Origin of the sequence: Borrelia venezuelensis, assembly GCF_023035835.1 — a bacterium.
In the GTDB taxonomy this organism is placed as follows: Bacteria; Spirochaetota; Spirochaetia; order Borreliales; family Borreliaceae; genus Borrelia; species Borrelia turicatae.
Genome location: NZ_CP073220.1, coordinates 288,358 through 346,028 on the forward strand (window position 1 = coordinate 288,358; position 57,671 = coordinate 346,028).

Below are 57,671 nucleotides of genomic sequence, written 5' to 3' on the forward strand. Positions count from 1 at the left end.
TAAACTTTTAAACAAATTAAAAAAAGCATCAAATGAACCAAAAGAATTTTTAATCCACTTTGAAAAATTTGGATTTACTCTATCCCATTTGGGAACTATAGGTTTAAAGGTTATCAAAAAGCCAACTTGCACAACGTTAATTAAAAAAACAACTATAAACGATATCAAAAGAAATACAATCACATATCCAAGCATCGATCTAATATATGCAAACCCCAATGAATAAATACTAATCGATATTATCTCTGGAAGCTTACCAGCTTGCCACCTAAAAACATCCATTAATTCGTAAGCAAAATAAGATAACATAAAGAAAAACACAGCAAATAATATGCAAAGAGTAACTGCCATATTAATTTCGGTTGATTTTAATACTTGCCCTTCTTCTCTTGCTTTTTGTTTTTTTTGTTCAGTAGGAAGTTCAGTTCTACCCTCATCCTCTGAGGCAAAAAAATTAAGAGGGATATACCAATTTTTACTTAAAAATTCATTTCTAGTATTCATTTTAAGGTCTCAGAAAATAAATTTAAAGCATTCCTCATAGATTCTAAAGCAAGTTCAATTACTCTCTTAACTGACATCACCAAACTTGGAAAACCAATATATAAAATAATTAATCCCAATCCCAACGAAACTGCAAAACTAATCATTAATAAATTAATCTGGGGAGAGGTCTTTGCAAGTATGCCTAAAATTAAATATAAAAGTAAAAGAACTCCCAATATTGGAAGAGAAATTATCAAAGCTTTTTCAAAAAGAATAGCAAAAGAATAAAACATCAACTCAATAAATTCATAATTTTTTATATTAACCATATTTTCAACTCTAACATTTAAAACAGAATCATGCACTCCAATCATAAAGAAACGTAATAAAACATTATTTGATAAAAATAAAAGCAAAAAAAGACAAGTAAATATTTGAGATATTACTAAATTATCCTCTTCTGCAAAAATATCGAAAATATTTGCATAAGCAAGACCCATCTGATTTGAGAAAAAAAATCCAAGCAAATGAAAAACACTGAAAATTATGCTTACAAAAAAAGCCTGAATAAGACCTAAAATAGCTTCTCCTGCCAATATCAACGTAAATGCAATCAAATTATCTAAAGGGTAAACAACATTTATCTTATCTACAACAATAATAGACAAAATTAAAGCAAAGAAAAAATTTAAATAACTCATTCTTATAGTTGCAAAAAAAGGTGAAAACCTTAGGAAAAGAAAAATCCTAACAAACACAGGCAAAATCACAAAAGATTTTAAAACTAAAAAATTCATATTCATACTTTAATCCATACATTATATATTTTGTATTTGACTAAAAACCATAAAAGCAAAAAGCATAAGCTTTTTCAAAATCCAAGGACCAAATATAACAAGAGTTAAAAGTATTATAATAATCTTAGGAATAAAACTAAGTGTTTGATCTTGAATAGATGTAACAGCTTGAAAAATTGAAATTAGAAGACCAACTATAAGAGCTGTAATCAACATTGGCGCTGAGAGAATAATAATATTCTCAATAGAAATTCTAATTAAATAAATAATTTGTCCTGTTGTCATTTAAATCCTTCACATAAAGCTTTTCACAAGCCCACTAGTAATCAAAGTCCAACCATCTACCATTACAAAAAGCATAAGTTTAAATGGTAAAGATATCATTACAGGCGGCAACATTATCATTCCCATCGCCATTAAAACGGCAGCTACAATAATGTCTATCACTATGAATGGTAAAAATATTAAAATGCCCATTTTAAAAGCAACTTTCAGCTCGTGCAAAACAAAAGATGCAATAAGAACATGAGTAGGAACTTCACTAAAATTCTTAGGCCTGGGATAATTACTAATACTCATAAACAATCTAATCTCTTCATGCTTACTATTAGACATTTGCTTATACATAAAATTTCTAAGAGGAGCAATTCCCCTATCATAAAATTCATTAAAACCTATTTTTGAGTCCTGAAGAGGCAAATATGCTTCTTTATATATTATGTTAAAAGTTGGCCACATAGTAAAAAGAGTTAAAAATAAAGCCAATCCCATTATTACCTGATTAGGTGGTGATTGTTGAAGTGATAATGCCCTTCTAATAAAATCTAATACTATTGCTATCCTTAAAAAAGAAGTCATCAAAACTAAAAAAGCTGGAGAAAGAGTTATTATAGTTAATATCAATAACAGTTGCAAAGGAAAAATTATTCCACCGCCAACAGAATTTACAAGATCAACAAACGGAAAATTTAAACCAGTAGTAGTTTGCAAAGATTTAGTTTGAGCAAATGCAAAATTTATAACTCCAAAAAATAAGAAAAAACTTAATTTTTTACTCAAATTCAACCTCTAAAACTTTTTCAGCCTATCTTGTTTACTTTTTAACGAAGTCTCAATATCATTCTCCAATGCCGCATACTCAGTCTTATCAAAAGATAATTCATCTTTTTTGTTCTTACGCAATATTTTATTAAAAATTGACTTAAATGAAGTTATATCACTAAGACTTTTAGCTTTATCAAGCTCAAATTTTAAATTATCTAGTTCTTCACCCTGTTTGATCTCTCTTAGCAAAATAGAAGAATTACTTGATACCAAAAATACATAAACATTACCTAGTATATTGATAACCCTTACAGAATTTTTATTATCTATTTCATAAAAAGCAAGCTCTCTTATAAAATTTGATTTATAACTATTTTTAACTTTCTTATGATTTAGAATCATTTTCTTGAACAAAAAGATACAAATAAGAAAAAAAAGAAAGAACAAAAATATAGTAACTAAATCTGAAATACTGAAAAGAGATATATTTTGTATATCTTTATTATTCAAATTAGCCTTATCACCCTCAAATATCGGTAAATTAACCTCATTCTCTAAACTAGAAGAAGAAATATCTAAATCAACTTCATTCTCCTGTGCAAACAAATTTTTAAAAAAAAATATAAAAATAATTAAAAACACAAACTTAAATAAAGTTAGTCTACTCATTTTTAATTTTAATTATTTCGGTAATTCTAACACCAAAATTCTCATCAATTACAACAACCTCTCCTTTAGCTATCACTTTACCATTTACCAAAATATCTACAGGCTCACCAGCAAGTTTATCAAGTGTAATAATCGTTCCCTCAGACATGCCAAGTATATCTTTTATTTTACGCTCAGTTCTACCAAGTTCAACAGTGACTTGCATAGAAACATCCATCAAAAGACCAAAATTACTAGGATCAACACCTTCAGGCAAAGTATCAATTAAATCAGGAAGTTTAACACCCTTTATCTCAGGTTTCTCTTCACCAATATCACTCTTATCATCTATAGCCATTAATTCACCTCTTCATTAAACTTATTAACACATTTAAACTTTCAACAACCTATTCAACCTCTTCCGTGAGTTCCTTTAACAAATCAAAATCCTCTACTTCACCAACTTTTTCTGTAACCTGAACTGAAATCTTATTTCCAACAAGACCCATTCTACACTTAAATTTCTGTTTAGTCCCTACCTTTAAGATCAAATCCTTATCTATTGGAGAATTTTCAAGATTAAGCACATCACCTTTTGCTAAGGATAATATTTCTCTTACCTTTAATTTAACCTCTCCGATTTCAGCCACTAAAAGCATATCTGTATTCTCAAGCTTTTCTCTAAGGATGTCAAGATTTTCACTAGTAGTGCCTACACCAATTAAAGAATGCCAATATCTTGTTGAAAGCTTAGATACAATAGGCTCTATTGTAATATAAGGCAAACAAAAATTCATAAGCCCTTCAACTTTACCTATCTTAACTTCAAGAGTTACTAAAATAACCATTTCTGTTGGAGGAACTATTTGGGCAAATTGAGGATTAACCTCTATATGCCCAAAACGAGGCCTAAGATCGACTACCTGCGACCAAGCTTCTCTCATGTTAGCAAGTATACGGATAATAACACTTTCCATGACAGACTGTTCTATTTCTGTTAAATCTCTACTCTTATCCTTAATAGTATCTCCATCTCCTCCAAAAAGTCTATCAACTATTGCAAACGCAATGGTTGGATCAACCTCAAATATAGCAGAACCCTTAAGAGGATCCATGTTAATTATTGCTAAAGTAGTAGGATTTGGAATAGATCTAATAAACTCTTCATAAGTCAACTGATCAACTGAAGCTACATGTACATGAACCATCTTTCTCAAAAGTGCTGAGAGTGAAGTTGTAGTATACCTTGCAAATGCTTCATGAAAACTTGATACTGTCCTTACTTGTTCTTTTGAGAATTTATCTGGTCTTTTAAAATCATAAACTTTAATTTTCTGTTTCTTGCCCATAGGACTGGATATGATATTAGAAAGTGAATCATCTGATGATAAATTATCAGATGAATTAATAGATTCTAAAAGACTATCTATATCATCTTGTGATAATGCTCCCGGATTACCTGCCATTCAAAATTCCTTTTAAAAATCACATATCAAAAATATCAATTTGTGTTAATGCTATCTCTTTTATTTCACCATTTCTAAGAATACTATTAATTCTAGCCTTAATTTCCGCCTTAATCTGACTTTCGTTCTTTATCTCTTGTCCTGTTCTTTGACTAAAATATTCTCTAATAATATCTTTTAACCGCACTTTCTGTCTTCCAAGCTCACTTAAAATATTTACATTATTCTCAGCATAACCTAACGCAAGTTTTATGACAAAAGTCTTTGGAGGAGTATCTTGAGTAGTTCCCCTAATTTCATCTATGCTTTCATACCATATAAGCATAGGGGGTTTTCCCAAATATTCATTAGAAAAAATTGGAAAATTATTAGGTGCCCCACTTTGACTTACTACCATCTTAGAAACAAAATAAGCAACTATTATCATAACAACAACAGTAAATAATCCTATTGCTAATATTTGCAAGATTTTTATTATAACATCAGGTAGAAGTCCCATTCTTTTACTATCCGCACCACCTACATCAATACTACCATCATCTCTCTCAGGCATATTACCTCCTATAAATTTCTTCTTTCATTACTAAAACATTATTAGTGATTAATACCTTTAGTAGAACTCAAAGAAGCATCACTAGTAATCAAAATATCTATTCTTCTATTATAAGCTCTACCTTCAGGAGTATCATCTGTAGCAACCGGTCTACTTCCCGCAAATCCAGATACCTCAAATTTACTCTCAATGCTTTGTATCTTAGACTGATCGGTGTAATTCAAAATCTGCTCTAACATATTTACTGCTCTTGCCGATGAAAGCTCCCAATTGCTTTTCCAAATTCCATTTATATTAACATCAACATTGTCTGTATGTCCTTCGATTTTAAAATTATACCCTTGATTATCCAAAAACCCAATAAAAGAAGCTATCTTTTGTATAGTTTCCCTATTATCATCAAGCTTAACCTCAGCACTAGCTGAATCAAAAAAAGCATCGGCCAAAAGAGATACAACAACACCGCGTTCATAATGTCTCACAATAACCCTATTAGACTGAATCTTTTCAATAAATTCAATAATAGACTTATTTTTAGACGCCTGAGAAGCTTGCTTATTCTTCTCAGTAGAGGGTAAAGACATAAAACTATTACTCAAATAAGAAAGCTTATTAATATCTAAGGTCTTTCCGCCCTTAAAAAATCCGGATCCTGTAAATGAAGCTGACATTATTTTTAATACATTTTCTTTGAGAATAATATCATTTAATGAAAACATAGTAACAAAAAAAATAAGTAACAAGGTAACCATGTCTCCATACGTTAACATATATTCAGGAGTACCTTCAGCACACTTTGAACGCTTCTTCCTATCTCTCAATGACATCACTCACCCCCAAGAATACCGCTTCCAAGCTGACTCCTATCTTTAGGAGTTAAAAACGTTACCAATTTTTGTTCTAAAATTCTAGGGTTATCCCCTGCCTGGATTGATAAAATACCCTCAACGATCATCGTCTTAACTGATGCTTCCTCAATATCTATAGACTCTAATTTAATTTGAATAGGAAGCAACATTAAATTTGCCATTATTGTACCATAAAGAGTTGTAATAAGAGCAACAGCCATAGAAGAACCAAGAGCTGATCTGTCTTCTAAATTCCCAAGAAGAGCTATAAGCCCAATAAGCGTACCTGTCATTCCAAAAGCAGGAGCAAGCTTTGCCCAAGTTCCAAAAAGATCAGCACCAATCTTATGTCTCTCTTGCATTTGATCAAGTTCAAGATAAAGCATAGTTCTAATTATCTCAGGATCAGCACCATCAACAACAAGTCTCATTCCAGACTTAAAAAAAGGATCATTGATTTGATCAAGTTCATCATCAAGAGATAAAAGCCCTTCTTTTCTGGCTTTTTCTGAGAGTTCAACTAAAGTCTTTATAATGAAAACTTTACCAAAAGAACTCTTTTTAAAGAACAATCCTAGATATGTAGGAATTCTCTTTACAGTGGGAATCTCTGAGGAAGCCACAAGTGCAGAAAAAGAACCAACAACCGTAATAAACACAGAACTCAAATCCCAAAAAACCCCTAATCCTGTAGGAGTAAATGCCATAGAAATTAAAATAGCACCAAATCCAACGCCCCATCCAACTATACTAGCTAAATTCATAGCTCAACTCCCTTATTCTCTTGTATAATTCTATCTAACAAAGCAATCTCTCTCCTACACATCTTGATTTTATCCACAACCTCTACTACATCTTCTTTTACAATCAATTTTTTACCATTCATAAGAAGAATCGTAGTATCAGGATTAGCCTCAATACTCTCAATATGACAAGGATTTAAATAATACCCATCGCCATTAAGTTTAGTTACATAAATCATAAACTAAAACAAAAAAATTAATTCTTAAGTCTTACAAGCTCTTGTAATAACTGATCCGAAGTGGTTATAGTTTTAGCATTAGCCTGAAAACCTCTTTGAGTAACTATCATATCTGTAAATTGTTCAGCAAGATCAACATTAGCCATTTCTAAAACTCCTGCTCTAATAGTACCAAGACCTGCCAAACCAGTTTCACCTATCCTAGCCTGACCTGAATTACTTGTCTCACTAAAATTAGTATCACCTACCTTTGCAAGTCCTCCAGGATTAACAAATGAAGCAAGCGCAATTTTGCCAATATCTCGTCTAATACCATTTGAATAAACTCCCATTATTATGCCATTTTGATCTATTTCATAGTTTTCCATATATCCCATACCATATCCATCTTGAATAATAGCCTTTGTAGTACTTGCATCAGCAAATTGAGTAATTGAATCAGTATAACTACCAACATTACCAAGTCTAAGATTAATAGTTTGCTGCTCACCAACTTCTCCGGCATTAGCATTCACAACACCAAAAGTTATAGGAAACTCAAGTAAATCACCAGGCTGACCTGCCTGACCATTTAAAGAAAGCAATGCTCCTTCATTATTAAAGCCTATTGTAAAATTGGAATTTGTCTCTCCATTTACTAAAACTGTAGCGTTCCATAAATTAGGAGTAGTTGTATCCTTTACAACTCTAAGTTCAACAACACTAGTATTTCCAAAACTATCATAAATAGTCTTATTAACAACCCAAGTACCACGAGCAACATCCACTTCACTTGCACCTTCCTCAATTATAGGTAATCTTTTATCAAGATTACAAGCAAAAGTAATGTGTTCAGTAGCCTTAGCACTTTCTTTATCCCCAATAGGAATAACTAAATCTTCAACATCAGCAGATGTATTAATAACCTGTTCTCCTCCAATAGACTTTGCCATCCAACCTTGAATTCTCATACCATTTGCAGGATTTACAAGACGCCTATTAGAATCAACATCAAATGCACCAGCTCTTGTATAAAAAGAATTATTACCATCTCTTAAAATAAAAAAACCATTACCACTAATTCCAAGATCAGAAGCTTTTTGGGTACTTTGAAAGGATCCTTGAGTATGAATAGTATCAATAGTAGCAACACTCATTCCAAGACCAACTTGTTTTGGATTAACACCTCCGCGCCCATCAGTAGGACGAGACGCTCCAGAAATACTCTGAGATATCATATCTTGAAAATTAACTCTTCCTTTCTTAAAACCAATAGTATTAACATTGGCAATGTTATTACCAACAACATCCATTCTTGTTTGATGATTCTGAAGACCAGAAACACCAGAATATAAAGACCTCATCATATAACTACTCCTCCAATCCTACTGACAAAATATTATTATAAACATAATACTTGCCATCAATCATAATTTGTGGAACTATTCCTGTTTTAATATTTGTAACTTTACCCTTAATAATCTCTCCATCAACATGTTCAAATTCAACTATTTTGCCCAATAAATCCAAATCCTTATTTATACCAAGAACAGATGAGAGGCTTTCAAAAGATTTACTCATATTTGTCATTTGTTCAAGAGCTGAGAATTGTGCCATTTGAGCAATAAACTCTTTATCTTTCATTGGATCTGTAGGATCTTGATATTTAAGTTGAGTAATAAGTAGTTTCAAAAAATCATCTCGACCAAGATTATTACCCTTCACACCTCTTTGTACCTTAGAATTAGATATTTCCTTAGCTCGGCCTATACCGACTAAATTGTCAATATAATCAACTCTACCCATCTATCCTCCATTTTAAACAATAAAATTAATACTTTTTTCTAAATCACCAGAAATCTCAACATTATCCTCAATTTTAAAGATATTATTCTTATTCAAAGAAAATGATTGGCTCTCAACATCATCCTCAAAATTACCAGAAAAAAATCCAGAACCACTACCTGCAAGAAAAAGATTTAAACTAGTATTAAAACCATTATCATTTAACATTTTACTGATTGAATACATATTTTGTTCAAAAAGAGTCCTAACATTATGATTGTCAACTATAATCTTACCTAATAAATTATTATTAGAATCAAGATTTAAATTAATTCTTATACTACCAAGTCTTTTGGGCTTTAAAATCAGCCTAATTTCTCCTGTATCATTCGATTTTAACACAATTTTGGCCTTGTTCACAATATTATGATTTATTTTTAAATTCCATTCTGACATTAAATTATCAGCAATGTGACCAATAAAAGATCCTTTAACAGGTTTTGCATTAAAACTAGAAAGATCACCTATAAATTCTGTCAATCCATCAAACGTTTCTTTAAGACCATATTTGCGAACACAATTTTCACTATCAATTAACCTAAACCTAGAACCTGAATTAAAAAATTCCTTAACACTATCATTTTTTTTAAAATTTTTAACATCAATACCAATAACATTTTTTTCCCTCTCTCTCTTTACAATATTCAAATCTCTATGATTAGAATTAAGATCAACACTTAAAACATCAAAATTAAAAAGAGAAGTTACATTATCAAACAAAATGTTAAGATCAGATAGAACTTTTTCAAAATTTTTTAATATTTCTATTTTGTCACTAAGTTCAGAATCAAAAGACAAACTCTCACTTAAAACTTTCAGACTATCAATATCAAATAAATTATTCACCTTTTTTATTAAAGATTTTAAATCAGACACGAAACCGTTATCACTAAATTTTTCAAAGGCAAAGGGCTTCTTTAAAGAGATATTCTTAAAATCCTTACTTATAAGGCCATTACTTTTTAAAAATTTTAAAAAGTCTAGTATTGAATCCCTAAACTTAGACAGATTTTGAACCTCTGAAGAAATAAGATCTGAAAAAACACCCTTTTTAGCTTGACTAAAAATACCACCTACATTCACAAAATTAAAATCCTTGTTTAGACTTGGCAAACTAACAATAATCTTACTTACATTATTCATACATTACTCCAACGAACTAACAGACATTTTTCTAATTAGTATAGCGGCCTTCTTAGAATCCATAAGAGACAACCAATAAGGCACAATAGACGCACGTCCCTCTTTTTTAGCAATATCTTCCACCTTACGCATATAAGATATTGCAATCTCATCATTAAGTTCTTCAAGCCTCTTAACAGCATCCTTTGGTGGCATATTAATTAAATATAAAGCAGCCTGAGCAAAATTTGCGTCTTCATCTTTATATTTATTGACAATATCATCGATTACTTTCTGTTTCAGATCTAAATCTTTTTGCTTTTGATTAAGTTCGGCTTCTAACTTATTCAAACTATCTTCTCTCTTTTTCAATTCTTCTCTCAATTTTTCAACCTGCTGACCTTTAATATAAATCGCCTCTTTTTCCTTTATCATTCTAATCTCTTCAAGACTAATATGTGTATATTCAGGTGGCTGAGCATCTCCCTTAAAAAGTAAAGCCCTGATATACACAGGCAAATAATCTCTAGTTTGATATATGCCAAATAAATCGACCAAAAAAAATGAAAACACTAAGAAAAAAATAACTAAAAATAACCACAAAAAAAATCTAAGTAAAAATGACAAGCAATCATTCATTGATTATTCCCTAATTTTTTACAAATTCTATAATTAACATATTCATCCAAAAACAAGCTTTCGCTTTTTACTTTTTCTTTAATTATAGTATCATTTAAAGTTTTTATTAATATGTCAACCTTTTTTTCTTCTCCATATTTCTTCAAATAAATATCATGATACTTATCATACTCATGCTTAAGTTTTTCAAGCTTTTTCAACCCTTTCCCTTTTCTATAAGTCAAATAATCTAAATAATTTCCTTTTGAAAAAACATCCATATTGTTTAATTTGTTTAAACCTGCAAAAATTCCTTCTAAAAATTCTTCTATTTTTGAAATCTTATTATTTACATTCACTAAAGCGTTTTCGCTAGACTTCCTATCATAAGTCCTAATACTCAATATTTTTTCAAAAATTTTTTTCTTAAAAATTAAATCATTCAAGCTAATATTTCTCTCAATTCACTATCCAAATTTTCAAAATCAAACTCTTCTTGTATTCCTTGAGACAAAAAATCAATAATCTTTGGATATTTTGCAACTGCCAAATCAACTTCTTTATTAGAACCTTTAATATAAATTCCCGTCTTAATTAAATCTTCATAACTTTTATAAATTGATAATAAATCCCTAATTTTAGATATCAATTTTTGTTTTTCAAAATTTACTATTCTATGAAGAGATCTTGAAGTAGAACTCAAAATATTTACAGAAGGATAAATCCCTCTATCAGATAAATCTCTATCCAAAATAATGTGTCCATCTAAAACAGCTTTCATATTATCAGCTATTGGTTCTGTAAAATCATCACCCTCAACAAGCACAGTATAAAACCCTGTAATACTACCCTTAGAATTAAGTCCTGAACGCTCAAGCAAAATAGGAATTTCTACAAAAACAGAAGGGGGATATCCTTTAGTAGCAGGTGGCTCTCCCATAGAAAGACTAATTTCCCTTTTAGCATTTGCAAATCTTGTAATTGAATCAAACAGCAACATAACATCCATCCCACAATCTCTAAAATATTCAGCTATTAATGTTGCGGTATAAGCCCCTTTATATCTTGCGATAGGAGATGCATCAGAGGTTGAAACAATCAAAACACTTCTCTTAAAGCATTCTTCTCCAAGATCATATTTAATAAACTCATTAAGCTCACGGCCTCTCTCACCAATAAAGGCAATAACATTAACATCTGCCTTAGAATTTTTAGCAATCATACCAAGCAAAGTAGACTTACCAACACCCGCACCTGAGAAAATGCCTACACGTTGTCCCTTTGCAACTGGTAAAAACCCATCAAGAACTTTAACACCAGTAACTATTTGCTCAGAAAAAACACCTCTACTTAAAGGATTAATATTACTAAAACTTAATTCTTTATAATAATTACAAAAAAACTGCCCCTTATTATCAATAGGTCTACCAAGAGAATCAATCACCCTACCAAGTAATTCATCGCTAAGATTAATCTGAAGCTTTTTACCTAAAGAGCAAACTTGATCGCCAATCTCAATTCCATCAAATCCTTCATAAGCCATAAGATTAACAAACGATCCATTTAAACCTAAAACTTCAGCATATATTTTCTTACCACTTCTCTGCTCTATTAAACATAAATCACCAATACCACATTTTGGACCCAAACTTTCTACTAAGAGCCCTTTAATCTTCCTTACTTTACCAATAAGAGATATAGGCTCAACATCATCCAATATTTTTGAATAACCTTCAAAAAAGATGTCCATCAATATTCCTTAATCCCTAAAATATAGAAGAAAAATTTTTAAATTTCTCCTCTATTCTATCCAGTTGGGATGAAATTCGTGCATCTATTTCCCCAAAATCAGTCTCAATAATACATCCACCCTTGCCTATATTAACGTCTTCAACAACTTCTAGATTTTTTATAAAATCAAATTTAGAAATAAACTCATGTTTTTGATGACTCACAACATCTATATCATCAAGATTAACACGAATAATAATATTTGTTTTGCTTTTTACTTTCTTTAAAGCCTCATTTATATTTTCTATGACAACACCTGTCTGAGAATCTATAATTTTTTTAACTACCTTAACTGCAATCTGCATAACAAGATTCATTATGTGTTCCCCTGAGGATTCAAGGATCTCCTTCCTCTTTGCAACCAAAGAAGATATTATGCTATTTAACTTTCCTAATATTTTATCACAATCTTCACGTCCCTTATTAAACCCTGCATCATACCCTTCATTTCTTCCTCTTGCAATTTCCGTTTCAAGTTCCCTTTTTAATCGCTCTTCATGTTCCCTAACTATTTTTTCAATTTCTAAATTAGACTCTTGCTCAATAGCCCCTTTTTTGTTCTCAGCTTCCTTTTGCAAAGCTTCAGCTCTCTCACTAGCCAAACTTACTATTTTGTTAGCCTGTTCTTTAGCTTCTTCAAGAATCTTAGAACATTCAGCATCTATTTCCTTTTTAGCAAACTCATGTTCACGTTCAATTTCCTCTTGAAGTTTTGCTCTTTGATTCATTAAGTCTTCAAGTTCATTGCGAAGCTTAATGCTACGACTATCTATGTCACAAAGTTCATTTTCTTTTCTCTTAATTTCTAACGATTTAAAAATAGGATTTGTAATCTCAACAAACTCTAACTTTACTGCATTTACAACTTCTTTTGATTTATATAAAACCTTAGGCAAATACAACTCCTTCCTCAGACAAGTACATCTTCTTCACCACCCCTTGAGATTACTATTTCACCCTGCTCTTCTAATTTTCTAATAAGAGAAACAATTTTTTGCTGAGCTTCCTCAACATCCTTACGTCTAGTAGGCCCCAAAAATTCCATATCTTCCTTAAGCATTCCAGCAGCCCTCTTAGACATATTTTTAAAAATCTTATCTTGAACAGGTGCATCAACTGATTTTAAAGCTTTTGCTAACTCCTGACCATCTATTTCTCTTAAAATTCTCTGTATTGATCTATCATCAAGAAGAACAATATCTTCAAATACAAACATTTTCTTTTTAATTTCCTCTGCAAGTTCAGGATCCTCTTCTTCAAGGGATTCAATAATAAATTTCTCTGTCTTTCGATCGGCCATGTTAATTATTTCAACAACATTATCAACGCCTCCAGCTGAAGTATAATCCTCTGAAGATAAAGAAGCTAACTTTTTCTCAAGCACTCTCTCAACTTCTCTTACCACTTCAGGAGAAGTTCTATCCATCAATGCAATTCTTCTTGCAACATTAGTCTGAATTTCAGTAGGAAGGCTAGAGAGAATAAATGAAGCCTTTTGAGGATCAAGATACGAAAGTATTAAAGCAATTGTCTGTGGATGTTCTTGTTGAATAAAGTTTAAAATATTAGCAGGATCTGCTCTCCTAACAAATTCAAAAGGCCTTGATTGCAAAGCAGAACCTAAATTATTAATAATATCTACCGCTTTTTGAGTACCAAGAGATTTCTCAAGAAGCTCCCTAGCATAATCTATTCCACCCTTTTGAATAAACTCTTGAGCCATCATCAACTCTTTAAATTCTAAGAGAACACTATCTTTAAGATCAGAAGTAACAACATCAAGTCTTGCTATTTCAAAAGTTAAAGATTCTATCTCCTCTTGAGATAAATACTTAAATATTTTAGATGAAATTTCAGAACCTATTGAAACTAACAAAATAGCAGCTTTCTGTTTTCCCGTTAAAGTAGAAACACCTAATATCTCTTTTTCTTTTTGCTCTTCCATATAAATTATTACCCTTTATACATTCTTCACAATCCATGTTCTAATAAGCTTAGCAACATCTTCTGGTTTCTCTCTAGCTAAAAGTTCAGCATTACTTTGAAGCTCATCCTCTTCTCTAATTCCACCAACAACATCATCAACACCAATATCATCGCTATCCATTAATGCTTGTTGGCGTCTTAAATGTGCTTGTCTTGAAAATTCTTCTTCTCTAAGGCGTCTTCTTCTCTCAAGTTCTCTAGACACAATGAAAAATACCATAAATATTAATATCAACAATGCAAATATTATACTTACTGTAAAAATAAGAAACTTAAATTTTTCAGTTGAAAAATAATCTTCATCTATCTTTCTAAATTCATTCACTCGATCAAAGGCAACATTCCTAATGGCAATTGAATCTCCCCTCTCAGGCTTATACTCAAAAGAACTCTGCAAAACATCTGTAATATTTTTTAAAGCTTCATCAGAAATAGGCTTATATTCCCTTTTACGCATGCCATTTTCTATAATAAAATTTCCAGACTCATCATAAACAAAATCCCAAACACCATCTATAAAAATACCAAGAGAAATCCCTGCAATCCTAGCAGGCTCCTTTTCGTTTAAAGATTTTTTCTCATTAAGAGCAACATTCTTTATTTCTTTAAACTCATTTGACTTACCGATAATATCACTTAAATCTCGGTATTCAGGAGGAGTATTACCTTCTTGACCAGGTGGCCCCCATGGACTATAACCTTGTCCCTCGTATTCTCTTTTATGCACTTGAGAAGAAAGCAATGTAGAATCACTAACTTTTCTTGTGTTATAAGAAACTTTTGGATCCTGAGGCTCAATCTCAATAGGAGCATACTCTTTAGATTCCGTAGTTTGACGAGAAGTATCAAGTGTCACATTAACTCTTGCAATCATAAACCTATCAACAGACAAAACCTTACTTAAAGCGGAATCAATTTCATCTCGAAGCATAGATTCATATTTTAATTTAAGCTTTCTTTCCTTTTCAGCCAAATCAATCCTATCAATGCCATCTAAATTAGAAAAATCATTTAAAACAGTCCCTTTATTATCAACAATAGCAATGTTATCTGATTCAAGACCCTCAATAGCATATTGAATCAGCTTAACAAGTCCTTCCACTTTTTTACGATTAGTCACGATATCAGAACCAGGCTTAGGAGTGATTCTAACAGACGCTTTAACTGCTTCCTGTGATTCTTTAAAAAGAGCCTTTTCTGGCATCACAAGATTAATACTAACAGCATCAACATCATCAAGAGCAACAATATGCTGTTCAACAGCTCTTGTAATTGACCTTCTAAGATTAACATTTCTCTCAAAATCCGTAATGGTCCATCTAGCAATATCAAAAAGAGACCAAGGATCCATATGCACAGGAACAAGCTCTTCTCTTACAAGAATTGCTCTCATTTTTTTTGACATATTTTCATCACTTAAGTAAATTTTTCCATCAGCAGTAATAATATATTCAACACTTTCTCTATCCAATCTTTGCACTATTCTATCTAACAAGTACTGATCCTTAATGCCAACACCAAAAAGAGCAACACCTTGTTTTTTAGTAGAAAATCCTATTAAAAAAATAAATGCTAAAATTATGAATAAAGCAATAACACCAAAAGCCACTTTTTGAACCATACTGGCCTTTTTGAAATTTTTATTTACTGATGCAAAAAACTTAGTAATAAAATTGTTCAAACTGCATAGCTCCTTAACGAATATTAATTACATCTTGATAAGCCTTTATACTTCTCTCAACAACAGCCTTTGTAATACTTAAATTCATATTAGCTTTAGCCATTGCTATTGTAATATCATGCACATCGACACTATTTGGTTGCAAAATAGCTTGTTGAGACATTCTAGATACATCTAATTGGCTATTATTCACATCAGATATTAAATTCAAGAACAAATCTTTGAAAGACTCTGCCTTTACCTCACGTTTAACGTCAAAAACAGAAAAACTTTTATCAAAATGCAAAGGATTTTTACGAACTAAATAAACATTATTATCTGTAAAAAAAGAATCTACTTCCATTGCTCACAAACCTCCTTAATTCTGCAATATCGATAATGCACTCCTAAACATTGCTTTGCTACTATTAATGACAGTAGAATTTGCTTCATAAGCACGCGAAGCAGATATCATATCCACCATCTCTTCAACTGCATTCACATTAGGAAATTCCACATAACCCTTTCGCTCACCAGATTTTATTGCATCAGGATGAGTTGGATCATACTTTAATTTCAAAGGAGACTTGTCTCTCTCAATACCAGCAACCCTTACACCCTGACCAATTCCATTATCAAGATAATCAGGAACAAAAGGACCCTTCCAATACGGACTTACAACCCTTGGAGAAAAAACTATTCTCTGTCTTCTATAAGAGCCCCCCTCAGAAGTTCTAGTAGTCTCCACATTAGCAATATTATTTGCAATAACATCTAGTCTCAATCTTTGAGCTGTCAAACCCGTTGCAGCAGTATTAATACTTGAAAATAATCCCATATATAATATTCCTTGAGGTTATAACTTATTTTATTACAATATTTACACTTTTAAAATGATGGGCTTGAATATTTGTAAACAAACTATACATCATTTGATTCTGAGCAAGATTTTTCATCTCAGAATCAATATCAACATTATTACCATTATTATTGAGAGTAGAGAGATAATCAAGCATTCTGCGAGGTTTAACATCTAAATATCCCAACTCTTTAAAACCATCCAAATGCTTACCATTACCCCTTCTTAAAGATAAACTGCTTGCTCCTTCTTCATTAAAAATTGCTCGTTCAAGCTCAGACTCAAAAGTGACCTTACTTCTCTTAAAATTTGGAGTATCTACATTTGCAACATTATCAGCTATAACACTTTGTCTCAAACTAAGAACATCCAAATATCTATGCGCTAAATCAATTGACCTATCAAAAATATTCAAGCTCACACCCTCTATATCACAAAATACTTTTTACTATATTATATAATAATTTAAGTCTTTTTGTTCGTTAATTTTTATTTTTTCATTAACATAGTCCAAGTTTATTTCAAATTTTTTTAACTTGCTACCGGGTGCTTCAAAAAAAAGATCGGCAAGAATCTTTTCCATAACTCCATGCAACCTTCTTGCTCCAAGATTCTCTCCTTCATAATTCATATCAAAAGCAAGTTCAGCAATTCTATCAATCGCTTCTTCACTAAATGTCAAAGTCAAATTATAAACTTTAAACATTGCAATATACTGTTTTATTAAAGAGTTTTTAGTGTGTTTTAAAATATTTTTGAAATCATTCACACTTAAACCTTTAAGCTCAACCTTAATTGGAAACCTACCTTGAAGTTCTGGTATTAAATCGGATGGCTTTGATAAATTAAAAGCACCTGCAGCAATGAACAAAATATGAGAAGTATCCACTATCCCATATTTTGTATTAACCTTAGATCCTTCAACAATTGGCAAAATATCTCTCTGAACGCCTTCTCTAGATATATCATTTCCGGTTCTATTCTTAGTAACTATCTTATCGATCTCATCAATAAAAACAATTCCCATATTCTCAACTCTTGATTTGGCAACTTCTACAATATTTTCATGATCCACTAACTTTTCAAGCTCCTCAGATATAATTATCTCCCTGGCTTTTTTTATTTTTAATTCCCGTCTCTTCTTCCTATCAAATATATTATTAATCAATCCTCCAATACTCATATCAATCTCTTCGAAATTACTACCGGAAAATATTTCGATAGTAGAAACGGGCATTTTTCCTGAAACATAAATATCAATAAGATTATCATCAATATCCCCACTTCTTAATTGTTTCCTAAACTTATTTCTTAATTTATCACGAATTTTTCTTTCTTCTTCACTTGTATTATCACTCTCAGAACCCTCAGAAGTTTTCAAAAGTTTGTCAATTATTCTCTCCTCAGCACGCTTACTTGCCTCTTCGCGAACAGAATCATACATCTCTTCCCTTACCATATTCACCGCAATATTCATCAAATCACGAATCATAGACTCAACATCACGACCCACATAACCTACCTCGGTATATTTTGTAGCCTCGACTTTAATAAAAGGAGCCTTAATAAACTTTGAAAGCCTTCTTGCAATCTCAGTTTTACCAATTCCAGTTGAGCCAACCATAATAATGTTTTTAGGCATAACATCATCTCTTATTTCCTTGGGAAGCTTAGATCTTATATATCTATTAACAAGAGCAATTGAAACCAATTTCTTAGCTTCAACTTGCCCTATTATATATTTATCTAGCTCTGCAACAATCTCTTTAGGCACTATATTTTGATTTTCAGTCTTATCCATCAACTAATCTCCTCAAGCACGATATTTGAATTTGTATATATACAAACTCTTGCTGCTACCTTTAAAGACTTAAAAGCAATATCAGCAGCACTTAATTTTTTATTTTCCATATAAGCAAGCGCTGCTGAATATGCATAATTCCCTCCACTACCAATCGAAATCACATCTTCTTCGGGCTCAACAACATCTCCGGTACCTGAAATTAATAAAATATTTTCAGAATCAGCTACGAGCATCATTGCTTCAAGTTTATGAAGTATTTTGTCAGACCTCCAATCTTTTGCAAGCTCTACAGCAGCTCTCTTAATATCAATAATTCCATCTTCTCTAGCTTTAACCTTTTCTTCAAACTTCTCAAAAAGAGTAATAGCATCAGAAGTTGAACCTGCAAATCCTGCTAAAATTTTTCCATTAAACAACTTTCTTATTTTAATAGCATTGGATTTCAAAACAGTATATCCAAAAGTCACTTGTCCATCTGCTGCTACTACAGTCTTCCCACCCCTTCTTATTGCAATAACTGTAGTTCCTTTAAAACTCATGATGTCCCCCCCTATTTAGATATTTCATTCAATAACTTATTAATAAGCATACTCGATGTATCTTTGCATATACAACAGACCTTTGAGTTATCACTAATTTCAGGCTCATTATACTGAACATTTAGTATCTTATAAAGATCTGATACAGATTTTATCTCTTGAGCTCCAGAATCATATAAAACTCTAGAACCATCACCAGAATAATCAATATTATAAACATAAACATCAAGACCCAAATCAAGTCCAAGCTCAGCAGTAATTAAGGCTCCTGATTTCCTTGGTGCACAAGTAATAAAAACAACATCTGAAAGACCAGCCACTATTCTATTTCTCTTTGCAAAAAAATAATTTTGTATCTTCTCATAAGGCAAAGTTTCAGTAAGAACACCTCCACCATTTTCTAAAAGGCAAGCAACATATTTTCTATTTTGCTTTGGATAAATATTATCAATATCTGTTGCAATAACTGCATATGTTCTTTTTTTCTCATTCATTGCACCAAGATGCGCTGCGATATCAGCTCCTATTGCAAATCCAGATATTATTTCTACATGATTCTTAGCAAGATGAGACGACAACTCTTTAACTTTATCTGCCAACACTCTACTGATTTGCCTTGAACCAACAACAGCCCAAGACAAAGAATTAGAATCTGGAAGATTACCTTTATAATAAATAGCAAATGGAGGATTATAGATCCTCTTAAGCTTTAAAGGATAATCTTTAGATCCAAAAACAGCAATTCTTGCACTTGTTTTATTAATAATTTTTTGTTGCATTTCTATCAATTTTAAATCTGGAAGCTTATAGTCTCTCCTAAAAGCCCTAGATAAATAATTAGAAATATCTCTTAAACTTAACTTACAAAGACAACTTAAATCAAAATCATTAAAAATTCTAAGTTTCTCTTCACCCTTTAAAAATCTTAAATTATCAACATAAAGCAATTTAAACATAAAAGTTACTTAAAATTATTCATTATTCTATCAACACCATCTATTTGCTCTTGAGTCAAAGCTTTATCCTTTGCCTTCTTGTAAAACAACAAAGAATTATCAAAATCACCAAGAGAATAATAGTTTGCACCCCTCAGCATAAAAAATTCAAAATAATCCTCTCCCATAGACTCAAGTCTGCTTAAATATCCTTTAGCTTCCAACTGTTTATCAAGGTCATAAACATACATAGTAGAGAGAGCAAAAATCGCCTCTTTAAAATCATCTTTAATAGAGATTGATTTTAAAAAAGAACCTTCAGCAAGAATAAAATATTCACGAACCTTTTCTTTGGTTTCAATCCCCTTGGCTAAATTATAAGAAGAAACTCCTATATAAAAATGAGATAAATGATTATCAGGGCCATATTCCAAATTTTTATTCAAATACTCAATAGCAGGTCCATATTGACCAAGCCTAATAAGCTCAAGTCCAATCAAACTAAAAAATCTAGCCTTTTTATCAATTGAATTTATTATTTTTAAAATATTTTGCTCTTCTTTATCAATAAATTCCTTATAAACTTCAATTTTTTCTAATGAACCACCACCTGCTATCTCTATTTCTCTTATTCTAAGTCCAAGATTTACTTTTTCCTTAGATTCATCTCCACAAGAAATAACTAAAAACAAAAATATTGGTATCCATCTTTTCATTCAATTATCGCTATTTTTTTTATTTAAATTTCTAAGAAATGTAGGGACATCAATATCATCTTCAAAATAATTAACATTTTTTGACTTCGCTATAAAATTATCATTCGCCTCATAAACACTTCCTGAAACATCTTGACTACCTGACATTAAACTATCAAATTCTTTTGAACTTAAAGTATTATTTTCAACAGCACCAGATAAATCTTTCTGTTTTTTAGAAGAAAAACCAGTAGCAACAACTGTAACATAAATCTCATCATCAAGATTTGAATTAATTGCATGCCCATATATTACGGTAGCCTCATCATCAACACTAGCTGTAATAATTCCCATAATCTCTTCAAGCTCAAGCAATGAAAAATCTTCACCCCCAGTTATATTAACAAGAAGCCCTTTAGATCCTTCTATTCTAACCTCTTCAAGCAAAGGATTGCTAATAGCAGAAGTAGCCGCATCAACAGCCCTATTCTCACCCTTACCATAACCAATACCCATCAAAGCATCACCTTGTCCTTGCATAATGCTCTTAACATCAGCAAAATCAATATTAACTTCGCCATGCTCAATAATAAGACCTGCAATCCCCTGCACACCCATCCTTAAAACATCATCAGCCCTTTTGAAAGCATCCTTAATAGTAGTTCGCTTATCAACAACAGTTAAAAGTTTTTGATTTGGAATAATGATTAAAGTATCAACGGATTTTCTTAAATTATTTATTCCCTGTTCAGCAAGCCGCATCTTTTTAGGGCCTTCAAATTTAAAAGGCTTAGTAACAACCCCAACAGTCAAAATTCCAAGTTCTTTAGCCACTTGAGCAATAACAGGTGCAGCGCCTGTTCCAGTTCCTCCGCCCATTCCAGCAGTAATAAATACCATATCAGCACCTGCTAGATGATTTTTAATAATATCAATATCTTCTTCTGCAGCAGCTTGTCCAATCTCAGGTTTCCCACCGGCCCCAAGACCTGAAGTAACTTTAGCACCAAGCGCAATCTTTATTGGAGCAATAGAAGTTTGAAGAGCTTGAAGATCAGTATTTGCTACAATAAACTCAACATCTCTTACTCCATATTCAATCATACGATTGACAGCGTTGCTACCGCCACCGCCTGCACCAATTACTTTAAGAACCGTAGGATTTGTAGCAGAATCAAACCTTTTTGAATGACTATCAATAATATTATAATCTTTCATTAAACTTCCTCCATGACTGGTCAAAACCACTCCTTCAAAAACCAACCTTTCAATTTTGAAGATATTTTACTTTGTCTCTTAGATTTATTATTTCCCTTCTTTAATTTATTGAATTTTTGCTGTTCATGCTTATAAAGAACAAGCCCAAGAGCTGAGGAAAATTTAGGACCAATATATTCCTCTCCAACCCCATTAATATTCATTGGAAATCCTATTCTTGATGGATATTTAAATATTTCTTCTGTTAAATTAGAAATACCGGGAAACAAAGAGCCTCCTCCAGTTAAAACAATTCCTCCATTAATCTTATTATAAAGCCCTCTCTTCATTATTTCAGCTTTTATCATCTCAAAAATCTCACTTAATCTTGAATTAATTATTATAGCCAATTCTTTTCGACTTTTCTCTTGAGGCGGCCTGGTTCCAAGATTAGGAATAATAACACTTTCCACTTGACTCTCAAGAGCAGAAATATGAGCAACACCAGCCGTTATTTTAATATTCTCAGCAATATCTTCAGGTACTTTCCACACTTGTGCAATATCAAGAGTAACTCTATTTGCACCTATAGGAATTACTCCGGTATAATAAGGAGAGCCATCAATATAAAGAATTATGTCTGTTGTACCTTTACCCATGTCAACAAACAAAACTCCCATTTCTCTCTCTTCCTTAGATAAAGTAGCATAAGATGAGGCCAAACTTCCAAGCACAACTTCATCAACAGAAAATCCAGCACGATTCACACACCTAACCAAATTCTGACTTGAAGAACTAGATCCAGTAATAATATGCACTTCACCCTCAAGGCGGATTCCCATCATATCTATTGGATTTTTTATATGAGGAATCCCATCCACAATAAATTCTTGAGGAATCACATGTAAAATTTCTCTATCCATCGGAATCACAATTGCCTTAGCAGCTTCAATAACACGTTCAACATCTTCATTATCAATCTCCCTGGTTTTTGAATTTATTGCAACAACCCCACGAGAATTAGTACCCTCGATACTACTACCTGACATAGACACAGAAAGAGCGGAAATATCACACCCAGAAATAAGTTCAGCAGCTTCAATAGAACTAGAAATTGAATCAAGTGCAGCTTCAATATTTATAAGAACACCTTTCCTCACACCTCTTGATACACTAGTGCCTATTCCAACTATTTCCAACTGATTATTCAAGTTTACCTCAGCTACGACAGTACAAATCTTTGAAGTTCCAACATCTAATCCTACTATCAAATCCCTAGACACTAATCTTCTCCTAACAAAATGATATTACCGCTTCTTAAATCAACAGTATCAGACCTTCCCTTAAGCAAATCAGATATCATGAATACCTTATGCATTACACTTATTAAATCCATATCCGTTGTTATTAATATCTTATTATATATATTTTTTATATACAAAAAAATCTTGTAATCATAAAAATTCAACTTCAAAAAATTAATTTCCGATATTAAATTATACAAAGTATTTTGATTTATTTTAACATAGTTAAGGTTCTTTATAATAGCAAGCATTCTATCTTCTAAAAAATCACCAACTTCATTGCCATTTAAATTTAATCCACTAACTATAGGTAAATCATAAATTAAATCTTTACACTTTTCCAAAATTAAACCGTCTGAAGCAATAAAATAGTAAATAAAACTGCCATCAACATTCTCATAAGCAGTAACGATAGGCACTCTTCTCTCAATATTAATGCTAATTGTATTAGGAAATTTAAGTTTTACCGTCACATTCTTTACCCTTCGATCTCTCATAATATTTTTCTCATAAGCACTAACATCAGCATCATAATAATAAGTATTAGGCTTAATTCCTGAAATACTCAATATCTCTTCCTTAGAAATATGAATACTATCATTAAAACTAATGTATCTGATTAGAAAATAAGGGGAAATAAAAATAATAAAAACAATCTCAAGTAGTATAAGAGAAATTATTACATAAATATATATAATTAAAAATTTTCTATAAATCAACATAAATTTAAGATTAAATTATCATTTTGATAAAACTTCAAACTATTCACCTTCAACATCTCTAGAAACATTTGCAATAAGTCCAGAAAGAGCCATTGTAACAACAATAGAAGAACCACCTGACGAAAAAAATGGTAAATTTATACCTGTGGGAGGCAAAAGACCAATTGCAATTAAAATATTCATGATGCTTTGAAGAAAAATTGTAAGACTTGCAATAAACGCAATAAAAAATCTAAATCTGGTCTTAGCAAAAAGGGCAACAAAATACCCAAAATAGAACAATAAAAAAAATAATACAATAGCAAGACAAATCCCAAAAAATCCTAATTCCTCTCCAAGCACAGAAAAAATAAAATCAGAATTAGCCTCTGGAAGTCTGCCAAGCTTTACCTCACCCATTCCAAGCCCCCTCCCCCCAAGACCACCACTCTTAAAAGCATTAAGTGATGCAATTATTTGATATCCTCTTCCCAAAGGATCATCATAAGGATTTAAAAATGCAAAAATTCTAGCAACTCTGTAAGGTTCAAATATTAAAAAAAGCATAGCAATTGGAACAAAAGTAAATAAAATAGCAAAAACATATCCCAATGACATTCCAGAAACAAACAAAACAATAAAGAAAAGCATAGCAAAATAAATAGCCGTTGAATAATCATTTTGCAAAATTATGAGCAACCAAAAAATACCAAAAATTAACATTGGCTTTAGCCAATAAGAAATATTATTATCTGACTTTAATCTAAATCTACTCAAATAACTCGCAAGATAAATCGTAAAAGATACCTTAAAAATCTCTGAAGGCTGAATACTAACGCCTTTTAAAAATATCCACCTTTGTGTTCCTGAAACACTAGGAGAGAAAAAAGTTGCCAAAACTAATGTAAAAGTTACAAGCAATATAATAGAAACAATTTTTTTTAAAAAATCTAAAGGAATCCTTTCAAAGACAAAAAATACAATAAAACTTAAAAAAAGATATTTAAGACGCATTAAGAATAAAAAATTAGGATCCCCTGTAAGTTCTAGACTTAAAAAAAATGAAGATGTATAAAATACAACAAGACCATAAGCAATAAGCGACCATAAAACAAGTAAATAACATTTTCTAAGAGAGGTTCTCTCTACAAACATAAATATCAATTTAAACTCATCTAATCTTAAGAGTGCTTAAAGCAATTATAGCAAATATCAAACCTATTATCCAAAATCTAATAACAACCTGCATTTCAGACCACCCAAGCTCCTCAAAATGATGATGCAGTGGTGCCATTTTAAAAACCCTTTTCTTAGTATGCTTATAAACTACAACTTGAATAATTACAGATAAAGTCTCAACCACAAAAACCCCTGCAAGAATTGCAAAAAGAATCTCACTCTTTAAGATTAAAGCTGTCATCCCAAGAACCGCCCCGATTGAAAGACTACCAGTATCACCCATCATTATTTTAGCAGGATACGCATTAAACCACAAAAATCCAAAACTACCGCCAAGTAAAGCTCCAAGAAATACTACAAGTTCTTCAGCACCTTTAATATTTGGAATATTTAAATAAAATGCAAAATCTACTCTACTTGCAAGATATGCAATTATTACTAGAGCTCCTGTTACAACAATACTAAGTCCAATAGCAAGTCCATCAAGTCCATCTGTCAAATTAAAAGAATTAGACGCGGATATTAAAATAAACATCCCAAATGGAATATACAACACCCCCAAATCTAATTTAAGAGACTTAAAAAAAGGGAAATAAATTATACTAACATGTTCATCGCCAAAATAATAAAGCATAGTAACTGAAATACAAGAAAACAATATTTGCCCATAAATCTTAAATCGAGGATTAAGCCCATCTGAATTTTTTCTCTTTATTTTTAGCAAATCATCCATAAATCCTAAACAAGCAAAACTAACCATGACAAAAAGTATAATTAAAAAGTAAATATTCCAAAAATCAATCCAGAAAAATAAAGAAACTAAAACACAAAAAAAAATAAGAATACCTCCCATAGTAGGAATTCCTATCTTCTCACTTAAATGGCGCTTTGGTCCATCTTTCCTTAATATTTGATCTAGTTTTAGTTTTTTAAGTCTTAAAATAATAAATGGACCAAAAATTAATGCAAGCAAAAATGCAAAAATAGTAGCATAAGCGGTTCTAAAAGTAATATATTTCAACAATCTAAGTCCTAAAAGACAAAACATATCCCTCCCATTAGTCCTTAAAGATAATCAAGAATCCTTTCAAGTCTATTTGACCTTGACCCTTTAATAGCAATAAAACACTCAGATTCCAAATTCTTCACAAAATAATCAATAAAATTTTCAAAATTACTAAAATAAAATAAATTATCTAATGTTAAGTTTTCAATTTTTTTTACTTCTTGAAATTCTTCACCAATTAAAAAACCTTTATCAAAATTCATCAAAACAACTTCCCTAATCGCTGTTTTATGTATCTCATACGCAAATTTTCCAAGTTCTTTAAAAGCACCAAGAATAATAAATTTTTTACCATTTATCTCAAGACCTAAAATCATCTCCTTTAACGCCATAAATGAACCTAAATTACCGTTATAAGAATCATTCAAAATCAAATAATCCTTTACTCTTAAAAGCTCTGCCCTACCTTTTTGAAAATCAGCGTGCAATAAACCATTACGAATCTCATTTTCACTCAGTCCAAGCAACAAAGCTAAATGAATGCAAGATATTGCATTGAAAATATTATGCTGACCGGGTAATAAAATAGAATAATCAAACCCTTTATAAGTAAAATCATAAAAAAATTTATCATTTACAAATGCAAATGATCTAATTTGAAGACTATGAAAATCAAAATAAAAAATATTAATCCCTGGATTAATAGACTTAGCCATTACTCTTAAATGTAAATGATAAGGACAACTCTCATTTAAAATTACCATCTGAGTACTCTTAGTCATGATTTTACCCTTCTCAGCAGTAACAATCTCTAGATCTTCAAAAGCTTGCATATGAGCATAACTTATATTTGTTACAATAACAATTTCGGGATTTAATATTTCAGCAAGAAGGTTCATCTCTCCAATATAGCTAATCCCCACTTCAAAAACAGCATACTCTTCATCTCCCTCAGTTCTCAAAATACTCAAAGGCAACCCAATATCCGAATTTAAATTTCCCCAAGTTTTGCAAGTTTTATATCTCTCTGACAATATGCTGTAAAGCATCTCTTTTGTTGTAGTCTTTCCATTACTACCAGTAATAGCTATCCTCTTAAAACTTGTTCTTGTAATAAAATGTGCTGCTAAGTTTTGAAGAAAAATAACCACATTACTAGTAAGCAAAAAAACCAAATTCTCATCTCTGTTTAAATACTCAAGACACAAACTCTCACAATCTTTAGAGCACACAAAACATTTAACACCAATATCAATTAAATATTCGACAAAAGAAAATCCATCCACCCTATCACCTTTATATGCAAAATAAAGACTAGCACTACTATTTTTAGCATTTATTTCACGACTATCAAGCGAATAAAACGATACAATCTTTTGCATACTACTTGCATAACCAACAAATTTAATATCCTTTAGAGAATCTAAAATGTCTTCAATCTTTATATGCACCAAAAACCCTCATAGATTCTATCGTTTAATAACATTTATATCCTTATTATCCTTTTTTTCTAAATTCAAATAATCTTTACTAAGCTCTTCTATCCTATCAATACTTTGAAGTTCATATATTATGGTTAACAACCTAAGATTTTCATCAATAATATTACTTTGTTCATTATTTAAACCTTCAAACTCACGCAACTTTACAACATATCTAAAATTAAGATAAATATTTAAGCATATTATAATTGTTAATATCAGAATCAATAAAAAGTATAATCTAACTTCAATTTTTCCCATTTTACTCATATAATTTTTTGATGACTCTAAGCTTAGCACTTCGTGATGCATTATTAAATCTCTTTTCTTCACACCTTGGCATTATAGGCTTTTTAGTAAGTATACAATATTGGTCTTTACTTAAACCTTTAAAAAACTCTTTTACAATTTTATCTTCCAATGAATGAAATGTAACAATAGCCAAGACGCCATTATTTGATAAGCTTTCTACCCATAATGGCAAGCTTCTCTTTAAACGAAAAAGCTCATCATTAACATAAATTCTTAACGCTTGAAAAGTTTTTGTTGCCGGATTTATTTTAAGCTTTATCCTAGGATAGGCTTTGCTAACTATGTCCTGCAACTCTCTTGGGGTTTCTATTTTCTTAATTTTTCTATATTCTAAGATAGATTTAACAATTCTTCTAGAATAACGTTCACCACTTAATTCATATATTAAATTTTCAAGTCTTTTTTTGTCAAAAGTATTGATAATATCATAAGCACTAAGACCTCCAGCACCAGGATTCAGCCTCATATCTAATCTTTCATCTTCAAAAAAAGAAAATCCCCTACCACTCATTTTGTAATGAAACATGGAAATACCAAGATCAGCTAAAATAAAATTGATTTTACTACTTAAAGGATATTCACTAAAGAAATCATCAAACCAAGCATTAAAATATGAAACTCTTCCCTTAAATTCTATAAGAGATTCTTTTGCCCTATTTAAAACAACGTCATCCCTATCAATCCCAATCACATTTATGTTTTGATACTTCTTAAGAACTGCACTTGAGTGCCCACCTTCCCCAAGAGTACAATCAACAAAAACAAACCCATCACTTATATTTGATGCCTCTAAAAGATTAATAATTTCCTCAAGAAGTACAGGTATATGAAAAATATTACCCATTAAGTGTAAACCTATAAGTTAAACTATTTTCGGTATTATAAACATCGCCATATTTAATCTTAATTTCGTTATGACCGCTAGTAAACTCAAGATTATTTATCTCAATGTTTCCATTATCTCTTTTTATGTTAAAAAGATCTAAATTATAATCCTTATTATCAAAAACAACATATGAATTACCGTTTAAAGACATGCTCTGAAAATCAGCACGAAAAATACTGTTATTATTTAAAAACACTTCAAAATAGTAAATACCATTAATAGCTTTTGCAACACCAATATCTTTTTTCAAAAAATTTAAAACAAGACCATAATCACCCAATTCTAAATCTAAATCAATATTTTCCTTTAACTCAAACATTGTATCATCCTTACCTTTTAAAAGGATATTACTTAATAAAAAGGAAGAATTGATATTTAAATTATTTCTATTCTTTATCACAAATAAAGGATTAATTATACGCCCACTATAATGATCAACAACCACTACATCAAAAACTTTATTATCATTCTTCAAAAAAATTTTCTCATTATTATATATAAAATCACCAAAAAATTCCAAATTAAAACCCAAATCTTTATCAAAAATGATCAAAATGCTTCCATCATATTCACTAACCTTATTCTTGGAATACAAAATCTTATAATTATTTGAAAAAATAGAAAAGTGTGTATCTAAAGCTCTTAATTTTATACCAATACTTAAAGTATCATTTCTCAATTCTCCAAAATCACTTACCAAATCAAACTTCTCATCCTTTCCAAACTCCAAAAACGCATACAAATTAAAAAAATTAAAGAAAAAAAGAACAGCAATTATCATCACAACTACAACCCTAAATAATTTAAATCACTATTATCATTAAAATATAAAATTCCTTCATCAAATTCAACATATGAATTCACCTTATCTTTAAAAAAGATATTATCAAATAAATTATAAGAATCTACAGAATAAGTCCTTATATTGATCATACTACCACTCAAATCATAAAAATATACCCTATACACTCTAGAAAAAGGATCATAAGAGGCTTTTAAAACAGAATTTTTATTATCAACTTTAAAAGTTTTACCACTATTAATATTAAGTATTAAAAATGAATTTGCAGTCTCGACAAACAAATTATAAAATTTATCAATCTTAAAAAAAGGATTAAAATCTTTAATCTTTAAATTTTTCAAATATAAAAACTGATTATATCCATCCTCTAAGTTAAAAACCTCTATAGAGTATTCCTCATTCCCTCTCAAAATACATAAATATTTATTATTTAAGCTTAACTTAAGACATATAATTGGCAAACCAACACCTAATAAATCACCACCATAAACCATTTTTCCACGTTTATACACATAAGTCTTGCCATCAGAAAGTCCTAAAGCCAAAACATCATCATTATAATCAATACTTAATATTGAAGCCATAAACTTGAAAGACAAAATTCTACTTCCATCTGCCCCATAAACTTCTAAAGCCTTATGTAAATTATTTAAAGCAAAAACAACATTATCTTTTGTAAAAACAAAATCCTTATATGCCAAAGAAAATAAAAATTTATCTGTCTCTCTAGAAAATACAGAATAATTATTTTTAAACCTGTTAAGCACATAATAATAGTCTGAAAAACTTACTAAACGATCACTTACAACATGATAATCATATTTATTGAGATCTAGATTCAAAATTTGATCATTAATAAAAACATTACGCTTTGGAACAATATCAACCAAATTATCAGACTTCTTAAAGTGATTAAACTTATAAAAGATTGAAATATCAATCGTTGATTTCAAGATAGAATCAACTAATACTATGAATATCAATAAAAAAATTGATAACAAAAAATTTTTGATTTTTCTAAATCGAGTTGAATTTTCTTTACAAAGATTCACACCTATTAAAATCCTCCCCTCAAACTCATCTACTCTTGCTCAAATCCGACTGAAATTTAACAGACCAAACTTCATAAAATTTTGTAAATTTCTCAGCTATCGATTTCTGAGAAGTAACAGTAGCTAAAGTTTTTCCGGCCTGAATATAACTTAAAATCTGTTCTGAGAGTCCATAAGCCCCATTTACTTCATATCTTGATCTTAACAAAAATGCTCCTTCCTCTAGGAGATCTAAAGATTTAATAAGATGAGCTAATTGAACCTTATAAAAAGGACTATCAATAACTAAATTTTTTGACAAATTCTTAAAATCAATAAAATTTTTAACCAGAACAATAAATTTAAGATATATATCTTCTAAAAAGAGAATCGCTTTAGAATCACCTTTACTAAAATACATTCCCAAATCAATAAGATATCCTAACTTTCTAATAATCAAAAATCGTTCTTCAGGATTTAAATTAAGCACAGACTCATTATCCATAAGTTCGCCAAAAGAAATAAGTAAAACAGGACTTACAAACAACGAAAAATCAGAAATAAAACTAAAAAGATTTACTCGAAAATCATAGTTAACTTTTAATCTAGGCTTTGTGTAAAAATAATTTAATGATGCAATATAACTTAGAACATTTAAATTTAAGTTAATAAAATTAACCGTTACACCTGAATCCAGTGCAAGCTTACCGGATTTCTTGATGCCTTTTATATCTTTTAAAGCTTGCAAAATAAGATCATCAATAAACAAAATTTTTTGATAATTTTCATTATGCACTAAATCCATAAATACCCACTCATATCAATTATTACCTTTTAAAAGCTCTTCTGCATGTTGAAAGCTAATATCATTAACATTTCCACTAAGCATGCGAGCAACCTCTAAAACACGATCATTACCCAATAATAAACAGGCCTGAACATAAGTCCTATCTTCAATATATTCCTTTTTTACCAAAATATGATAATCTGAAAGACTTGCAATATTAGCAAGATGAGTAACAACAAATATTTGCATATTTTCTGACAATCCTTTTAAATACTTGCCCAAACTCATCCCAGACTCACCCCCTATACCAGAATCAATCTCATCAAATATGATAAGCTTACTCTCATCAACATTTTGAACACTCTTAATAGCCAACATTATTCTTGAAAGCTCACCCCCAGATGCAATTCTATAAATTGGTTGGGCTTTTAGCCCAGTATTACTAGAAATTAAAAATTCCACCTTATCTATACCCGTTGATTTGATTTTTCCTTCAGAGACTGACACAAAAAAATCTGCATCACCCATATTAAGCTTATGCAAAATCTCAGTTACTCCAGATGCAAATCTTAAAGCAGCAGCCTCTCTAACACTTGAGATATCGAATGCCAATTTTTTCACTCTCTCAAACAAATCATTTAACATTTGCTCTTTACCCAATCTTTCAGTCTCAAAATTAAGTGACAAATCAATAATGTCATCACACCTTTTCCTAAATACTATGACATCCTCAAGACTTGGTCCATATTTTTTGCGAAGACGAGAGAGGTCATGTAAACTATTCTCTACTGACTCAATTTCCTTCTCATCATAAGTCTTGTCAAAAAGATACCTACTATAAGCTTGACCAATATCTTCAAGCTCATAGTAAGAACTCTTAAGACGATTTTCAAGTTCAAAATAATTATTGTTCACTCCTGAGAGATACTCAGCATCACAAATTACATTCCTTATCTTACTTAAAGCAGAAACATTATTATTCAAGCTCAAAACACTCTTCAAGCTTGAAAGTGCATTACATAAAGATTCATGATTTTTAAGCTCATCTAACCTAGTCTTTAAAATTTCTTCTTCACCTATTTTAGGATTAAAAGAATCTATCTCATCAATTATTTTTTCACATTCCTCTTTACTATCTTTATGCAATTTCTCTTTCGAAACAAAATCATCATAGTCATTTAAATATTGAATATATTCTTCATAGACTAATCTATATTTCTCCAATTGAGAATTTAAATTAGCATAATTATCCAAAATCTTCAAATTACTTGAGGGATTTTTCAAAATTAAATACTGTTGATTTTGAGAATGAACCTCAATCAACATATTAAAAATTGGCTTTAATATGGTACTAGAAATTGATTCATTATTAATATAATAATTACTCAAAAGAGTCTCTGAAGATTCAAATATAATTACTCTTTTTATAATAATAAAATCTGGGGCTAATATAGCTTTAGAAGACAAATAATCTCTAACATCACCATTCACCCTAAACTTGGCAAGTAAAACACATTCCTGTTCTCCATTAATAATTATATTACTTTTAATTTTTCCACCAAATAAATAATAAATTGATGATAATAATAAGCTTTTTCCACTTCCAGACTCACCTGTGAGCGCTACCAACCCCGTACTTATCTTAATAGAAAGCTCTTTAATTAAAACAAAATTTTTTACAAAAAGTTCAACTAACATACAAAACTTCAAAACAAGCTATATCTATATTACAAAACGCCATACATTATAATAACTTATTTTTAAGTCTTCTAACAAAAGTATCTGTACAAAATGATGCAAAACGTAAACTCTTATTATCAAGTCCCAACTCAAAAATAATATTAACCCCAAATTTACCAATATTAACGCCATCAACGAAAATTGATGCTGAGTTTAACGCATATCCTTTCTGAAATGAAAGTGAAAGCTTACTCCCGCTTGAAAAAATAAAGGAACGATTATAAACAGAATGTGGGGAAATAGGAGTTAAGATAAAAGCCTGAAGATCTGATTCTAAAATAGATCCACCTGCTGAGAAAGAATATCCGGTTGAACCTGTAGGAGTTGCAAATATTATTCCATCACTCCTATATGAGAGAAAATCTTCTGAATTAACCCTAAGATTTACATAAATCAACTTATTAATAACACTAGAACGAATAATTACATCATTTAAAGCATATTTGGTAAACACATTATTTCCATTCTCATAAGCACTAATACTAAGTAAATATTTACTATGAATAACTAAAGAATTATCAAAAAACTTATCTATGACCTCTTTAAAATCGATAGGTTTTATGTCTGCTAAAAATCCTACCTTGCCTAAATTTATTGAAATAATTGGAATATCAATATCATTCTTCAAAAGCAAGCTACTAGCTAATAAAACCGTACCATCTCCACCCAAAGTTATTGCAAGAATCAAATTATCCTCAGTTAACACCTCTGAAGATTTATCAATTCCTGCAAATAAGCTTAAAACACCATATTTATGTTCTAAATATTTTTGTATTTCACAAGCAAGAACCTCGGCATCTAAATTTGAATAATTCACGTAAATGAGAACCTTACTCTTCATTATTCTCCTTATATGGAATCCGTGCAAATTCGCCCTTGTCAAATATCCGTTCAATATCAATTAAAATTAAATATTCACTCTCAAAATTTTCCTCATTCTCAATTTTAACAACACCAGATATGTATTTTCTATCCAAAGTTTGCAAGGTCGCAGGGGGTTCTTGTACCTTTGATGTCTCAAAGCTAATAACCTTGAGAACTTTATCTACAAATATTCCTAAAAGCTTATCTTTGATATTAACTATTAAATAACCTGTTAAAAGTTTATCTTCTTCCGTTACATAAACAGAAGGAATTTTAAATCTAATATTTAAATTTATTAAAGGGATAACACTCCCTCTAAGATTATAAATACCCGTAATATAATCAGGAACATTGGGTATTGCATATATACCTTCTAAAGGCACTTTAATTACTTCCCTAATGTGATCTATTGCAACCCCATAACTCTCTTTGCCTATCTTAAAACATGCAACTTGCAAATGAGACTTTTTTTCCATAATTTTTTCTTTCATAAACACATCCCAATACCCTTAAATAATTTAAATATTTGTATCTAATTTAATTAAAATCCTTAGATAAAAAATAAATCTCAAAGGAATTCTTCCGCACAGCTTTAGGTCTAATTTTTTTGACAATCTTAAAACAACTCTTAAGCTTATAAAAAAGCTGTTCTTCCTCACCTCCTTGAAAAACCTTAAGTAATAAATTACCACCTTTTACCAAAATTCTAGAAGCCAATTCAATTATTCTCATATTCAAATTAAAAGAATTACTTGTATCAACTAATCTATTACCAGTAGTCTTGAGAGCTGCATCACTTATAATTAAACTATAAGGTGCAAAAGTCTCGATCTTTTGACAAACCTCATCGATATATATATTACCTTTGATAAAATAAAAATTATTAGTAAAATTAAGATCTATATCATTAAGGTCAACTGCAACAAGCACCCCATCTTTAAGATTTCCATAAGCATATTGAGAAAAACTGCCAGGAGACGCCCCAACATCCAATATATTGCCAGAAGAAAACAAAGAAAATCTCTTATCAATTTCTATTAACTTATAAACAGATCTAGCAAGATATCCTTCTTTTTTAGCTCTTCGTGAATATTCATCAACAACATTATACATATCAATGCTCTGCAATACACTCAATCCATTATACTTTTTATTATAATTATTATTATGCAAAATAAATCATTTTTAGATAAGATCGAAAAAAATATTAATAATATATTCTCACAAGACCATTTTCTTAATTTATTTAAAGACAAAGATTTAAAGCTAAAACTTAATATACAAAAAAATACAATAAAGACAATTAAAGCCCCAGCTATTGAAATAATAAATAGAGGGGGAAAGAAAATAAGACCAATGCTAATGATTTTACTAGCATATGCATTAGGATATAATAAAAAAAATACTGAGAATCTATACAAACTAAGCATGCTACTTGAATTACCTCATTCTGGAAGTTTAATTATTGATGACATAGAAGATGGGGCTATTAAAAGAAGGGGTAAACCTGCTATTCACTTAATTTACGGATTAGATAACAGTATTAATACAGCAAATTTAATTTACTTTTTGCCTGCAAAATTAATACAAACTTCCAAATTAAAAAAAAGTCAAAAACTATTAATTTATGAAAATTTTTTCACAACGCTCTCAAATCTTCACCTAGGACAAGGAATTGATATCGCATTGCACAATGGGACATATATTCCAAACCTTGACGAATACATATCTTTAGTAGAACTTAAAACAAGCTGCCTTTTTGGAATGGCTGGATTTTTAGCCGGAATACTTACAAACAATGAAAGTAAAGCAAAAAATCTTTACAACACATTTCTAAAACTTGGAACCTGTTTCCAAATAATAGACGATATCAAAAATATTAAAGATGGAATTAACGGCAAAGATTTTGGAGATGACTTAATTGAAGGAAAAAAAAGTCTGCCCATAATATACTTTTTAAAAGAAAAACTATTGGATGAGCAAATCATTCAAGAATTAAGTGCAATTAAAAATAAATCTATAAATGAATCAAAAAAAGAAATATTAAAATTTAGCAATATGATTAACTCATCAAGTGCCATTCAAAATTCTGCAAATCTTGCAATGTCGTACCTTAATAAATTTACAGAAGAATTAAATTCATACGCATTGATCAACAAGTATAAAGATATGATAATGAACATTGTAAAGAAAATAAAAGAGGAAAATTTATGAAAAAATATGTAATAATGCTAATCTGGATGAATATCATTACTTTTATTTATGCAACAATTCCTACAGAAGATATCAACAAAATAGATGAGCTTTATACAAAATCAATGTTACTCAAAGAGCTAAAAAAATATAATCAATCCAAAGCATTATTAATGCAAATTATAAATACAGATCCAAAACAAGTTGATGCATATTTACTAATTGCAGAATTAGAATACTTGATGAATAACTGGTTGCAAGCAATCGAACAAACAAAAACTTATCTACAAATAATTGATTTGAAAGATACAAAAAATTATCTTGATATCTCATGGGCATATTTTCTCATGGGGGAATCAAGAAACTCAATGGACTATATAATGCAATTTATTCAAGATAATAAAGAACTACTAAATACTAACATATACATATTAATTGATACTATTTTAAAAAAAGGATTTTATCATTTCATACAAGATGAGGACTTAATATTTAATCTGATAATAAATACTCTTTTCCAAATAGAAACATATGATGACACCATATTTACAATTTTTCTAAACAATTTAGATATCATCAAACAAATGCCCTTTTACAAATTTAATAAAATTAAAATCAAAGATTTAGAATTACAAATTCGAGCCTTAAAAAAGCTCAAAAATTCGACAAATGATATTGCTAAAACAGGTTGGTTTTTCTAAAAAATGAGACAAATATATTAATTAATATAGCCATATAAAAGGGTAACGAAAGGGCAAAATAAGAATTAACATAATCCTGAAAATTAAAAAACTCGTATTCAATAAATATCATTAAAAATGCACTTGGAAAAATGAGCCAAGGATTTGCAAATGCAATATACAGTATACAAATAGCAAGCCAACCATTATTTAACCCCAAATCATAAGAATAAACATTAAAATTGATAGCAAGAAATGAACCTGCAATACTTGCCGAGATTATGGATACAAAAATAGCAAAAGATTTAAAGTAATTACTAGTTCGCTCACCTAAGATATTTTCATAATCATTCGAGCGAATGAACTCAAAAACTACTCTAACTCTTGAATAATTTAGTATATAAATACTAAAACTTAAAAAAACGAAAAAAAATATAACAAAAAAAATAATAGCAAAATTATTGGAAATATTTAAACTAAATCCTGGAATAAAATTGAAATTAGCTTTCATCAAAACCCTAACTAAAAAATAACACAATATGTTAATTCCTATACCCGTTATAAAAATGTTATAATCATTTATTACAATACAAGATAAAAAAAAACCAAAGATCAAACTAATAAAAATCGTCATAACAACTGAAGCAAATATTCCATATCCCAAATAAATAAAAAAAGATGTTAGGAAAACAGATAAAAAAGAAATTCCTTCAATAGATATATTTAGAAGTCCTACTCTCTCAGCATAAAGAATTCCAAGAGCTAAATATGCAAATACTATAGAATGCAAAAAAATACCAAACATTTATTTTTTACCCGCATTAATTAAAAACAATGAAATAAAAATCGATATAGCTTGATATAAACCAATAAATTCAAATTTAAACGAATAATTTATTTTAAGATAATTATTAAATTCATTCAGCATTGCAAAAAACAAACTAAAACATAATACATACATATAATTAAATCCTGAAACTACAGCAACAACAAATCCATTCCAGCCAAGCCCGGCGGTTAATCCTAAAAATAAATAATTCTTAAAAAAAATTAAAAAGATTGAACCCACAAGACCATTTAAAAAAGCACTGGTAAATACCGTACAAAACTTATACTTAAATTCATTAATACCGAAAAATTTGCTTAACGGCTTTCTATCACTCAATATTTCAAGTCTTAATCCTAAAATAGTTCTCTTATGAATAAATACATAACATCCCCAAACCAAAATACTAAATAAAAGCAAATATGGAAAAGCAGTATCAATAGCGAATATCTTATCAATACTTTTTGTCTGATTTAAAAGTCCATTCGAGCCTAAAAGCTTTGATATAAATCCATCAACTAATCTCTGATTTCCATAAGACATTAAAAGACCTGTAAGCATCCCATTTACTCCACAAAAAAATGTCAGTAAAAAAGGAATAATTCCTATAACACCAACTAAAAATGAGCTTAAAATTATTATTAATACAAAATTAAAGTATGTAAGTCCACAAAACTCACAAAATATATATGATAAAAATGCTCCGAAATAAACTTGACCCTCATCGCCAAGAGTCAAACTATTACTTTTAGCACAAGTCGAGATTCCTGTCGCAATTAATAAGAGCAACATAAAGTTCCACAACATCACTTTCATATAAGAAAAACTAAAAAAACCATCAAAAAAATAGTTAATACTCAATACACTCAGTGAAAATATTAACAAAATATATTCTCTTCTAAATGCCCTCATATAAACAACATTTCCTTTAAAGCCTCTTTATTGATATGTTCTCTTTTCAATCTCAATACAACCTCACCAGCCTTTATTGCCAAAACATCATCAGATAAAAGCAGTAATTCATCTAAATTAGGAGTAATTAGTAGTACAGGCTTTTCATTAGAAAAATTACGAATAAAATTAGATGTCTCACTATACGCTCTATAGTCTAAATTACTAAGAGGTGAAAAACAAATTAAAAAGCTCTTTGTAATATATTTTTCCCTAAAAAGAGCAAGTTTTTTTAAAGTTCCGCCAGAAAATGATAAAGACTTAGAATAAAAAGTCTTTAATATCTTACTATCACAATATTCCATGTCGCTCTTAAAAAATTTTTTAAGATCATTAATAATAGACTGTTTAATAAAAATTTCATTTTCAAAACTCATTATTTTGGCCAAAAAGCTATCCAATATAGTCATATTATCAGAAAATAAATTACCAATTCCTAAAGGTAAAAACCCAGCCTTTAACTCATAAAAATTAATATATTCATATCTATGCCCATTTATCTTTATACATCCTACAAATGGAATCTCACCTAAGAATAATTTCTCCCATGTTTTTATTACTGCCTCTTCTGCAATAATTCCTAAAACTCCTCTTTTTTTCAAAGAAAAACTAATATCATACTTCCAAAAATCTTCAAAAAACAAATTAAATTTTATAAAATCCTCATTTGGCCCACCACGCCTAATACTCATAGAAATAAACTTATCAGCAGGAATTTCAAGCTTGCTAAGTATTATCTCTTTATTTGTCGTTCTAAAACACTTCCCCTCTTTTAAAATAACAAATTCATCACTAAATTTTATGGCATCGCCAATCTCTCTATGTGTAATAAAAAGAGAAGTAATACCTGCCCTTTTAAGGGCCTGAAGCAATTTAATAAACTCTTTAGCCTCTTTTTGAGAAAAATAAGAAACACTCTCATCAAAAATAATAATCTTTGCATTTTTTTTCAGGGAAGAAATAATAAGCAAAAAATAGATTTCTTTAATATTCAAATCTTGTATTCTAGTCTCTAGATCAAAAGCAATATTATAAAATTGTCTAAGCCATTTATAATATCTATAGGTATGGGATTTATTCATTGGCATAAAAAATTGAGAATCAAACCAATAAATACTAAGATATTCCCAAACTTTTAAGTTCATATCAAGTTTTGGAATCTGAGACACAATATAAATACCATTACTCTTTGCTACATCCACATTCCAGTTTTTTTGCCTAATATTATTTACAAATACATCACCACTATCAAAACGAATAAATCCAGCTATAATTTTTGATAAGGTACTCTTACCTTCCCCATTTCTCCCAATTACAGTCAAGATTTTAGATTCCTCAATTCTTAAATTAACACTATCTAGAATAGGTTTTTCAATATCTGGGAAAGATTTTACTATGTTTTTAAACTCTACCATAAATTATTCTAAATTTATTTTGATCTCAGTATTATTCATCTCTTTCATTTTTTCCTCAAGTTTTTTTTTAAGCTTTGAATCGGTCTTCTCTAAATAAAACTTATTCAACAAATTAAATGAAACCCCCCTTTCTCTAAAGCCAAGGACCTTATAAGTTCCATATTTAAGTTCCCCTTTAAGGGCTTTTCCCAAAACTTTTTCTAAATAAAATCTTTGATTTGTAACGCCTGAACCAATAATATTATCTTTATTATTCAAATAATCTTCACCATCAAAAAGAACAGCAAAAACACCATGCTCACGAACTGATGAGAGAACTCCTTTAATAGCTGTACCTACAATTGGAAGAACTACAGAAACTCCTAAGTCTAAAATTAAAGAGTCAGATAAAACTTTTACCCTACTGCTATCATGCCAATTTCCTAAAGTTCTAAAGAACACTTCTGAATCTAGAACCTCTCTAATTCCATTCTTGAAATAAGGAAAAATATAATTATTCATAACAGGATATTCTTGTCCAGCAATTAAGGCAACATTTTTATTATGTAAATTAGAACTTTTTAAAAATAAACCCACATAATAACCCAATATGTAAGCTTCCTCTGCAACATTATAAGAGAGTGAATACACTTGTGGATTAATATTTTTAACTAAAGAATCAAAAAGCAAGAACTTAGTATAAGGATAATTGGGGGAAACCCTATCAATAATTCCTTGCATTGCATTATTTGTCGTTATCAAAAAATCATAATTGTTAGAATTTAATAACTTTTCAAGTAATTCTATCCATTCATGTTGATTAAACCCAGCTTCAAACAAACGAATCTCAATATCACTCTTATTTTTTTTAAATTCAATTAAAAAATCATACATTGCTTTATAAGAAGGAGAACCACTAATGATTCCAGGAATAAATAATGCAATTTTTCTATTAGATGAAGACCTGGGTTCTCTAATTCTAAAAAAATTAATATAAACAAATAAAAATAAACAAATTAGTGAAACAAAAACACAAAAAATCCTAAAAAAAAGAGCTTTACTCACAGAAATAAAACACCTTTTTCTCATAAAATAAAACTTGATACTATGAGAATAAAATGGCATAAAATCAAAAACCTAAAACGCACAATATACCAACTTTTTCAAAAAAGTTTCTTTGTAAAAAGATACCATAAAAGCCTCTATCACGTCCAATTCTATATCCGATTTTTTGCTTAAATTTGCTTAAAAACACCAGCATTGTACGAATATAACAAGAAACTTATTAACAAAAACTCAATGCAAGAAATAGCCTAAATCAAATTAAAACTATCAATCTTGAAAATAGGAATTTTTATAAATACTTCACAATCACAACATTTATCAAAATTAAAACTCTCTAGGTTTTAACAAATAAAATTCATTAACACTTAAATTACTAGGAATATCACCATTTGTACGAATTAAATACATTTTAAAAGAATGAACGGTTTTAAAAAACTTTTTTGTTAAAGACGAGCGATTTTTTTTATAATTTTCCAAATCTTTTAAAATAGCCCCATGGATGCTCACTTTATCAAACACATCAGAAGAATGCTTGACAATATCTTCTATAAAGAAAAACACATTGGCCAAATAAATAAAATTATTAAAAAGAATACCTATACGGCCTCTTAAATAATTGACATAATTTATCATGTCAACTCTATTCCCTAAGGTATAATTTTTATCTTCTAAACTCCACTTTGAATATATTGTATTAAATTTAGGATCTCTTACCAAATAATCATATACAAAATCAAATCTAAAACTATCTTCAATATATTTTAAAAATATGTAAGTTAAACGACTATTATTTAGAGAAACAAAATTTTTACGAGACATTTCTTTCAAATTTTCAATTACATTTTGCGACACAGAATCACTAGTTTTATATAAAAAAGAATTATTATCCCAAAGTAAAATACTAGTGCCTGCTGAAATCCAATACTCATCCTTGTTATAATGTTTAAGAACTCCATCAAAAACACTAACAAAATAATTATTAAAGTATTCACAATTTACATAAAATTTTGCCGGAGCATCTGTCATAAAAAAATAATTATTTAAATCTACAGAAAATGAAGAACCTTGCACAACCTCATAAATAAACACCTCTAAACTCCCCTTAAATAAATATATTTTTGCATCCTGCATATCTTTAAGAGAAGAATAACAAATAAGACTATGGGTATTAGAATACAAGGTTAAATCTGATGCAATACCATTTATCCCATACAAACCTATTTTAATTTTAGAATTATCTCCCACTTCAATAAAATCATATTCAAAAATTTCATCCCCCAAATTTAATTTAACAGGAATAGCATTCCTTATAATATTAATCTGTCCTTCCATTTCTTTAATAGACGCTACTTGAGAGAATAATGTCACTTGTAATAATAAAAGTAAAAGGATAATAACATATGATTTCACAATCAAATTTTCCTCTTTTTTAAAACCTTATAAGCTTAATTATATCTTTTTTAAAGAGATTTACTAACTTTAATAAAAATGAAAAATACGTTATAATTTTCAAGAAAGTATAAAAATAATATTTTATACTAAACCTGTTCTTTTAAAGAACCTAAAACGTAATAAAGCTACAATTTATGTAGTTAATCTTATGTCAAAAGGATGTACTTATGATGAAAAAAAACAAATTACTATTTTTAATGTTATTCGTATTTGCTCTTTCCCTAATTTCATGTGAAACCCCACCAGAAGAAAGAACATGTGGAGATGCTAAAATTTCTAAGGAATACTAAATGCAAGGGTTAGAGTATTGATACAATAAAAATGGAACTTAATATATACAGTTATACAGTAAAAAAATTGTATAATGTTAAATTGTGTAATAATATACTAATTAGAGGCTTTATGCAAAGATAAAAGAATTAATGTTTAGAAAGCAAAGTTCTTAATTTATGTAGTCAATATCACATAAGAAGGATGTATTTATGATAAAAAAAAGCAAATTATTATTTTTAATGTTATCTATATTTGCTCTTTCCCTAATTTCATGCAAAACCCCGCCAGAGGATACAAAGAATGCAAACTCCAAAATTTCAACTAAAGAAACTAGGGATATAAAAAGAGACATTGAAGATATAAAGAAGGGAGTCCTAAGAGAACGGGGCAATCTTTTTTATTCTAAAGAATTTAATGAGAGTGAAAAGATTGAAAAAGAAATGCACGAAAAATTTGCAAAGGGAATGATTAAAGAAGGTAATGAAATTGCCCTAAAAGTATTAGAAAGGTACAGAAATATCGCAAGAGATACAACAGAAAAAAAAGAACAAATAAACTACTTGAAAGGAAACATTGAAAAATACTTGAATGATGCTGAAGCTAATGAAGCATATATATGGATCCCATTAGAAATAGACGAAGTAAATAACTTATATTTCGAAGCAACAAGAAAATATAAAATGTATGATATCGAAAGCTCTCTTGGAATGTATAGTAAAACATTTAATAAAGCACAACAAGCTGCTAAAAAGGCAAAAGAAGCAAGAGCTCTTAAAGAAACGGAAGAGAGAATGTATAAACAATTAAAAGCACTGGAAGCTGCTTCTGAACTCCCCATTTACAGAAACAATAAACTCATTAAACCATCACCATGGAATGGAAGAGCGCTTCTTAAGGATAAAGGTGAACGCATAAATCTTTTAAACCCACAAGACGAAACTTACTTACTTGGACAAATGGATTCATTAGTACTTGCTTATGAAGAAAAGGCTGAAGAAGTAAAAACCCCAGACCCAAATAAATTTAAAACACTCCAGCTTATTGAAAAAGCCAGACAATTATGGGAACAAGGACTTGAAGCTAAGAATCTTAATAATCTTAGACTTGCAAATGAATTATTCTTAGATTCTGCAAGATATCTCAAAGCCTATCAAAGTCACTCAAGTAAGGAGTTATATATAATTAAAATCGGAAACACCTTGTGGGGTATTTCTAAGAAATTGTACAACGACCCTTACCTATGGCCAAAAATTTGGTTTGCAAACAGACAAAAAATTCAGAATCCGGATTTAATACATGAAAATTGGAAAATAATAATTCCTTCTAAATAAAACAAAAAAGAAAATAAGCTTATGCTTGTTTTCTTTTTTTATATCTAATAAAATTAATCTAAACAAATTTTTTTTACAAAATAAGAGAATCAAAAATGAAAAAACTAGTACTAACAAGTATCCTATTCTTTTCCTGCTATACAGTAGCTCACTTAAACAAACAACTTACAAAAGACACTCCGTACAGCATTTACCTACGAGAAGCTCAAAAAGCAACAAATGTTAACGATTATCAATCTGCTTTAAAGATATATGAAAAAATGATTAAAAATTATAAAGAAAATGAAAGCATCGTTGCCATAGGAAAGTATGAAGTCGCATTCATATATTATGTGACAAATAAAAACAACACAGCAAAAAAGCTCTTTGAAGAATTAATACAATCTAATGTGCAAACACCTAAATGGATTATTCCCTTATCTCAAAAGATAATAGAGAAGATAAAAAACCAACAAAAAAATAAATAATAATACACAATTAATGCAAACCACTACTCAAGTAATATTCCATAAATTGTAATATCTTTTTCCTTAGCTGATCTAATGACATCCTCATAAACTATAGGTCCTCGGGGATATTCATGGGGAGGTGCATTACCCAATACGATAATAAACCTATTATCTGCTTTCCAATCAAATTGAGTAACAGCAGAATTAATTCCCTCAAATACTGCCTCAGGATAATCTCCCCCACCACCCACACTAATATCTTCAAGAACATTATTTAAATATTCTTTATTATTAAAATCAAAAGATCTTGTTAAAAAATCTTCAAGATAATCCTTATAAAACACAAAACCTACCCTATAAGACCTATATTGACTTAACTGCGGTTCTATCATAGAGAAAAGGTGTTCTCTTAAAATTTCGATATGATTTTTCATACTATCAGTCACATCAATAACAAAAACAAGATCTAAATCAGCAAGCAGATCTTCTGATTCTTCTAAAATATTTTTTATCTTATCAACAAGATCAAGTCCTTTTTTTGCAACAACAACATTATCTGAAAACCTAGAGAATTCTTTTTTTAAATCATTATTCTCACTTGTACTTTCTCGTTGAATGTCTCCAAAAAATAACTCATAAGCATTATCCTTATACTGACCTAAATAATCATTATATTTTTTCTCAAAAGTTCTAATTGAAAACCAAAAAGGATCTTTTTTTCTCTTTAGAACTTCTAAATCGATATCACCACTCCTTGTCAAAAAATTAGGAAAACCGTATCTCAACTTTTTAGGTATTAAGATATGAAAAGCTTGTCCAAATCTTCTATTTTGAACAGGCGTAGAAGATGTTAATGATAAGAGACGTCTATTTTGAATAACTCTACCATTTAAAATTCTAATCTCATCCCCATTAATTCTATTATACTCCAATGTTCTAAATGAATAAGTAGAAACGTCTTTACTCTTATCTGGGATTTCAAAAGACTCAGTTAAAATAACCGATTTAATATTTGGCTTTTTTCTTATGAAAAGATGAAAACCATCTTCATGAGCCTCAACATATACATCATCAATATTAATACTTAAATGATCATTAATTGAAGAAAATAAATTAAATACAATAAATAAGGAAATAATAAAGTAAGCTTTTTTCATATAAATCCTTACACGTTATTAGGCAACCTTATATGCCTTAAAACTAACAAAATCACTAAATAATCTAAAGATTATCAGCCAAATTATCATAGAATAAAATCTTAGAACCAATAAAATCATTCTTAAAAATACCTCTAAGATTTAAACTAGCAAGATCTTTTTTAACACTCTTAACCATATCATCATCACGATTTAAGATATCAAATATTCTAGAAGATTCAGTCAAATTCGCAATCCCCGAATCAAAAAGATTATTATTTCTAACAACACCAGATTCAATCCTATCACCAAGAGATGCTCTTATCTCAACAACTCCTAGATTATTGTAAATTTCAATTTCTTTTATCAATAAAGCTTTATGATGATCATTCCCTTGAGGTTTAAAACTTAAAATGCTAGACTTTTCTGATTCCAAATTCTGCAATACTCTTAAATAATAACTCCTAGCAGCTTCAAAATCACCCATCTTGTAGAGAACAGATGCAATTGAGTTTAAAACTTTATTACTATTTGCAAATCCGGACATATTTTGAACTCTAAATAAATAAGTTAATGCATCTTTATAATTATTTTCCTTATAATTAAGCAATGCTAATTTGTAATAAACATCTGGAGAATTAACTCCTTCATTTATTGCCATTTCATAAGAAGATATAGCCGATTTAAAACCATTTAAAGTCCTAAGAATATCCCCCTGCTTTTCATAAATTAAAGCAAGCTCTCTAGAGCTTTTAACAAGACCATTTTTTTTATAAAAATCATATTCATTTAAAGCCAGACTAACAATATTACTTGCCTTAAGAGCATCATTGTTCCTCTCATAAATATCTGACAAAATTCTATAAGCAACAATCTTTTCAGAAGAATGTTCAATTGAATCTTCTTGTCTAAAACTATTCAGTGCTGTTAATAAATACCCTTCTGATTTCTTAAGATCACCCATATAATAAAAATATCTACCACTCTCAAAAAGAGCCTTATCGTAATCAGGATTTTTGAATAAAACTCTTCTAAGAATATATTCAATCTCTGAGTTAAGATTAATATCATTTAAAGCATTAGAAATGCTTTTTCCATTACCTGCCTTAAAACTAGAAAATTCTTTATTAAGTAAGTTCATTTGAGCACTGAAATATTTCAAATTTCTAGAAAGAGCATTTATTCTTTTATTATAAACTGTAAACTCAACATATTTATCTATCAATTTCTTAGCATATTTAGTATAAACTACTTCATCAATATCTAATTCCTTATTTACCTTAATAAAAGCATTTACATCTTCAGCTTCTCTCTCAGCACCAGCCTCAATGTAAGCATTAAAAAGCTTAAACAAAATTTCCTTTTTATGACCATATTTTGAAAGCAAGATAGTGTAATTATTAATACTATCTTTGTAATATGCAGGATCTCTTTGAGCCCACTGAAAATAATTATCACCCTTAGCCATTAATGCCTCATAATCATAAATAGAATAAGATATAACCTCATCCAAAATAGCATTGGCATCAGCATACTCACCAAGCCTCATTTTCATAAAAGCATAAGATATATACCCATCCCTATCAAAATTTTTACGTCTTCTCTTAGAAGCACCCACAGAAAATGGATCAATGGTAAATAATTCTTCGTATTTTTCCTCAGCACTATCAAAATCTCTTACATCTTCAAAAACTTTAGCATAAGTCAAAAACCACTTTTTGTTAGGTTTCATATAATATGCATCCCTAAAAATAGCTTTAGCAAGCTCTCTCTTATTCTCATATATATATGATATTCCCTCTTTATATTTTCTATCAGATGCAATATAAAAAAACATAACATCAACTAAAAAATAAAAAGACAAAAAGGTCAAAATAACAAAAAGAGATGCAATTTTAAAGATTGGAGTTAAAGCTTTAGAAAGTCTATAGCTAAATTTCTTTTCAAGTTTGCTACATTCCTCTGCTTTATAATACATAACAGGCAATTTAACAGAACGACCAACAATGTCTCCAACAAATTTAGCAATAAACTTAAGCCCTTTCTTATTTTGTTCAACAAGATCAATTAATGCTTCAATTTTGTACCTAGAGACATTCTCTAGCATTAAAGCCTCAGCAATAGCAATTCTCAAATTTCTAGGATAAGAATCTAAATGCTTGAAAAATAAAGGATAATTAATTTTAAAATTATGTTTACCTAAAGATTCTTTTTGGTCATTTTCCAAAAATTCAAAATCATCTGAAAGATTAGACCAATTATCCTCATCACCATCACTAAAATTTTCAGAATTTTCATTAGAAAATGATTCATCACTGTAAGGCATTTCTAAACGATTATTTGTTTCATCTGATTCCTTTAGACCACTAATCATATTCTCAAGATCAAAATCATCATTACTATCATTTAGAGATTTCTGACTCAAATTATTAGCATCAATCTCATTATCAATAGACTCATTAGAATTTAATAAATCTGAATCCAAATCACTCTCTATATCTAGATTTTGCAAACTATCAGCATTATTATCTAAATCGAAATTAATAGCATCGTCTAAATTAATAGAATTATCATCAAGAATTTTTTCAAGATTTTCTTCAAGATGAGAACTTAAAACATCAAAATCATTATCTAACTCATTAAACTCAGGATCAATGTCTACTTTTTTAGAATCTTTTAAAATTGCAATATCATTTTCATTAGATCCATCATTCTGATCTTCCTCACTATCAAGCTCACCAAGCATAGCATCCAAATCAAGCTCATCATCGGGTTCTTCTTCTAAATCAAAAACTTCTTCCTGATTTTCCCAAGGAACAATAGACTCCCCATCTTTAGGAGGTTCAATATCCATTTTAATGCCAAAACGTTCCTTTTGAGCCCTCTCATCGGAAATATTATCTAATAATTCTCTTTTAAACTTATTTATTTTCTCTATATCTGGCATATTACAATCAAAATCCTAAATCAAACCACTATATATCTTGGCTCCCTCTTCATGAAGGACCTCGAAACGTTTCTCTAAATCATCAGCAATTCTAGAACCCAAAATTTCTTTTGTTGGTTCTAAACCTTCTTGATTTAACTGCTCTAAAATTAAATTTTTGTATTCAAGTATATCCAATATTTCTGTTGCATTATAAACAAGAGAATCTTCTTTAAAAACATCACAAGACATATCCTCATTTGATGAAACTTCAAGAATACTCCCGTTAACACCAACCATTATAAAATAATCAAAAAGCTTAAAATAACTTGAAATCTCTGAAATTATTTTTTTAGTCTCAGGCCTACCTTTCCTATATCTTGTAGCCGTCGGAAAAATAAGAATCATATAACCACTACTCTTTTTATCTGCAATACATCTCATAGAATTAGCATTAAAAACTCGTCGCGCCCTAATCGTTTCATGATCAACGCCAACAAATGCATGTGGAGGATAAATAAATATCACACTATACCCTAAAGATAGACTTTTAATTAATAAATTATCTTTAAAAAGTTTAACACCAGCTATAGGAACAATATGTTCCGAAACTTCCTTACAATTCATTTGATTAAGCAAAAACTGAAAACAAGGAAAATCAAAATTACTATAATGTTCCATTAATATAATTGAAGACTTGCCAGATTTAGATTTTTCATAAAGCTTTAAAATATTTTGAATACCAACAATAGTAGAACTACTCTTAAGAAGTCTTTTAATCATTGTATCAACTAAACTCCTACTAACAGAATCTGCTTCATGATAAGAATTATTTAAATAATTTATCTTTTCAATAGCTTTAAACCTACTAAAAAATTCATTCTCAATACCTTTAAAATATTTATTAAAACTCTCATTACGTATAAACATAAAACTTCATCCTTTAAAGTTCTTGAAAAAAAAGATACTAGCAAACCAAAAATATTCCATGTAATATACTCACATGTAAATATTTTACATAATTATACTTTATTTATTTAGCAAATTAAAGTAAAATCCATTCAAGTATGTTAAACAAGAATAATTCAAAAGAAAAATAAAAAATATTTATAAGGAGAATAAATCAACTATGAAATACAAAACAATAATTCTTTTATCTTTATTGATTATATGGCTAACTTCCTGTTCCGGTGATGAACACAAAGATAAGATAACATTTAGAGTAACAAATGAAGCCGAGCCTGATTCACTTGATCCTCAACTTGCTACTTCTGTTCAAGCATTCAACATAATTATAAACACATTTGCGGGTTTAACAACAAGAAACACACAAACTGGAGGACATAAACCAGGATTAGCTCAATCTTGGGATATATCTGCAGATGGACTTGTATACACACTGCACTTAAGAGAAGGTATTATGTGGAGTGATGGAGTGCCCATTACTGCTGAAGGAATTCTAAAGTCTTACCTTAGAGTTTTAAATAAAGAAACAGGTTCACAATACGTTGACATCGTTAAATCAACAATCAAAAATGCAAAAGATTACTTCGAAGGTAAAATACCGGAATCCGAACTTGGTATTAAAACTATAGACAATTCAACTTTAGAGATAACTTTAGTTGCTCCAAAACCTTATTTTCTTGATATGTTAGCACATCCAACATTTATACCAGTACCAGTTCATGCTATTGAAAAATATGGACAAGCTTGGACAAATCCTGAAAATATAGTAGTAAGTGGTGCATACAAATTAAAGACAAGAATCCCAAATGAAAAAATAGTGCTTGAAAAAAACGACAAATACTACAATGCCTCAAATGTTGAAATAGATGAAGTGATATTTTATCAGGTACAAGGAAACACTGCGTATAACATGTACATAAACGACGAACTTGATTTCCTAACCAAAGTAGCATCAGAATACTTAGATGAAGCTAGAATAAGAAATGATTATTATTCTCATCCTATAAATAGAGTAGCCTACATGGCATTTAACACCACTATCAAACCACTTGATAATGTAAAGGTTAGAGAAGCTTTAACTCTTGCTATTGACAGAGAAGCACTCAATAAGATCACTCTAAAGGGTCAATCAAAACCAACAAGAAACTTAACACCACCATTTGAGCATTATTCTTACGGGAAACAATTAAAATTATTTGACCCACAAAGAGCAAAACAACTACTAGCTGAAGCTGGTTATCCTGATGGAGCAGGTTTTCCTACTCTTAAATATAAAACTTCACAACGAAATGGAATGGCAATAACTGCAGAATTCTTGCAAGAACAACTTAAAAAAACACTAAATATTAACATTGAAATTGAAATTGAAGAATGGAATACATTCCTAAATAATAGAAACAAAGGTAATTATCAAACATCATATATGGGATGGACAGGTGATTATTCAGATCCACTAACATTTCTTGAGAGTCTATTTACAACAGAAAATCAAGAATTTGGAGCATATGGCTATTCAAACAAAAAATATGACAATTTAATAGAACAATCTAATTTTGCACAAGACCCAATACAAAGACAAGATATTTTAAGACAAGCTGAGGCTCTAATTATAGAGCAAGATTTTCCTGTAGCTCCACTCTCAATACTCAAATCATACTATCTATTCAGACATGACAAATGGACTGGTTGGATTCCTAATGTTTCAGAAGCTTATCTTTATGAAGAAATAAAATATAAAAGAGAAAACATTAATAATTAATAATAAAATATGAAAATAACTTTAAAATTAATAGACTAATACTTAATAATGATTAAAAATCACTTCTATAAACTATAGGAGTGGTTTTTATTACATAACCATAGCTTTTAAAATCACCTCAAAATTTTTGCATCTGTATCTCTTTTATAATAGTTCATTATTTTACTTTATAAACTTTTTTATATCGAACACTAAGTAACTATTCAAAAATTTAAGCAAAGATACACATCTTATTTAATATCCAATAATATCCTACATTCATATGCCTCTCTTATTATCTTTATATTTAAACGTACTTTATGGTACAATTGATTCTTCTACCAAATAAATTAAAAGGTTCAATAAAACAAATTTTATAGGAAAAAACTTTTAACTGTTTTAATTGAATTAGAATTAACTTTAGTAACTAGGAGATAAAAGAATGAAAATAAAAAAATATACGTTTATTATATTTTTCTTAACAGTTATTTTATCCTGCAGTAAGGAAAATAGCAAAGAAAATTTGTCTTTCAAAATCAGCATGGGAGGAGAACCTAAATCAATAGATCCGCAATTAACTGAAGATAAAATAGGTGCAACTATAGTCGCACAAATGTTTAGTGGTATAGTAGATGGTGACCCAAAAACTGGTGGATACAAGCCAGGACTAGCTCAATCTTGGGACATATCCGATGATGGAACTATATATACATTTCACTTAAGAAAAGATATCGTTTGGAGTGATGGAGTCCCTATTACTGCTGAAGGTATAAGAAGATCTTATATTAGGATGTTAACTAAAGATACAGCATCAAATTATGTCGGTATGATTAAGTCAACAATCAAAAATGCACAAGATTACTTCGAGGGCAAAATACCAGAATCTGAACTTGGCATTAAAACTATAGATGAATTGACACTAGAGATCTCTATTATTACTCCAAAAGCTTACTTTTTAGATATGCTGGTACACCAATCTTTCATACCAGTACCAGTTCATGCTATTGAAAAATATGGAAAAAACTGGACAAATCCTGAAAACATGGTAGTAAGTGGTGCATACAAACTAAAGGAAAGAAATCCCAACGAAAAAATATCACTTATAAAAAATGATAAATACTTTAACGCTGCAAACATTGAATTACAAGAACTTATATTTTACACAATAAATGATGCATCAACTGCCTATAGAATGTATGAAAATAATGAAATTGATATGCTTATACATGGAGCAATTCCACCTGATTTAATAAAAGAAATAAAATTAAGAAATGATTATTATTCATCTGCTATTAATGGTCTTTACTACTTTTCATTTAACACACAAGTCAAACCTCTTGATAATGTAAAGGTTAGAGAAGCTTTAACTCTTGCTATTGATAGAGAAACATTAACAAAAAAAGTTATAGATAATGGTTCTATTCCTACAAGAAGTATAAGCCCAAAATTTAATCATTATTCTTACGGCAAACCACTAGAATTATTTAATCCACAAAGAGCAAAAGAACTAATGGCTGAAGCTGGTTATCCTAATGGGGAGGATTTCCCTCAACTAAAACTCAAATATAATACAAATGAAAGTCATAAAAAAATTGCTGAATTTGTTCAAAATCAATGGGAAAAAATTTTAAATATCAACATTGTACTTGAAAATGAAGAATGGGCATCATTCTTAGAAACCAAACAAAAAGGAAATTATGAAATAGCAAGATCTGGTTGGATAGGTGATTATTCAGATCCATTAACATTCTTAAGTTTATTCCAAAAAGAGTTTGCATATTTTTCCTCATACAAGTACTTTAATAAAGAATATGAAAATTTAATAAACCAATCTGATCGCGAGCAAGATCCAATTAAAAGACAAAACATTTTAAGACAAGCTGAAGAAATAATTATAAAGAAAGATTTCCCTGTAGCCCCAATATACATATATGCAGGAAACTACCTATTCAAAAATGACAAATGGACCGGTTGGGTACCTAACATTTCAGAAAGATTTAATTTCTCTGAAATTAAAAGAATTAAATTTTTGATAAACAAACATCTATAAAGATAGATGTTTGTTTATCAAAAATTTAATTCTTTTCTTTAAAAATTGTAATTTATATATTAATGAATAAGAATAAGTTAAGACTAACTTAAGGATGTGCATTTTCCCAACTAAAATAAATTCAATATTTTTTGAAAAATATTGAATCTCATATGTTAAAATAACTAATTATACAACGAAAAAAATCTTTCTGTTATAATAAGGAGCAATTATGTTAAAGTTTACCATGCAAAAAATACTGGAAACAATACCAACTTTAATAGTAATAATTTTTTTGTGTTTTTTAATAATGAAGCTTGCTCCCGGGAACCCATTTGATTCTGAAAAACCCATTGACCCTCAAATTAAAGAAAAATTGATGCAAAAATACCATCTTGATAAACCTTTTTATGTACAAGCTTACTACTACATCACAAACATTTTCAAAGGAGACTTTGGGCCATCATTAGTAAAGAAAGATTTAAATGTAAATCAATACATAAAATTAGGATTTCCTAAATCATTTACAATTGGAATAATAAGCTTAATAATATCTCTCACACTTGGAATTTTGCTAGGCTCATTAGCAGCAATCAAAAAAAACACTCGCACCGATTATATAATAAGAATAGCAGCAATATGTGGAATTTCTGTACCCACCTTTGTGACTGGTCCTCTTTTACAATATCTTTTATCTGTAAAATTAAAATTGTTTTACACTTCTGGGTGGATTTCAGAACGAGGAGGGCTTACAAATTTAATTATGCCAATATTAACAATGAGTTTACCATGGATAGCTATTTTTACACGCATTATTAGGGGTTCTATGTTAGAAATACTAAAGAGCGATTTTGTAAGAACAGCAAAAGCTAAAGGACTAAGCTTTAATGTAATAATCAGAAAGCATGTGTTAATAGGCTCTATACTCCCTCTAGTAAGTTATATAGGGCCTGCATTTGCTGGTATAATTTCTGGCAGTATGGTTATTGAACAAATATTTAGAATTGCTGGAATGGGTACATTTACAGTAGAATCATCTCTAAACAGGGATTATCCACTACTCATGGGTTCACTATTAGTATATTCAACAATATTGCTCATTTCCATTTTAGCATCTGATATTGCTTATAAAAAACTTGACCCAAGAACATAGGAGAACAAAATGAACGAACACGAAAAGCAAGACACCTACGTCGAAATCCACACAGCAAACAAAAGAGCTTGGTTAAGATTCAAGGAAAACAAACTTGCGTTTATTAGTATATTTATTATCGGATTTTATATACTAATTGCAATACTTCGGCCAATACTACCAATATACAAATATCATACTCAAGTAGTAGAACATGCCGATTTGCCCCCATCTCTTAAATATGCTGGAGAACTATGGTATGAAAAGGAACTTCATTTCATCAAAAGATTATCAGCAAAGGAAAAACGAGAAATCAATAAGGAAGAAAAAGCAAAACTAGAAGAGATAAAAAGAAAAATAGAAACCGAGGTTCAAACAATTGATGGAAAAGAAATTAAAATACACAAAAGAATATATCTACTAGGAACAGACAATCTTGGACGAGATTTACTTGCAAGAATAATACAAGGAAGTCAAATATCAATATCTGTAGGCTTTATTGGAGCACTCATATCAATGATCATAGGCACTATAATAGGTGCAATAGCTGGCTTTTTTGGTGGTATTATCGATAAAATAATAACTAAAATAATAGAAATTTTTTATGTCTTACCTACTTTGCTTGTCATAATAATTTTAATGACTGTTATGGAAAGAAATATCATTGGGGTATTTATTGCAATTAGCATTATCTCATGGCTAACAATTGCTAGGATAGTAAGAGGGCAAGTAAAATCACTTGCAAGATCTGAATTTATACAGGCGGCTAGAACACTAGGTGCAACAAATACGAGAATGATATTTAAACACTTAATTCCTAATAGTTTTGGCATGATAGTAATTATTACAACAATGAATGTTCCATCATTCATTATGCTTGAATCATTTTTATCATTCTTAGGTCTGGGAATATCAGCACCAATGACTAGTTGGGGAGAATTAATCAAAAACGGAATCCCCACATTTATTGAATACCCATGGAAAATTTTCATCCCAGCAACAGTCATGACAATATTTTTACTATTTATGAACTTTTTAGGCGACGGATTAAGAGATGCATTTGATCCAAAAGACAACCTTTAGGAGACATTCAATGAAAGAAGACTATATGCTGGATATAAGAAATTTATCAATTGAGTTTAAGTTGAAGCATACAACAATATATCCTGTAAGCAACATAAACTTAAAAATGAAAAAAGGAGAAATTAGGGCTATTGTTGGAGAATCTGGTAGCGGTAAATCTGTCACAAGCATGGCAATACTAAAATTGCTGCCTGAAATTACGACAGTATACAAAACAGGTGAAATACTATTTGAAGGTCAAGACTTACTAAAACTTAGCGAAAAAGAACTTCAAAATATTAGAGGCAATAAAATAGCAATGATATTCCAAGATCCAATGACTTCTCTAAATCCATATTTAAGAATATCTACACAAATTGAAGAAACAATAATGTTACATCAAAAATTAGATAAAAAGACAGCAAAGCAAAAAGCAATAGAAATGTTAAAAACAGTTGGTGTTATAAATGCAGAAGAGCGAATAGAACATTATCCACACCAATTTTCAGGGGGAATGAGACAAAGAGTTATGATTGCAATGGCTCTCAGTTGCCATCCATCATTATTAATTGCAGACGAGCCAACCACAGCTCTTGATGTCACAATCCAAGAACAAATATTACTACTCATAAAAAGCCTGTCTAAAAAATTTAATACCTCCACCATATTAATAACCCATGATTTAGGAGTAGTTGCAGAAGTATGCGATACAGTTTCTGTAATGTACCAAGGAAAATTTGTAGAAGAAGGTACAGTACAAGAAATATTTAAAAATCCTAAACATCCATATACAATTGGACTTCTAAAATCAATACTTACTCTTGATAAGGACCCAAACGAAAAACTTTATTCAATTAAAGATAATCCTATTGGGACTATTACAAACAAAATGGGGGGGATTTTAAATGAAAAATGAAAAAGACATAATTCTTAAAGTAGAAAACTTAGTACAAACATTCACAATTGGGGAAAACTTTTTATTTTGGAAAAATAAACGTAAGGTAAATGCCGTAAATGGTATCAGCTTTGAAGTTGAACGCAACAAAACATTAGGACTGGTTGGGGAATCTGGATGTGGAAAATCAACAACCTTAAGAACAATAATGCAGCTCTATACACCAACATCTGGCAACATATATTTCAATGGAAAAGATATTACTAAACTGTCAAAAAGAGAACTTTTAAAGATAAAAAAGGACATGCAAATGGTATTCCAAGATCCACACACATCCCTCAATCCAAGAATGACAATAAAAGAAATAATAGCAGAACCATTAGTAATATACAACGAAAATAAAATTTTCCCAAGAACCAAGCAAGAAATAGAAAAAAGAGTAAATGAATTAATGGATATTACTGGACTTGCAAAAAGCATGCTATCTAGATATCCACACGAATTCTCAGGGGGACAAAGACAAAGAATAGGAATAGCAAGAGCACTTGCTCTAAATCCCAAGCTCTTACTGCTAGACGAAGCCGTGTCTGCACTAGATGTATCAATAAGAGCACAAATTTTAAATTTACTTAAAGATTTACAAAAAGAATTGAATTTATCTTATCTATTCATTTCACACGACTTGGCAGTAGTAAAATACATGAGCGATAAAATTGCCGTAATGTATCTGGGAGTCATTTTAGAGATTGCGCCTAGAGAAATTTTATTCTCAAACCCTAAACATCCATACACTAAAACATTAATAGCATCTATTCCTGAAATTGATCCTGAAAAAATAAAAAACAAAACTATCAAGCTTGATGAACCATCCCTAACAAATATACGAAACACATCTATAACACCAGAAAATGCAACTCTTGAGGAAATAGAAAAGGATCATTTCGTATCTAAGTACCTTTTTGATGAAATGAATAATCTGATAAATAAAAATCTGGGTTAAGACAAATATTTGTCTTAACCCAGATTTTTATATTTAGGCCTCACAAGACAATGTGGGTCATTAACTTAATTCAGCATAAATTTTTATATTTACATAGATAAATTGTATTAAGAATTGCTAACAAGAACTTTAATTTTTTCCTTTAAGCGATCAATTATCAAAATAAGAGACTTCAAAATCCATCTTATTGTCAATACCCTCAACCAAATATAGATTAATTCTATTA

At 29.7% G+C, this 57,671-nt stretch carries 61 protein-coding genes (2 of these 61 only partly in view); 10 read left to right on the forward strand and 51 right to left on the reverse strand.

Features of this window, described 5'->3' with window-relative positions; genetic code table 11:
* The 42 genes in view from flhB to bvRMA01_RS01560 are tightly spaced (at most 49 nt apart) and all read right to left on the reverse strand, a layout consistent with a single transcriptional unit that may run on beyond the window.
* Positions 1 to 504, reverse strand: partial view of a flagellar biosynthesis protein FlhB gene (flhB, locus tag bvRMA01_RS01355; protein WP_247031646.1) — the 5' end (the start) only. Its footprint begins 618 nt before the window's first position; the window shows 504 of its 1,122 coding nt (coding positions 1–504); its start codon is at positions 502 to 504; the stop codon falls past the left edge of the window.
* The gene (gene fliR, locus bvRMA01_RS01360; protein WP_247031648.1) at positions 501 to 1,289 is read right to left on the reverse strand and encodes a flagellar biosynthetic protein FliR; all 789 of its coding nucleotides are present in this window, start codon (positions 1,287 to 1,289) and stop codon (positions 501 to 503) included. The genes flhB and fliR overlap by 4 nt, the downstream gene beginning before the upstream one ends.
* 15 nt (positions 1,290 to 1,304) lie before the next feature.
* Positions 1,305 to 1,568 carry a flagellar biosynthesis protein FliQ gene (fliQ, locus tag bvRMA01_RS01365; RefSeq protein ID WP_011772231.1) on the reverse strand — a complete coding sequence of 88 codons (264 nt, stop codon included), beginning with the start codon at positions 1,566 to 1,568 and terminating at the stop codon, positions 1,305 to 1,307.
* Positions 1,569 to 1,577: 9 nt separating this feature from the next.
* Positions 1,578 to 2,342, reverse strand: a complete 765-nt coding sequence (gene fliP, locus bvRMA01_RS01370) for a flagellar type III secretion system pore protein FliP (RefSeq protein WP_041178441.1) — start codon at positions 2,340 to 2,342, stop codon at positions 1,578 to 1,580.
* Between the two features lie 9 nt (positions 2,343 to 2,351).
* Complete coding sequence (locus bvRMA01_RS01375) at positions 2,352 to 2,996, reverse strand: flagella biosynthesis regulatory protein FliZ (RefSeq protein ID WP_247031650.1); 645 nt, start codon at positions 2,994 to 2,996, stop codon at positions 2,352 to 2,354.
* Complete coding sequence (gene fliN, locus bvRMA01_RS01380) at positions 2,989 to 3,333, reverse strand: flagellar motor switch protein FliN (RefSeq protein ID WP_011772234.1); 345 nt, start codon at positions 3,331 to 3,333, stop codon at positions 2,989 to 2,991. The genes bvRMA01_RS01375 and fliN overlap by 8 nt, the downstream gene beginning before the upstream one ends.
* Positions 3,334 to 3,382: 49 nt before the next feature.
* Positions 3,383 to 4,441, reverse strand: a complete 1,059-nt coding sequence (fliM, locus tag bvRMA01_RS01385) for a flagellar motor switch protein FliM (protein ID WP_011772235.1) — start codon at positions 4,439 to 4,441, stop codon at positions 3,383 to 3,385.
* A 19-nt stretch (positions 4,442 to 4,460) separates the two neighbouring features.
* Positions 4,461 to 4,994 (reverse strand): flagellar basal body-associated protein FliL, encoded by a 534-nt coding sequence (gene fliL, locus bvRMA01_RS01390; protein WP_247031652.1) that lies wholly within the window; start codon positions 4,992 to 4,994, stop codon positions 4,461 to 4,463.
* Between the two features lie 41 nt (positions 4,995 to 5,035).
* A complete protein-coding gene (gene motB, locus bvRMA01_RS01395; protein WP_247031654.1) occupies positions 5,036 to 5,821 on the reverse strand; it encodes a flagellar motor protein MotB in 786 nt (261 codons plus the stop codon).
* The gene (locus tag bvRMA01_RS01400; protein WP_011772238.1) at positions 5,821 to 6,606 is read right to left on the reverse strand and encodes a motility protein A; all 786 of its coding nucleotides are present in this window, start codon (positions 6,604 to 6,606) and stop codon (positions 5,821 to 5,823) included. The genes motB and bvRMA01_RS01400 overlap by 1 nt, the downstream gene beginning before the upstream one ends.
* On the reverse strand, positions 6,603 to 6,824 hold the full coding sequence (locus bvRMA01_RS01405; protein ID WP_011772239.1) for a flagellar FlbD family protein: 222 nt from the start codon (positions 6,822 to 6,824) through the stop codon (positions 6,603 to 6,605). Before bvRMA01_RS01405 ends, bvRMA01_RS01400 begins: the two co-directional genes overlap by 4 nt.
* A gap of 17 nt (positions 6,825 to 6,841) precedes the next feature.
* Positions 6,842 to 8,170 carry a flagellar hook protein FlgE gene (flgE, locus tag bvRMA01_RS01410; RefSeq protein WP_247031656.1) on the reverse strand — a complete coding sequence of 443 codons (1,329 nt, stop codon included), beginning with the start codon at positions 8,168 to 8,170 and terminating at the stop codon, positions 6,842 to 6,844.
* Positions 8,171 to 8,174: 4 nt separating this feature from the next.
* Positions 8,175 to 8,609 (reverse strand): flagellar hook assembly protein FlgD, encoded by a 435-nt coding sequence (gene flgD, locus bvRMA01_RS01415; RefSeq protein WP_011772241.1) that lies wholly within the window; start codon positions 8,607 to 8,609, stop codon positions 8,175 to 8,177.
* Positions 8,610 to 8,621: 12 nt separating this feature from the next.
* Positions 8,622 to 9,791, reverse strand: coding sequence for a flagellar hook-length control protein FliK (locus bvRMA01_RS01420; RefSeq protein WP_247031658.1), 1,170 nt, complete (start codon positions 9,789 to 9,791; stop codon positions 8,622 to 8,624).
* A 3-nt stretch (positions 9,792 to 9,794) separates the two neighbouring features.
* Entirely contained in the window at positions 9,795 to 10,409 is a 615-nt protein-coding gene (locus tag bvRMA01_RS01425; RefSeq protein WP_247031660.1) for a periplasmic-type flagellar collar protein FlbB, read from the reverse strand.
* The gene (locus bvRMA01_RS01430) at positions 10,406 to 10,834 is read right to left on the reverse strand and encodes a flagellar protein FlbA (RefSeq protein ID WP_247031662.1); all 429 of its coding nucleotides are present in this window, start codon (positions 10,832 to 10,834) and stop codon (positions 10,406 to 10,408) included. The genes bvRMA01_RS01425 and bvRMA01_RS01430 overlap by 4 nt, the downstream gene beginning before the upstream one ends.
* Positions 10,831 to 12,138, reverse strand: a complete 1,308-nt coding sequence (locus tag bvRMA01_RS01435) for a FliI/YscN family ATPase (RefSeq protein WP_247031664.1) — start codon at positions 12,136 to 12,138, stop codon at positions 10,831 to 10,833. The genes bvRMA01_RS01430 and bvRMA01_RS01435 overlap by 4 nt, the downstream gene beginning before the upstream one ends.
* Positions 12,139 to 12,154: 16 nt before the next feature.
* Complete coding sequence (gene fliH / locus bvRMA01_RS01440; protein WP_247031666.1) at positions 12,155 to 13,075, reverse strand: flagellar assembly protein FliH; 921 nt, start codon at positions 13,073 to 13,075, stop codon at positions 12,155 to 12,157.
* Between the two features lie 14 nt (positions 13,076 to 13,089).
* Complete coding sequence (gene fliG, locus bvRMA01_RS01445; RefSeq protein ID WP_041178445.1) at positions 13,090 to 14,124, reverse strand: flagellar motor switch protein FliG; 1,035 nt, start codon at positions 14,122 to 14,124, stop codon at positions 13,090 to 13,092.
* Positions 14,125 to 14,139: 15 nt separating this feature from the next.
* Positions 14,140 to 15,846, reverse strand: coding sequence for a flagellar basal-body MS-ring/collar protein FliF (gene fliF, locus bvRMA01_RS01450; RefSeq protein WP_247031668.1), 1,707 nt, complete (start codon positions 15,844 to 15,846; stop codon positions 14,140 to 14,142).
* Positions 15,847 to 15,859: 13 nt separating this feature from the next.
* Entirely contained in the window at positions 15,860 to 16,189 is a 330-nt protein-coding gene (gene fliE / locus bvRMA01_RS01455; RefSeq protein WP_011772249.1) for a flagellar hook-basal body complex protein FliE, read from the reverse strand.
* Between the two features lie 15 nt (positions 16,190 to 16,204).
* Positions 16,205 to 16,663 carry a flagellar basal body rod protein FlgC gene (gene flgC / locus bvRMA01_RS01460; RefSeq protein WP_247031670.1) on the reverse strand — a complete coding sequence of 153 codons (459 nt, stop codon included), beginning with the start codon at positions 16,661 to 16,663 and terminating at the stop codon, positions 16,205 to 16,207.
* Between the two features lie 25 nt (positions 16,664 to 16,688).
* Positions 16,689 to 17,099, reverse strand: coding sequence for a flagellar basal body rod protein FlgB (gene flgB, locus bvRMA01_RS01465; protein ID WP_247032395.1), 411 nt, complete (start codon positions 17,097 to 17,099; stop codon positions 16,689 to 16,691).
* Between the two features lie 33 nt (positions 17,100 to 17,132).
* Positions 17,133 to 18,485, reverse strand: coding sequence for an HslU--HslV peptidase ATPase subunit (gene hslU / locus bvRMA01_RS01470; RefSeq protein ID WP_247031672.1), 1,353 nt, complete (start codon positions 18,483 to 18,485; stop codon positions 17,133 to 17,135).
* Complete coding sequence (hslV, locus tag bvRMA01_RS01475) at positions 18,485 to 19,027, reverse strand: ATP-dependent protease subunit HslV (protein WP_011772253.1); 543 nt, start codon at positions 19,025 to 19,027, stop codon at positions 18,485 to 18,487. The genes hslU and hslV overlap by 1 nt, the downstream gene beginning before the upstream one ends.
* 11 nt (positions 19,028 to 19,038) lie before the next feature.
* Complete coding sequence (dprA, locus tag bvRMA01_RS01480) at positions 19,039 to 19,983, reverse strand: DNA-processing protein DprA (RefSeq protein WP_247031674.1); 945 nt, start codon at positions 19,981 to 19,983, stop codon at positions 19,039 to 19,041.
* A gap of 5 nt (positions 19,984 to 19,988) precedes the next feature.
* Positions 19,989 to 20,678 (reverse strand): hypothetical protein, encoded by a 690-nt coding sequence (locus bvRMA01_RS01485; protein WP_247031676.1) that lies wholly within the window; start codon positions 20,676 to 20,678, stop codon positions 19,989 to 19,991.
* Positions 20,679 to 21,875: a cell division protein FtsZ gene (gene ftsZ / locus bvRMA01_RS01490; RefSeq protein WP_247031678.1), complete on the reverse strand. Its 1,197-nt coding sequence runs from the start codon at positions 21,873 to 21,875 to the stop codon at positions 20,679 to 20,681. It abuts the gene before it with no gap.
* Positions 21,876 to 21,895: 20 nt separating this feature from the next.
* Complete coding sequence (gene ftsA / locus bvRMA01_RS01495) at positions 21,896 to 23,137, reverse strand: cell division protein FtsA (protein WP_011772257.1); 1,242 nt, start codon at positions 23,135 to 23,137, stop codon at positions 21,896 to 21,898.
* Entirely contained in the window at positions 23,137 to 23,880 is a 744-nt protein-coding gene (locus bvRMA01_RS01500) for a cell division protein FtsQ/DivIB (RefSeq protein ID WP_247031680.1), read from the reverse strand. The genes ftsA and bvRMA01_RS01500 overlap by 1 nt, the downstream gene beginning before the upstream one ends.
* 39 nt (positions 23,881 to 23,919) lie before the next feature.
* Positions 23,920 to 25,014 carry a putative lipid II flippase FtsW gene (gene ftsW, locus bvRMA01_RS01505; RefSeq protein WP_247031682.1) on the reverse strand — a complete coding sequence of 365 codons (1,095 nt, stop codon included), beginning with the start codon at positions 25,012 to 25,014 and terminating at the stop codon, positions 23,920 to 23,922.
* A 16-nt stretch (positions 25,015 to 25,030) separates the two neighbouring features.
* Positions 25,031 to 26,086, reverse strand: coding sequence for a phospho-N-acetylmuramoyl-pentapeptide-transferase (mraY, locus tag bvRMA01_RS01510; protein ID WP_011772260.1), 1,056 nt, complete (start codon positions 26,084 to 26,086; stop codon positions 25,031 to 25,033).
* A gap of 17 nt (positions 26,087 to 26,103) precedes the next feature.
* Positions 26,104 to 27,495: a UDP-N-acetylmuramoyl-tripeptide--D-alanyl-D-alanine ligase gene (gene murF, locus bvRMA01_RS01515; RefSeq protein ID WP_247031684.1), complete on the reverse strand. Its 1,392-nt coding sequence runs from the start codon at positions 27,493 to 27,495 to the stop codon at positions 26,104 to 26,106.
* 18 nt (positions 27,496 to 27,513) lie between these two features.
* Positions 27,514 to 27,795, reverse strand: coding sequence for a hypothetical protein (locus tag bvRMA01_RS01520; RefSeq protein WP_119024107.1), 282 nt, complete (start codon positions 27,793 to 27,795; stop codon positions 27,514 to 27,516).
* Positions 27,788 to 28,681, reverse strand: coding sequence for a 16S rRNA (cytosine(1402)-N(4))-methyltransferase RsmH (rsmH, locus tag bvRMA01_RS01525; RefSeq protein WP_247031687.1), 894 nt, complete (start codon positions 28,679 to 28,681; stop codon positions 27,788 to 27,790). The genes bvRMA01_RS01520 and rsmH overlap by 8 nt, the downstream gene beginning before the upstream one ends.
* Entirely contained in the window at positions 28,674 to 29,504 is an 831-nt protein-coding gene (locus bvRMA01_RS01530) for a hypothetical protein (RefSeq protein ID WP_247031689.1), read from the reverse strand. Before bvRMA01_RS01530 ends, rsmH begins: the two co-directional genes overlap by 8 nt.
* Before the next feature lie 5 nt (positions 29,505 to 29,509).
* Positions 29,510 to 30,577 carry a hypothetical protein gene (locus tag bvRMA01_RS01535; protein ID WP_247031691.1) on the reverse strand — a complete coding sequence of 356 codons (1,068 nt, stop codon included), beginning with the start codon at positions 30,575 to 30,577 and terminating at the stop codon, positions 29,510 to 29,512.
* A gap of 25 nt (positions 30,578 to 30,602) precedes the next feature.
* A complete protein-coding gene (locus bvRMA01_RS01540) occupies positions 30,603 to 31,361 on the reverse strand; it encodes a hypothetical protein (protein WP_247031693.1) in 759 nt (252 codons plus the stop codon).
* Between the two features lie 15 nt (positions 31,362 to 31,376).
* Entirely contained in the window at positions 31,377 to 33,041 is a 1,665-nt protein-coding gene (locus bvRMA01_RS01545) for a DNA repair protein RecN (RefSeq protein ID WP_247031695.1), read from the reverse strand.
* A 46-nt stretch (positions 33,042 to 33,087) separates the two neighbouring features.
* A complete protein-coding gene (locus tag bvRMA01_RS01550) occupies positions 33,088 to 33,924 on the reverse strand; it encodes an NAD(+)/NADH kinase (RefSeq protein WP_041178453.1) in 837 nt (278 codons plus the stop codon).
* A complete protein-coding gene (locus bvRMA01_RS01555; protein ID WP_247031697.1) occupies positions 33,914 to 34,438 on the reverse strand; it encodes a chemotaxis protein CheW in 525 nt (174 codons plus the stop codon). The genes bvRMA01_RS01550 and bvRMA01_RS01555 overlap by 11 nt, the downstream gene beginning before the upstream one ends.
* 46 nt (positions 34,439 to 34,484) lie before the next feature.
* Positions 34,485 to 35,060: an RlmE family RNA methyltransferase gene (locus tag bvRMA01_RS01560; protein WP_247032396.1), complete on the reverse strand. Its 576-nt coding sequence runs from the start codon at positions 35,058 to 35,060 to the stop codon at positions 34,485 to 34,487.
* A gap of 54 nt (positions 35,061 to 35,114) precedes the next feature.
* Between bvRMA01_RS01560 and bvRMA01_RS01565 the strand changes: the two genes are divergently transcribed.
* Together bvRMA01_RS01565 and bvRMA01_RS01570 are read left to right on the forward strand one after the other, a co-directional pair.
* Positions 35,115 to 36,161 (forward strand): polyprenyl synthetase family protein, encoded by a 1,047-nt coding sequence (locus bvRMA01_RS01565; RefSeq protein ID WP_247031699.1) that lies wholly within the window; start codon positions 35,115 to 35,117, stop codon positions 36,159 to 36,161.
* Positions 36,158 to 36,841, forward strand: a complete 684-nt coding sequence (locus bvRMA01_RS01570) for a tetratricopeptide repeat protein (RefSeq protein ID WP_247031701.1) — start codon at positions 36,158 to 36,160, stop codon at positions 36,839 to 36,841. Before bvRMA01_RS01565 ends, bvRMA01_RS01570 begins: the two co-directional genes overlap by 4 nt.
* On the opposite strand, the gene bvRMA01_RS01575 is transcribed toward bvRMA01_RS01570, so the two are convergent.
* The 5 genes from bvRMA01_RS01575 to bvRMA01_RS01595 all read right to left on the reverse strand — a co-directional run bounded on the left by bvRMA01_RS01575 (position 36,819) and on the right by bvRMA01_RS01595 (position 42,388).
* Complete coding sequence (locus tag bvRMA01_RS01575; RefSeq protein ID WP_247031703.1) at positions 36,819 to 37,625, reverse strand: ABC transporter permease; 807 nt, start codon at positions 37,623 to 37,625, stop codon at positions 36,819 to 36,821. The two genes, bvRMA01_RS01570 and bvRMA01_RS01575, sit on opposite strands and share 23 nt — an antisense overlap.
* Entirely contained in the window at positions 37,626 to 38,558 is a 933-nt protein-coding gene (locus tag bvRMA01_RS01580) for an ABC transporter permease (protein ID WP_247031705.1), read from the reverse strand.
* Positions 38,555 to 40,012 carry an ATP-binding cassette domain-containing protein gene (locus bvRMA01_RS01585; RefSeq protein ID WP_247031707.1) on the reverse strand — a complete coding sequence of 486 codons (1,458 nt, stop codon included), beginning with the start codon at positions 40,010 to 40,012 and terminating at the stop codon, positions 38,555 to 38,557. The genes bvRMA01_RS01580 and bvRMA01_RS01585 overlap by 4 nt, the downstream gene beginning before the upstream one ends.
* A gap of 3 nt (positions 40,013 to 40,015) precedes the next feature.
* The gene (locus bvRMA01_RS01590; protein ID WP_247031709.1) at positions 40,016 to 41,056 is read right to left on the reverse strand and encodes a BMP family ABC transporter substrate-binding protein; all 1,041 of its coding nucleotides are present in this window, start codon (positions 41,054 to 41,056) and stop codon (positions 40,016 to 40,018) included.
* A 324-nt stretch (positions 41,057 to 41,380) separates the two neighbouring features.
* Complete coding sequence (locus tag bvRMA01_RS01595; protein ID WP_433996717.1) at positions 41,381 to 42,388, reverse strand: hypothetical protein; 1,008 nt, start codon at positions 42,386 to 42,388, stop codon at positions 41,381 to 41,383.
* 602 nt (positions 42,389 to 42,990) lie between these two features.
* Here bvRMA01_RS01595 and bvRMA01_RS01600 point away from each other — a divergent pair.
* Positions 42,991 to 44,112 (forward strand): LysM peptidoglycan-binding domain-containing protein, encoded by a 1,122-nt coding sequence (locus bvRMA01_RS01600; RefSeq protein ID WP_247031713.1) that lies wholly within the window; start codon positions 42,991 to 42,993, stop codon positions 44,110 to 44,112.
* Positions 44,113 to 44,207: 95 nt separating this feature from the next.
* Positions 44,208 to 44,579, forward strand: coding sequence for a tetratricopeptide repeat protein (locus bvRMA01_RS01605; RefSeq protein ID WP_247031715.1), 372 nt, complete (start codon positions 44,208 to 44,210; stop codon positions 44,577 to 44,579).
* Positions 44,580 to 44,602: 23 nt separating this feature from the next.
* Here the strand turns inward: bvRMA01_RS01605 and bvRMA01_RS01610 are convergent, their stop codons facing one another.
* The 3 genes from bvRMA01_RS01610 to bvRMA01_RS01620 all read right to left on the reverse strand — a co-directional run bounded on the left by bvRMA01_RS01610 (position 44,603) and on the right by bvRMA01_RS01620 (position 49,553).
* A complete protein-coding gene (locus bvRMA01_RS01610) occupies positions 44,603 to 45,718 on the reverse strand; it encodes a VWA domain-containing protein (protein ID WP_247031717.1) in 1,116 nt (371 codons plus the stop codon).
* 64 nt (positions 45,719 to 45,782) lie between these two features.
* Positions 45,783 to 48,644, reverse strand: a complete 2,862-nt coding sequence (flcA, locus tag bvRMA01_RS01615; RefSeq protein WP_247031719.1) for a periplasmic flagellar collar protein FlcA — start codon at positions 48,642 to 48,644, stop codon at positions 45,783 to 45,785.
* Positions 48,645 to 48,659: 15 nt separating this feature from the next.
* A complete protein-coding gene (locus bvRMA01_RS01620) occupies positions 48,660 to 49,553 on the reverse strand; it encodes a 1-acyl-sn-glycerol-3-phosphate acyltransferase (RefSeq protein ID WP_247031720.1) in 894 nt (297 codons plus the stop codon).
* Positions 49,554 to 49,752: 199 nt separating this feature from the next.
* Between bvRMA01_RS01620 and bvRMA01_RS01625 the strand changes: the two genes are divergently transcribed.
* The 6 genes from bvRMA01_RS01625 to bvRMA01_RS01650 all read left to right on the forward strand — a co-directional run bounded on the left by bvRMA01_RS01625 (position 49,753) and on the right by bvRMA01_RS01650 (position 57,445).
* A complete protein-coding gene (locus bvRMA01_RS01625) occupies positions 49,753 to 51,348 on the forward strand; it encodes a peptide ABC transporter substrate-binding protein (protein WP_247031722.1) in 1,596 nt (531 codons plus the stop codon).
* Positions 51,349 to 51,769: 421 nt separating this feature from the next.
* Positions 51,770 to 53,377, forward strand: coding sequence for a peptide ABC transporter substrate-binding protein (locus bvRMA01_RS01630; RefSeq protein ID WP_247031724.1), 1,608 nt, complete (start codon positions 51,770 to 51,772; stop codon positions 53,375 to 53,377).
* Positions 53,378 to 53,588: 211 nt separating this feature from the next.
* On the forward strand, positions 53,589 to 54,509 hold the full coding sequence (locus bvRMA01_RS01635) for an ABC transporter permease (RefSeq protein WP_011772285.1): 921 nt from the start codon (positions 53,589 to 53,591) through the stop codon (positions 54,507 to 54,509).
* A 9-nt stretch (positions 54,510 to 54,518) separates the two neighbouring features.
* Positions 54,519 to 55,571, forward strand: a complete 1,053-nt coding sequence (locus bvRMA01_RS01640; RefSeq protein WP_247031726.1) for an ABC transporter permease — start codon at positions 54,519 to 54,521, stop codon at positions 55,569 to 55,571.
* A 10-nt stretch (positions 55,572 to 55,581) separates the two neighbouring features.
* Complete coding sequence (locus bvRMA01_RS01645; protein ID WP_247031728.1) at positions 55,582 to 56,466, forward strand: ABC transporter ATP-binding protein; 885 nt, start codon at positions 55,582 to 55,584, stop codon at positions 56,464 to 56,466.
* Complete coding sequence (locus tag bvRMA01_RS01650) at positions 56,456 to 57,445, forward strand: ABC transporter ATP-binding protein (RefSeq protein WP_247031730.1); 990 nt, start codon at positions 56,456 to 56,458, stop codon at positions 57,443 to 57,445. The genes bvRMA01_RS01645 and bvRMA01_RS01650 overlap by 11 nt, the downstream gene beginning before the upstream one ends.
* A gap of 150 nt (positions 57,446 to 57,595) precedes the next feature.
* Here the strand turns inward: bvRMA01_RS01650 and bvRMA01_RS01655 are convergent, their stop codons facing one another.
* A protein-coding gene (locus bvRMA01_RS01655; RefSeq protein WP_011772289.1) for a hypothetical protein crosses the window boundary here: on the reverse strand, positions 57,596 to 57,671 show its final stretch. It continues 680 nt past the right edge of the window; 76 of the gene's 756 nt are visible here — the last part of the coding sequence; its start codon lies off the right edge, out of view; the stop codon is at positions 57,596 to 57,598.

What these genes read in the sequence shown, in the direction of transcription:
- fliR (WP_247031648.1), bottom strand. Translation starts at nt 1,289, where the DNA reads ATGAATATGAATTTTTTAGTTTTAAAATCTTTTGTGATTTTGCCTGTG.
- fliQ (WP_011772231.1), bottom strand. Translation starts at nt 1,568, where the DNA reads ATGACAACAGGACAAATTATTTATTTAATTAGAATTTCTATTGAGAAT.
- bvRMA01_RS01375 (WP_247031650.1), bottom strand. Translation starts at nt 2,996, where the DNA reads ATGAGTAGACTAACTTTATTTAAGTTTGTGTTTTTAATTATTTTTATA.
- fliN (WP_011772234.1), bottom strand. Translation starts at nt 3,333, where the DNA reads ATGGCTATAGATGATAAGAGTGATATTGGTGAAGAGAAACCTGAGATA.
- fliM (WP_011772235.1), bottom strand. Translation starts at nt 4,441, where the DNA reads ATGGCAGGTAATCCGGGAGCATTATCACAAGATGATATAGATAGTCTT.
- fliL (WP_247031652.1), bottom strand. Translation starts at nt 4,994, where the DNA reads ATGCCTGAGAGAGATGATGGTAGTATTGATGTAGGTGGTGCGGATAGT.
- motB (WP_247031654.1), bottom strand. Translation starts at nt 5,821, where the DNA reads ATGTCATTGAGAGATAGGAAGAAGCGTTCAAAGTGTGCTGAAGGTACT.
- bvRMA01_RS01400 (WP_011772238.1), bottom strand. Translation starts at nt 6,606, where the DNA reads ATGAATTTAGCTAGTATAGTTGGATGGGGCGTTGGATTTGGTGCTATT.
- bvRMA01_RS01405 (WP_011772239.1), bottom strand. Translation starts at nt 6,824, where the DNA reads ATGATTTATGTAACTAAACTTAATGGCGATGGGTATTATTTAAATCCT.
- flgE (WP_247031656.1), bottom strand. Translation starts at nt 8,170, where the DNA reads ATGATGAGGTCTTTATATTCTGGTGTTTCTGGTCTTCAGAATCATCAA.
- flgD (WP_011772241.1), bottom strand. Translation starts at nt 8,609, where the DNA reads ATGGGTAGAGTTGATTATATTGACAATTTAGTCGGTATAGGCCGAGCT.
- bvRMA01_RS01420 (WP_247031658.1), bottom strand. Translation starts at nt 9,791, where the DNA reads ATGAATAATGTAAGTAAGATTATTGTTAGTTTGCCAAGTCTAAACAAG.
- bvRMA01_RS01425 (WP_247031660.1), bottom strand. Translation starts at nt 10,409, where the DNA reads ATGAATGATTGCTTGTCATTTTTACTTAGATTTTTTTTGTGGTTATTT.
- bvRMA01_RS01435 (WP_247031664.1), bottom strand. Translation starts at nt 12,138, where the DNA reads ATGGACATCTTTTTTGAAGGTTATTCAAAAATATTGGATGATGTTGAG.
- fliG (WP_041178445.1), bottom strand. Translation starts at nt 14,124, where the DNA reads ATGGAAGAGCAAAAAGAAAAAGAGATATTAGGTGTTTCTACTTTAACG.
- fliE (WP_011772249.1), bottom strand. Translation starts at nt 16,189, where the DNA reads ATGGAAGTAGATTCTTTTTTTACAGATAATAATGTTTATTTAGTTCGT.
- flgC (WP_247031670.1), bottom strand. Translation starts at nt 16,663, where the DNA reads ATGGGATTATTTTCAAGTATTAATACTGCTGCAACGGGTTTGACAGCT.
- hslU (WP_247031672.1), bottom strand. Translation starts at nt 18,485, where the DNA reads ATGGATAAGACTGAAAATCAAAATATAGTGCCTAAAGAGATTGTTGCA.
- hslV (WP_011772253.1), bottom strand. Translation starts at nt 19,027, where the DNA reads ATGAGTTTTAAAGGAACTACAGTTATTGCAATAAGAAGGGGTGGGAAG.
- dprA (WP_247031674.1), bottom strand. Translation starts at nt 19,983, where the DNA reads ATGTTTAAATTGCTTTATGTTGATAATTTAAGATTTTTAAAGGGTGAA.
- bvRMA01_RS01485 (WP_247031676.1), bottom strand. Translation starts at nt 20,678, where the DNA reads ATGAAAAGATGGATACCAATATTTTTGTTTTTAGTTATTTCTTGTGGA.
- ftsZ (WP_247031678.1), bottom strand. Translation starts at nt 21,875, where the DNA reads ATGAAAGATTATAATATTATTGATAGTCATTCAAAAAGGTTTGATTCT.
- bvRMA01_RS01500 (WP_247031680.1), bottom strand. Translation starts at nt 23,880, where the DNA reads ATGTTGATTTATAGAAAATTTTTAATTATATATATTTATGTAATAATT.
- ftsW (WP_247031682.1), bottom strand. Translation starts at nt 25,014, where the DNA reads ATGTTTGTAGAGAGAACCTCTCTTAGAAAATGTTATTTACTTGTTTTA.
- mraY (WP_011772260.1), bottom strand. Translation starts at nt 26,086, where the DNA reads ATGTTTTGTCTTTTAGGACTTAGATTGTTGAAATATATTACTTTTAGA.
- bvRMA01_RS01520 (WP_119024107.1), bottom strand. Translation starts at nt 27,795, where the DNA reads ATGAGTAAAATGGGAAAAATTGAAGTTAGATTATACTTTTTATTGATT.
- rsmH (WP_247031687.1), bottom strand. Translation starts at nt 28,681, where the DNA reads ATGGGTAATATTTTTCATATACCTGTACTTCTTGAGGAAATTATTAAT.
- bvRMA01_RS01530 (WP_247031689.1), bottom strand. Translation starts at nt 29,504, where the DNA reads ATGATAATTGCTGTTCTTTTTTTCTTTAATTTTTTTAATTTGTATGCG.
- bvRMA01_RS01540 (WP_247031693.1), bottom strand. Translation starts at nt 31,361, where the DNA reads ATGGATTTAGTGCATAATGAAAATTATCAAAAAATTTTGTTTATTGAT.
- bvRMA01_RS01545 (WP_247031695.1), bottom strand. Translation starts at nt 33,041, where the DNA reads ATGTTAGTTGAACTTTTTGTAAAAAATTTTGTTTTAATTAAAGAGCTT.
- bvRMA01_RS01550 (WP_041178453.1), bottom strand. Translation starts at nt 33,924, where the DNA reads ATGAAGAGTAAGGTTCTCATTTACGTGAATTATTCAAATTTAGATGCC.
- bvRMA01_RS01555 (WP_247031697.1), bottom strand. Translation starts at nt 34,438, where the DNA reads ATGAAAGAAAAAATTATGGAAAAAAAGTCTCATTTGCAAGTTGCATGT.
- bvRMA01_RS01560 (WP_247032396.1), bottom strand. Translation starts at nt 35,060, where the DNA reads ATGTATAATGTTGTTGATGAATATTCACGAAGAGCTAAAAAAGAAGGA.
- bvRMA01_RS01565 (WP_247031699.1), top strand. Translation starts at nt 35,115, where the DNA reads ATGCAAAATAAATCATTTTTAGATAAGATCGAAAAAAATATTAATAAT.
- bvRMA01_RS01570 (WP_247031701.1), top strand. Translation starts at nt 36,158, where the DNA reads ATGAAAAAATATGTAATAATGCTAATCTGGATGAATATCATTACTTTT.
- bvRMA01_RS01575 (WP_247031703.1), bottom strand. Translation starts at nt 37,625, where the DNA reads ATGTTTGGTATTTTTTTGCATTCTATAGTATTTGCATATTTAGCTCTT.
- bvRMA01_RS01580 (WP_247031705.1), bottom strand. Translation starts at nt 38,558, where the DNA reads ATGAGGGCATTTAGAAGAGAATATATTTTGTTAATATTTTCACTGAGT.
- bvRMA01_RS01585 (WP_247031707.1), bottom strand. Translation starts at nt 40,012, where the DNA reads ATGGTAGAGTTTAAAAACATAGTAAAATCTTTCCCAGATATTGAAAAA.
- bvRMA01_RS01595 (WP_433996717.1), bottom strand. Translation starts at nt 42,388, where the DNA reads ATGGAAGGACAGATTAATATTATAAGGAATGCTATTCCTGTTAAATTA.
- bvRMA01_RS01600 (WP_247031713.1), top strand. Translation starts at nt 42,991, where the DNA reads ATGATAAAAAAAAGCAAATTATTATTTTTAATGTTATCTATATTTGCT.
- bvRMA01_RS01605 (WP_247031715.1), top strand. Translation starts at nt 44,208, where the DNA reads ATGAAAAAACTAGTACTAACAAGTATCCTATTCTTTTCCTGCTATACA.
- bvRMA01_RS01610 (WP_247031717.1), bottom strand. Translation starts at nt 45,718, where the DNA reads ATGAAAAAAGCTTACTTTATTATTTCCTTATTTATTGTATTTAATTTA.
- flcA (WP_247031719.1), bottom strand. Translation starts at nt 48,644, where the DNA reads ATGCCAGATATAGAGAAAATAAATAAGTTTAAAAGAGAATTATTAGAT.
- bvRMA01_RS01620 (WP_247031720.1), bottom strand. Translation starts at nt 49,553, where the DNA reads ATGTTTATACGTAATGAGAGTTTTAATAAATATTTTAAAGGTATTGAG.
- bvRMA01_RS01625 (WP_247031722.1), top strand. Translation starts at nt 49,753, where the DNA reads ATGAAATACAAAACAATAATTCTTTTATCTTTATTGATTATATGGCTA.
- bvRMA01_RS01630 (WP_247031724.1), top strand. Translation starts at nt 51,770, where the DNA reads ATGAAAATAAAAAAATATACGTTTATTATATTTTTCTTAACAGTTATT.
- bvRMA01_RS01635 (WP_011772285.1), top strand. Translation starts at nt 53,589, where the DNA reads ATGTTAAAGTTTACCATGCAAAAAATACTGGAAACAATACCAACTTTA.
- bvRMA01_RS01640 (WP_247031726.1), top strand. Translation starts at nt 54,519, where the DNA reads ATGAACGAACACGAAAAGCAAGACACCTACGTCGAAATCCACACAGCA.
- bvRMA01_RS01645 (WP_247031728.1), top strand. Translation starts at nt 55,582, where the DNA reads ATGAAAGAAGACTATATGCTGGATATAAGAAATTTATCAATTGAGTTT.
- bvRMA01_RS01650 (WP_247031730.1), top strand. Translation starts at nt 56,456, where the DNA reads ATGAAAAATGAAAAAGACATAATTCTTAAAGTAGAAAACTTAGTACAA.